At 71.5% G+C, this 55,871-nt stretch carries 51 protein-coding genes, 1 pseudogene and 1 riboswitch (1 of these 53 only partly in view); of the genes and pseudogenes, 21 read left to right on the top strand and 31 right to left on the bottom strand.

Translation table 11 applies throughout. The features are described from left to right. The 5 genes from ACIRD8_RS31460 to ACIRD8_RS31440 all read right to left on the bottom strand — a co-directional run. Positions 1-391, bottom strand: the 5' end (the start) of a protein-coding gene (locus ACIRD8_RS31460; RefSeq protein ID WP_403999068.1) for a pectate lyase. 443 nt of this gene lie to the left of the window's left edge; the window shows 391 of its 834 coding nt (coding positions 1-391); it begins with the start codon at positions 389-391; the stop codon falls past the left edge of the window. A 124-nt stretch (positions 392-515) separates the two neighbouring features. Beyond that, positions 516-1,226 carry a hypothetical protein gene (locus tag ACIRD8_RS31455; RefSeq protein WP_403999065.1) on the bottom strand — a complete coding sequence of 237 codons (711 nt, stop codon included), beginning with the start codon at positions 1,224-1,226 and terminating at the stop codon, positions 516-518. Further along, a complete protein-coding gene (locus ACIRD8_RS31450) occupies positions 1,226-1,798 on the bottom strand; it encodes a SigE family RNA polymerase sigma factor (protein WP_403999062.1) in 573 nt (190 codons plus the stop codon). Before ACIRD8_RS31450 ends, ACIRD8_RS31455 begins: the two co-directional genes overlap by 1 nt. Positions 1,799-2,027: 229 nt before the next feature. Next, complete coding sequence (locus ACIRD8_RS31445) at positions 2,028-2,939, bottom strand: hypothetical protein (RefSeq protein ID WP_403999059.1); 912 nt, start codon at positions 2,937-2,939, stop codon at positions 2,028-2,030. Between the two features lie 4 nt (positions 2,940-2,943). Next, the gene (locus ACIRD8_RS31440; protein ID WP_403999056.1) at positions 2,944-3,339 is read right to left on the bottom strand and encodes a peptidase inhibitor family I36 protein; all 396 of its coding nucleotides are present in this window, start codon (positions 3,337-3,339) and stop codon (positions 2,944-2,946) included. A gap of 288 nt (positions 3,340-3,627) precedes the next feature. Between ACIRD8_RS31440 and ACIRD8_RS31435 the strand changes: the two genes are divergently transcribed. Continuing rightward, the gene (locus tag ACIRD8_RS31435; protein ID WP_403999053.1) at positions 3,628-5,136 is read left to right on the top strand and encodes an NCS2 family permease; all 1,509 of its coding nucleotides are present in this window, start codon (positions 3,628-3,630) and stop codon (positions 5,134-5,136) included. Between the two features lie 75 nt (positions 5,137-5,211). Here the strand turns inward: ACIRD8_RS31435 and ACIRD8_RS31430 are convergent, their stop codons facing one another. The 3 genes from ACIRD8_RS31430 to ACIRD8_RS31420 form a co-directional block, all read right to left on the bottom strand. Then, on the bottom strand, positions 5,212-7,224 hold the full coding sequence (locus tag ACIRD8_RS31430; protein ID WP_403999050.1) for a YncE family protein: 2,013 nt from the start codon (positions 7,222-7,224) through the stop codon (positions 5,212-5,214). A gap of 152 nt (positions 7,225-7,376) precedes the next feature. Beyond that, positions 7,377-8,828 (bottom strand): peptidoglycan D,D-transpeptidase FtsI family protein, encoded by a 1,452-nt coding sequence (locus ACIRD8_RS31425; protein ID WP_403999047.1) that lies wholly within the window; start codon positions 8,826-8,828, stop codon positions 7,377-7,379. 109 nt (positions 8,829-8,937) lie between these two features. Continuing rightward, complete coding sequence (locus ACIRD8_RS31420; protein WP_033305764.1) at positions 8,938-9,708, bottom strand: IclR family transcriptional regulator; 771 nt, start codon at positions 9,706-9,708, stop codon at positions 8,938-8,940. Between the two features lie 154 nt (positions 9,709-9,862). Between ACIRD8_RS31420 and ACIRD8_RS31415 the strand changes: the two genes are divergently transcribed. From ACIRD8_RS31415 to ACIRD8_RS31380, 8 genes are all read left to right on the top strand, one after another. After that, on the top strand, positions 9,863-11,383 hold the full coding sequence (locus ACIRD8_RS31415) for an aldehyde dehydrogenase (NADP(+)) (protein ID WP_403999044.1): 1,521 nt from the start codon (positions 9,863-9,865) through the stop codon (positions 11,381-11,383). Then, on the top strand, positions 11,380-11,994 hold the full coding sequence (locus ACIRD8_RS31410; protein WP_403999041.1) for a DUF1349 domain-containing protein: 615 nt from the start codon (positions 11,380-11,382) through the stop codon (positions 11,992-11,994). Before ACIRD8_RS31415 ends, ACIRD8_RS31410 begins: the two co-directional genes overlap by 4 nt. 228 nt (positions 11,995-12,222) lie before the next feature. Beyond that, entirely contained in the window at positions 12,223-13,128 is a 906-nt protein-coding gene (locus ACIRD8_RS31405) for a polyphosphate polymerase domain-containing protein (RefSeq protein WP_403999144.1), read from the top strand. After that, entirely contained in the window at positions 13,125-13,802 is a 678-nt protein-coding gene (locus tag ACIRD8_RS31400; protein WP_099176060.1) for a DUF4956 domain-containing protein, read from the top strand. The genes ACIRD8_RS31405 and ACIRD8_RS31400 overlap by 4 nt, the downstream gene beginning before the upstream one ends. Next, entirely contained in the window at positions 13,802-15,631 is a 1,830-nt protein-coding gene (locus tag ACIRD8_RS31395) for a CotH kinase family protein (protein ID WP_403999038.1), read from the top strand. Before ACIRD8_RS31400 ends, ACIRD8_RS31395 begins: the two co-directional genes overlap by 1 nt. 167 nt (positions 15,632-15,798) lie before the next feature. Continuing rightward, on the top strand, positions 15,799-16,521 hold the full coding sequence (locus ACIRD8_RS31390; RefSeq protein WP_403999035.1) for a response regulator transcription factor: 723 nt from the start codon (positions 15,799-15,801) through the stop codon (positions 16,519-16,521). Beyond that, positions 16,518-18,044 (top strand): sensor histidine kinase, encoded by a 1,527-nt coding sequence (locus ACIRD8_RS31385; RefSeq protein WP_403999032.1) that lies wholly within the window; start codon positions 16,518-16,520, stop codon positions 18,042-18,044. Before ACIRD8_RS31390 ends, ACIRD8_RS31385 begins: the two co-directional genes overlap by 4 nt. Positions 18,045-18,171: 127 nt before the next feature. Beyond that, a complete protein-coding gene (locus ACIRD8_RS31380; RefSeq protein WP_403999029.1) occupies positions 18,172-19,146 on the top strand; it encodes a polysaccharide lyase family 1 protein in 975 nt (324 codons plus the stop codon). Here the strand turns inward: ACIRD8_RS31380 and ACIRD8_RS31375 are convergent. Continuing rightward, the gene (locus tag ACIRD8_RS31375) at positions 19,143-20,054 is read right to left on the bottom strand and encodes a LysR family transcriptional regulator (RefSeq protein ID WP_403999026.1); all 912 of its coding nucleotides are present in this window, start codon (positions 20,052-20,054) and stop codon (positions 19,143-19,145) included. The two genes, ACIRD8_RS31380 and ACIRD8_RS31375, sit on opposite strands and share 4 nt — an antisense overlap. 123 nt (positions 20,055-20,177) lie before the next feature. On the opposite strand from ACIRD8_RS31375, the gene ACIRD8_RS31370 reads away from it, so the two are divergent. Then, positions 20,178-21,185, top strand: coding sequence for a DMT family transporter (locus tag ACIRD8_RS31370; protein ID WP_403999023.1), 1,008 nt, complete (start codon positions 20,178-20,180; stop codon positions 21,183-21,185). Here ACIRD8_RS31370 and ACIRD8_RS31365 read toward each other — a convergent pair. Both ACIRD8_RS31365 and ACIRD8_RS31360 read right to left on the bottom strand, forming a co-directional pair. After that, a pseudogene (locus ACIRD8_RS31365) lies at positions 21,083-21,461 on the bottom strand (Scr1 family TA system antitoxin-like transcriptional regulator); the annotation flags it as partial. The gene ACIRD8_RS31370 and the pseudogene ACIRD8_RS31365 overlap by 103 nt on opposite strands. Before the next feature lie 80 nt (positions 21,462-21,541). Further along, positions 21,542-21,910 carry a MerR family transcriptional regulator gene (locus ACIRD8_RS31360; RefSeq protein WP_403999020.1) on the bottom strand — a complete coding sequence of 123 codons (369 nt, stop codon included), beginning with the start codon at positions 21,908-21,910 and terminating at the stop codon, positions 21,542-21,544. A 146-nt stretch (positions 21,911-22,056) separates the two neighbouring features. Here ACIRD8_RS31360 and ACIRD8_RS31355 point away from each other — a divergent pair, with 146 nt between their 5' ends. The 3 genes from ACIRD8_RS31355 (at position 22,057) to ACIRD8_RS31345 (ending at position 24,402) form a co-directional block, all read left to right on the top strand. Further along, on the top strand, positions 22,057-22,392 hold the full coding sequence (locus ACIRD8_RS31355; RefSeq protein ID WP_403999017.1) for an EthD domain-containing protein: 336 nt from the start codon (positions 22,057-22,059) through the stop codon (positions 22,390-22,392). A 140-nt stretch (positions 22,393-22,532) separates the two neighbouring features. Continuing rightward, positions 22,533-23,270: a DsbA family oxidoreductase gene (locus tag ACIRD8_RS31350; protein ID WP_403999015.1), complete on the top strand. Its 738-nt coding sequence runs from the start codon at positions 22,533-22,535 to the stop codon at positions 23,268-23,270. Between the two features lie 70 nt (positions 23,271-23,340). Continuing rightward, positions 23,341-24,402, top strand: coding sequence for an aminotransferase class V-fold PLP-dependent enzyme (locus ACIRD8_RS31345; protein WP_403999012.1), 1,062 nt, complete (start codon positions 23,341-23,343; stop codon positions 24,400-24,402). Between the two features lies 1 nt (position 24,403). Here the strand turns inward: ACIRD8_RS31345 and ACIRD8_RS31340 are convergent, their stop codons facing one another. Further along, positions 24,404-24,907 (bottom strand): MarR family winged helix-turn-helix transcriptional regulator, encoded by a 504-nt coding sequence (locus ACIRD8_RS31340; protein ID WP_403999009.1) that lies wholly within the window; start codon positions 24,905-24,907, stop codon positions 24,404-24,406. Positions 24,908-25,054: 147 nt separating this feature from the next. Here ACIRD8_RS31340 and ACIRD8_RS31335 point away from each other — a divergent pair, with 147 nt between their 5' ends. Further along, on the top strand, positions 25,055-26,125 hold the full coding sequence (locus tag ACIRD8_RS31335) for an alkene reductase (RefSeq protein WP_403999006.1): 1,071 nt from the start codon (positions 25,055-25,057) through the stop codon (positions 26,123-26,125). Positions 26,126-26,255: 130 nt separating this feature from the next. Continuing rightward, entirely contained in the window at positions 26,256-26,717 is a 462-nt protein-coding gene (locus tag ACIRD8_RS31330; protein ID WP_403999141.1) for a GNAT family N-acetyltransferase, read from the top strand. A 21-nt stretch (positions 26,718-26,738) separates the two neighbouring features. Here the strand turns inward: ACIRD8_RS31330 and ACIRD8_RS31325 are convergent, their stop codons facing one another. The 4 genes from ACIRD8_RS31325 to ACIRD8_RS31310 are packed head-to-tail and all read right to left on the bottom strand — an operon-like array spanning position 26,739 to position 30,908. After that, positions 26,739-27,773: a LacI family DNA-binding transcriptional regulator gene (locus ACIRD8_RS31325; RefSeq protein WP_403999003.1), complete on the bottom strand. Its 1,035-nt coding sequence runs from the start codon at positions 27,771-27,773 to the stop codon at positions 26,739-26,741. 41 nt (positions 27,774-27,814) lie between these two features. Next, complete coding sequence (locus ACIRD8_RS31320) at positions 27,815-28,675, bottom strand: carbohydrate ABC transporter permease (RefSeq protein WP_403999000.1); 861 nt, start codon at positions 28,673-28,675, stop codon at positions 27,815-27,817. After that, positions 28,672-29,598: a carbohydrate ABC transporter permease gene (locus tag ACIRD8_RS31315; protein WP_403998997.1), complete on the bottom strand. Its 927-nt coding sequence runs from the start codon at positions 29,596-29,598 to the stop codon at positions 28,672-28,674. The genes ACIRD8_RS31320 and ACIRD8_RS31315 overlap by 4 nt, the downstream gene beginning before the upstream one ends. Further along, positions 29,595-30,908 carry an extracellular solute-binding protein gene (locus ACIRD8_RS31310; RefSeq protein WP_403998994.1) on the bottom strand — a complete coding sequence of 438 codons (1,314 nt, stop codon included), beginning with the start codon at positions 30,906-30,908 and terminating at the stop codon, positions 29,595-29,597. The genes ACIRD8_RS31315 and ACIRD8_RS31310 overlap by 4 nt, the downstream gene beginning before the upstream one ends. Positions 30,909-31,096: 188 nt before the next feature. On the opposite strand from ACIRD8_RS31310, the gene ACIRD8_RS31305 reads away from it, so the two are divergent. Beyond that, positions 31,097-33,142, top strand: coding sequence for a beta-galactosidase (locus ACIRD8_RS31305; protein WP_403998991.1), 2,046 nt, complete (start codon positions 31,097-31,099; stop codon positions 33,140-33,142). A 45-nt stretch (positions 33,143-33,187) separates the two neighbouring features. Continuing rightward, positions 33,188-34,747, top strand: coding sequence for an arabinogalactan endo-beta-1,4-galactanase (locus ACIRD8_RS31300; RefSeq protein WP_403998988.1), 1,560 nt, complete (start codon positions 33,188-33,190; stop codon positions 34,745-34,747). A 3-nt stretch (positions 34,748-34,750) separates the two neighbouring features. Here ACIRD8_RS31300 and ACIRD8_RS31295 read toward each other — a convergent pair whose 3' ends face one another. Continuing rightward, entirely contained in the window at positions 34,751-35,758 is a 1,008-nt protein-coding gene (locus ACIRD8_RS31295) for a VOC family protein (RefSeq protein WP_403998985.1), read from the bottom strand. Positions 35,759-35,818: 60 nt separating this feature from the next. Continuing rightward, the gene (locus ACIRD8_RS31290; RefSeq protein WP_403998982.1) at positions 35,819-36,391 is read right to left on the bottom strand and encodes a TetR/AcrR family transcriptional regulator; all 573 of its coding nucleotides are present in this window, start codon (positions 36,389-36,391) and stop codon (positions 35,819-35,821) included. A 72-nt stretch (positions 36,392-36,463) separates the two neighbouring features. Between ACIRD8_RS31290 and ACIRD8_RS31285 the strand changes: the two genes are divergently transcribed. Then, positions 36,464-37,513, top strand: coding sequence for a zinc-binding dehydrogenase (locus ACIRD8_RS31285; protein WP_403998979.1), 1,050 nt, complete (start codon positions 36,464-36,466; stop codon positions 37,511-37,513). A gap of 56 nt (positions 37,514-37,569) precedes the next feature. Here ACIRD8_RS31285 and thpD read toward each other — a convergent pair whose 3' ends face one another. From thpD to ACIRD8_RS31260, 5 genes are all read right to left on the bottom strand, one after another. Further along, entirely contained in the window at positions 37,570-38,463 is an 894-nt protein-coding gene (gene thpD / locus ACIRD8_RS31280; RefSeq protein WP_403998976.1) for an ectoine hydroxylase, read from the bottom strand. Positions 38,464-38,466: 3 nt separating this feature from the next. Further along, positions 38,467-38,865, bottom strand: coding sequence for an ectoine synthase (locus ACIRD8_RS31275; RefSeq protein WP_099176037.1), 399 nt, complete (start codon positions 38,863-38,865; stop codon positions 38,467-38,469). Between the two features lie 65 nt (positions 38,866-38,930). After that, positions 38,931-40,193 carry a diaminobutyrate--2-oxoglutarate transaminase gene (ectB, locus tag ACIRD8_RS31270; RefSeq protein ID WP_403998974.1) on the bottom strand — a complete coding sequence of 421 codons (1,263 nt, stop codon included), beginning with the start codon at positions 40,191-40,193 and terminating at the stop codon, positions 38,931-38,933. 97 nt (positions 40,194-40,290) lie between these two features. After that, positions 40,291-40,815, bottom strand: coding sequence for a diaminobutyrate acetyltransferase (gene ectA, locus ACIRD8_RS31265; protein ID WP_403998971.1), 525 nt, complete (start codon positions 40,813-40,815; stop codon positions 40,291-40,293). Positions 40,816-41,151: 336 nt separating this feature from the next. Continuing rightward, entirely contained in the window at positions 41,152-42,258 is a 1,107-nt protein-coding gene (locus ACIRD8_RS31260; RefSeq protein ID WP_403998968.1) for a pyridoxal-phosphate-dependent aminotransferase family protein, read from the bottom strand. A gap of 103 nt (positions 42,259-42,361) precedes the next feature. Between ACIRD8_RS31260 and ACIRD8_RS31255 the strand changes: the two genes are divergently transcribed. Both ACIRD8_RS31255 and ACIRD8_RS31250 read left to right on the top strand, forming a co-directional pair. Beyond that, positions 42,362-43,462, top strand: coding sequence for an amidohydrolase family protein (locus ACIRD8_RS31255; protein ID WP_403998965.1), 1,101 nt, complete (start codon positions 42,362-42,364; stop codon positions 43,460-43,462). A gap of 322 nt (positions 43,463-43,784) precedes the next feature. Then, positions 43,785-44,882 (top strand): SCO1860 family LAETG-anchored protein, encoded by a 1,098-nt coding sequence (locus tag ACIRD8_RS31250; protein ID WP_403998962.1) that lies wholly within the window; start codon positions 43,785-43,787, stop codon positions 44,880-44,882. Between the two features lie 64 nt (positions 44,883-44,946). Here ACIRD8_RS31250 and cobC read toward each other — a convergent pair whose 3' ends face one another. Further along, on the bottom strand, positions 44,947-46,458 hold the full coding sequence (cobC, locus tag ACIRD8_RS31245; protein WP_403998959.1) for an Rv2231c family pyridoxal phosphate-dependent protein CobC: 1,512 nt from the start codon (positions 46,456-46,458) through the stop codon (positions 44,947-44,949). An 86-nt stretch (positions 46,459-46,544) separates the two neighbouring features. Between cobC and ACIRD8_RS31240 the strand changes: the two genes are divergently transcribed. After that, positions 46,545-47,267 (top strand): ZIP family metal transporter, encoded by a 723-nt coding sequence (locus ACIRD8_RS31240; protein ID WP_403998956.1) that lies wholly within the window; start codon positions 46,545-46,547, stop codon positions 47,265-47,267. Positions 47,268-47,305: 38 nt separating this feature from the next. Here the strand turns inward: ACIRD8_RS31240 and ACIRD8_RS31235 are convergent, their stop codons facing one another. The 7 genes from ACIRD8_RS31235 to ACIRD8_RS31205 all read right to left on the bottom strand — a co-directional run bounded on the left by ACIRD8_RS31235 (position 47,306) and on the right by ACIRD8_RS31205 (position 55,744). Further along, on the bottom strand, positions 47,306-48,652 hold the full coding sequence (locus ACIRD8_RS31235) for a cobyrinate a,c-diamide synthase (protein ID WP_403998953.1): 1,347 nt from the start codon (positions 48,650-48,652) through the stop codon (positions 47,306-47,308). Next, entirely contained in the window at positions 48,646-49,245 is a 600-nt protein-coding gene (gene cobO, locus ACIRD8_RS31230; RefSeq protein ID WP_147962028.1) for a cob(I)yrinic acid a,c-diamide adenosyltransferase, read from the bottom strand. The genes ACIRD8_RS31235 and cobO overlap by 7 nt, the downstream gene beginning before the upstream one ends. Beyond that, on the bottom strand, positions 49,245-51,290 hold the full coding sequence (locus ACIRD8_RS31225; RefSeq protein ID WP_403998949.1) for a putative cobaltochelatase: 2,046 nt from the start codon (positions 51,288-51,290) through the stop codon (positions 49,245-49,247). Before ACIRD8_RS31225 ends, cobO begins: the two co-directional genes overlap by 1 nt. Then, positions 51,287-52,885 (bottom strand): cobyric acid synthase, encoded by a 1,599-nt coding sequence (locus ACIRD8_RS31220; protein ID WP_403998946.1) that lies wholly within the window; start codon positions 52,883-52,885, stop codon positions 51,287-51,289. The genes ACIRD8_RS31225 and ACIRD8_RS31220 overlap by 4 nt, the downstream gene beginning before the upstream one ends. Then, positions 52,882-53,826 carry a cobalamin biosynthesis protein gene (locus ACIRD8_RS31215; protein ID WP_403998943.1) on the bottom strand — a complete coding sequence of 315 codons (945 nt, stop codon included), beginning with the start codon at positions 53,824-53,826 and terminating at the stop codon, positions 52,882-52,884. The genes ACIRD8_RS31220 and ACIRD8_RS31215 overlap by 4 nt, the downstream gene beginning before the upstream one ends. Positions 53,827-53,954: 128 nt before the next feature. Beyond that, positions 53,955-54,084: riboswitch (cobalamin riboswitch) on the bottom strand. A gap of 175 nt (positions 54,085-54,259) precedes the next feature. Then, complete coding sequence (locus tag ACIRD8_RS31210) at positions 54,260-54,481, bottom strand: hypothetical protein (RefSeq protein ID WP_403998940.1); 222 nt, start codon at positions 54,479-54,481, stop codon at positions 54,260-54,262. Between the two features lie 12 nt (positions 54,482-54,493). After that, positions 54,494-55,744 (bottom strand): anion permease, encoded by a 1,251-nt coding sequence (locus ACIRD8_RS31205; protein ID WP_403998936.1) that lies wholly within the window; start codon positions 55,742-55,744, stop codon positions 54,494-54,496. Between the last annotated feature and the right edge of the window lie 127 nt (positions 55,745-55,871).

Here is a 55,871-nt window from a genome sequence, read left to right as displayed (position 1 = left end):
CCCACCAGACGTTCTGGATCGTGCAGCTGCCGGAGCAGTGGACGCCGTCGGCGGCCGGCGAGCCCAGGATGACGTTCTTCAGCGTCGCCCCGTCGGCCAGCTTGAAGATCGGATCCTGGCCCTCGTCCTGGCCGTCCCCGCCGAGGTCGCCGCTCCCGTAGAAGCGCTTCAGCGAACCGTCGTACGTCCCCGAGACCTCGATGGTCTTCGAGACGGCCTGGGTGCCGGTGGCGCTCGGCCAGGCCGGTACCGCGGCCGTCGCCGCGCCTGCGGGCTGCAGCATCATGTTGGTGGCCAGTGCGGCGCCGGTGAGGCCCAGGGCCGCGGTCAGCGCGGCGGCCATGCGGCGCTTGCCGGGCCTGCGCCGGTGGGTGTGCGCTCGTTCGCTCATGTTCGTCGGTCCCGTTTCCTAGGGGGTGGGGGCAGTGTGTTGCGCTCATGGGTCGCCGCCGCCCGGGAAAGGGTTGCCGGGTCTCCCGCCTGATTTCCCAGTCGTCCGGATCCGGACGCTCGGATCAGTGCGTGTCCGTGAAGCCGCCGCCCACCGACGTCGTTCCGCCCGCCGCACGCGCCTGCGCCGTGTAGTCGTCCCGCCCGGTGTCGCGGGCGCCCTCCGCGTGGTTGTACTGCCCCGCGAAGCTGTGCGTACCGGTCGGCACGCTCCGTCCCGGCTTCAGGGTCCAGCGGTAGACGAGGAAGCCGTCCTCCTCGCGCGCCGACGCCACGAAGTCCTCCTGCGGCAGGGAGCGCCAGGAACCGGTGGTGTTCACCCCGCCGTTCAGTGCGATCCGCAGCTCGACGGTGAGCTCGGACAGCGGCTGCGTCGTCTTGACCGTCACCTCACTCTGCGCCCAGTAGCTGTTGCTGTTCGGGTTCAGCGAACCGTCCGACCACAGCGGGCCGTCCCCGGCGGGCAGGGCGGCGCCCCGGGCCGTGGACGGCGTCGTGGGCGCGGGTGACGCGGGCCCGGCGGCCACCCGCTGTCCGCCCGCCGGCTCCTCCCGGCCCGCCGAGGTGACCGCGAACGCTCCCGCCGTCAGCACCCCGCACACCGCCGCCGTCGCGCCGACGACCCGCAGCCACGGCATCGGCGTGCGCGGGGCGCGCGCGGGACGGGCCGGCGGTTCCTCCGCCATGCCGCGCTCGATCCGGGCCAGCATCCTTGCCCGGTCGGGGCGGTGCGAAGCGGCGGCGGTGCGCAGCCGCTCCCGCAGGTCCTCGTCCATCACTGCCTTCCTCCGGTGCGCTGCCCGGCGGCCGCCACCTGTACCTGTACCGCCGGGGTCTCGGGCCCGAGCAGCCGCTGGAGTTCCGCCACACCGCGCGAGGTCTGGCTCTTCACCGTACCCACCGAGACCCCGAGGACCAGAGCGGTGTCGCGTTCGGACAGGTCGAAGGCGTGCCGCAGCACCACGCACGCGCGCTTGCGGAACGGCAGCCGGCGCAGGGCGTCCTGGACGTCCACCACCGCCGACACGTCGGGGCCGTCCGCCGCGTAGCCGTCCCCGGCCCCGCGGGGAGCCCAGAACAGCGCGATCCGCCGGCGCTCACGCACCGCGCTGCGGATGCGCGTACGGGCCAGGTTGGCGACGACGCCCCTCGCGTACGCCGCCGGGTGGTCGGCGCCCCGGACCCGGTCCCAGCGGTGCCAGAGCGCCATGAGCGCGTCCGCGGCCAGGTCGTCCGCCGCGTCGGCCTCGCCCGTCAGCAGATGGGCGAGGCGGGCGAGTTCGGCGTAGTGCGCCTCGAAGAACGCATGGAACTCGGCGGCAGCAGCATCGTCCACGACTGTGCCCACAAGTACCTCTTCTCTGCACTGGATCACTGCGCGCTCGCACGAGCTGTGTACGTTCCCAATTCCGTTGCGCGGGGCGAGAGCGTACCAATGCGCACCCCGGAAGCGCTTCGACGCGTGTGCGCCTCCCAGTAAGGCGTAACACGGCGAAAACCTGAAGCCCCCTGCGTCAGGTGAACCGGGGGGATCTCCGTGCCGCCCCCTCACGGCACGGTGATCCCCCCCCGGTGGATCACCCGGCGGTACGGCCGAGTCCGGCCAGCGCCGAGGCCTTCATGGCCCTGTGGTCCTCGATCTCCTGCCGCCACCTCTCGCGGCTCTTCCTCTCCGCCCCGGCCTGGGCCTTCGCCACCGCCGCGGCCAGGCCGGCCTCCCGCTGGCACGCCAGGTCCTCGCCCGCGAGCCGCAACTCGGCGCGCCCCACGTCCCGCTGTGCGGCCGCGTCCCCGCCGGCCTTCTCCAGCCGGCGCCCCGTCTCGGCCCGAGGATCCGACAGCCTCCGGAAGGCGTGCCCCTTCTCCGCCATGCAGCCGGCCCACGCCTGCTCCGCCTTCCGGAATCCGGGCGTCCGGCGGACGGCGTCGGCGATGTCTCCGGTGAGGCTCTCCATGAGGTGGTGCAGTTCCGTCCAGCGTTTCCCGTACACCGCGCCGCTCGCGACCTCGACGCAGGACCGGGGGTCGTACCGGATCTCCACGCCGTCCGGCAGGGTGAGGGTGCGCCGGTGCTTCTCGTCGCCCAGGAGCGCCGTCCGCCAGGCCGCGCTCTCCGCCTCGGACAGCGTGGAGAGGTGCGAGGCGTTCGGATCCTGCGGCCGGCTCAGCACCTGCCCGGCCGTGAGGCCGTAGCCGTCGTCCCGGGACCGGCGGGCCTCCAGCAGGCCGTAGGGGTTCTCCGCGGTGAGCGTGTGCGGATCGGACACCGGGACCGTTCGGTAGACATGGCCCCGCTCGCGCATGCAGGAGCGGACCCGGCTCTCCTCCGACCGGCGCAGGGCGACGGCCTGGGCAGGGGAGAGGTGGACGGCTCCCGACAGGGGCCGAGGGAGTTCGGGTTCCCCGCCGCCGGGCCCCTCGTGGCCGGACGCACCGCATCCGGCCACGAGGAAGCATGCTGCGGCGGCAGGCCACAGCAGTCGCCGCATCGGGTCAGCACACCCACTTGTTGGAGGCGACGCCGTACGCGAAACGGCCGTCCGCGAAGTACGTCTTCAGCGTGGCGATGCTGGCACCACGCTTGAGGAGGTAGGTCCGGCCCTCGTAGTCCTTCAGCGTGTAGATCCGGACGTCGCAGCTGTTGCCGTGGTTGTAGACCGAAGCGGCGTTGTTGAACTTGTTGTACTGCCGCAGGTCCGTGTTGTTGCCGAAGACCTCGCCCGGGTCGCCCGCGTAGCTGGTCGCGAGCCACGCGCACAGCGCTCCGGCACTGCAGTCCGCCTTGGCGGCCTGCGCCGGTGCGGCCGTCGCCGCCACACCCAGGCCGGCCAGCAGCACGGCCCCCGACGCGACGGCTGCCTTCGCCCGTAACCCGATGAACTTCCTCATGCCTCTCCCCCTTCAGGACTTTCACGATCGTCCACGGCCGCGTCCCGGAACCCCGCGGGCCCCGCGCGCCGTGTTCGGCGTGAACCACTCTCGCCCGCACCCGCCCCGCCCGGCCAGGCTGTTGCGTCCGGCCGCAAAAGCCGAGCTGGGCGGGGAGGTCCGAGTGCTCCGGGCCCTGTTCCGGCGCGTGCGCGCCGAGTAAGACGTAACACGGGGAAAACCTGAAGTCCCCGAGGCCGGTGCACAATCCGGCTGACCGTCGAGTGATCCGAACCCAAGGAGAAGTGCATGCCGGACACACCTGATCCCGCCGCGCCCGTACGCAAGACCGAGGACGCCGTGGTCCCGGCGCCCTCGCCGTCCCCCGAGGCCGTCGCCCCCGCGCCCGGCCGGCCGGGCGCGGTCGACCGCTACTTCTCCATCAGTGCCCGCGGCTCCGACTTCGGCCGTGAGATACGCGGCGGGTTCGCCACCTTCTTCACGATGGCCTACATCCTGGTGCTCAACCCGATCATCCTCGGCTCGGCCGAGGACAAGTTCGGCAACCACCTCTCCGGGCCCCAACTCGTCACCGCCACCGCCCTGGTGGCCGCCGTGATGACCGTCGTGATGGGGCTCGGCGGCAATCTGCCGCTCGCCCTGGCAGCGGGCCTCGGCCTCAACGCCGTCGCCGCCTTCCAGCTCGCGCCGCTGATGAGCTGGCCCGACGCGATGGGCCTCATCGTCATCGAGGGGCTGTTGATCTGCGTCCTGGTGGTCACCGGGCTCCGCGAAGCGATCATGCACGCGATCCCGGCGCCCCTCAAGCAGGCCATCAGCGTGGGCATCGGGCTCTTCATCGCGTTCATCGGCTTCGTCGACGCCGGGTTCGTCACGCGGATCCCCGGCGAGACCGGCTCCGTCCCCGTCCAGCTCGGGGCCACCGGGCAGCTCTCCGGCTGGCCGGTGCTGGTCTTCTGCCTCGGTGTGCTGCTCACCGTCGCGCTGCTCGCCAGGAAGGCGAAGGGCGCCATTCTCATCAGCATCGTCGTGACGACCGTGGTGGCGGTCGTCATCAACGAGATCGCCGACATCGCCCCCACCGCATGGGGCCTGACCGTCCCCGCCGTCCCCGCCGACCTGGTGGCCGCACCGGACTTCGGGCTGCTCGGCTCCTTCAGCCTCTTCGGGGCGTTCCAGCAGGTCGGTGTGGTCACCATCGTGCTGCTGGTCTTCACCCTGCTGCTGAGCGACTTCTTCGACACCATGGGCACCGTCGTCGGCGTCACCCACGAGGCCGGTCTCCTCGACCAGGACGGCAAGGTGCCGAACCTGGGCCGGGTCCTGCTCATCGACGGTGCGGCGGCCGTCGCGGGCGGCGCCGCCTCCGCGTCCTCCGCCACGTCCTACGTCGAGTCCACGGCGGGCGTCGGCGAAGGCGCCCGTACCGGCTTCGCCTCGCTGGTCACCGGCGGCCTGTTCGCCGTGGCGCTGTTCCTCACCCCGCTCGCCACGATCGTCCCGTCCCAGGCGGCGGCGCCCGCCCTGGTCGCGGTCGGCTTCATGCTGATGGCTCAGGTGCGGCACATCGACTGGGAGAAGTACGAGATCGCCATCCCGGCCTTCCTCACGATCGCCGTCATGCCGTTCACCTACTCGATCACCAACGGCATCGGCGCGGGCTTCGTCGCCTACGTCGTGATCAAGGCCGTCCTCGGCAGGGCCAGGGAGGTCCACTGGCTGCTGTGGGGCACCGCGGCGCTGTTCGCGGTGTACTTCGCCATCGACCCGGTCGAGCAGCTGCTCGGGGTGAGGTAGCGCGACAGCGAGCGCGCGTCGGCCTCCGGGTCCCGGTCGGGGGCTCGAAGGCCGACGCTTCCGTACGGTGCTACGTCACTTGGTGACGTACATGTACTTCCACGAGCCGTAGACCGTCGAGTTCACGCCGTCACCGGAGTAGCCGGCGCCCTTGACGTACGCCGACCGGAACCGGAACTTGTAACCCACGGAACTCGACCCCGGCTTCCCGAGGTTGACGACCGACTTGCCGGCCGCGTCCAGCTTGAAGTACTCCGAGCCGGCGCTGCGCCAGGCGCCCTGGTAGTACATCTGGATGTCCAGGCGCTGCTTGCGGCCCGGGTAGGGGTTCATCGTGGTGTTGAAGTACGGCTGCGACGTCTTGTGGACGTAGGAGTACGTCGTCGAGCCGATCTTCCCCGTCTTGTAGTGCCGGGAGATGGACGTGCCGACCTTGGCCCGGCCTCCCGCCCACACGGTCGTGGTCTTCGCCGCGGTCCGCGCGTCACCGTCGTACACGGCGTAGACCGAGGAGTCCCGGTACATGTTCAGGGTGCCGGAGAGCTTGCCCGCGCTGTTCACCGTGCCCGACTTGATCAGGTACTTGCCCTTGCCGTCCCCGGCCCGGTCCGCGTAGATCTTCACGGTGCGGTTCTTGTACGTCTTGCCGAGGACGGCGGTGAAGGCGACGGGCTTCCCGTAGGAGAACACCTTCTTGTTGTTGTTCAGGGTGAGGGTGACCGCGGTCCGTGACACCGCGACGGTGTCGGAGCCGCTCGCCGCGGTGTGCGTGGCGTCGCCCGCGTAGGAGACCTTGTACGTCACGTTCCCGCCGGCCGGCGGGGTGTCGGCGAAGGAGAACGTGCCGCCCGCCTTGGTGACGACGCCGGGCAGCGCCTTGCCCTTGGGGGACTCGACGTCGGTGCGCGTCACCGTCAGAGGGGTCCCGGTGGGGACCGCCACGCTCGCGGTGATCCGGCCGGTGACCGTCAGGGCCTTGGCGCGCGCCGCGCTGGAGGGCGCGCTCACCGTGATCGCCGGGAGCGACTTCGCGGGGTCGCCCAGCACGCGGAGGGAGAACACGCCCTGGCTGTTCTCCGACACGGCGAAGATCCGGCTGCCGTCAGGCGCCCAGGCCAGGGCGCCCGGCACGAGGGTGTCCCCGCCGGAGGAGCTGCCCGTGTTGGGGAACTCGAAGGTCCGGACCGCGTTCGGGTCGCCGTGCGAGAAGACGTGGACGTCCGGCCCGTACCAGGAGAAGGTGCCGCCCGCGACCTCGCCGCCCGGGGCGACGTCCACGGCGTTCGGGTAGTCGGACGACTGGTAGGTCACGACCGGCGAGAGGTCGGCGGTGGAGAACGCCGGGTGCACGTACGGCGCGCCGCTCGCGGTGATGACTTCCTTGCCGTCCGGGGTGATGTCCAGCTCCCGGAGGTTCCCCGCCACCGACTTGCTGACGCGCAGGGTCAGCCCGGAGTCCGACACGTCGTAGATGCCGACGACGTCACTTTCCTTCACGCCGACCGCCAGCACGCCGGGGGCGGCCGGGTCGGAGCCGAACTCCGGGGCGATGGTGCCGTTGTGGGTCTGCGCGCTCTGCTGGGAGAGCTGGACGACGGGTTCGGGGCCCGAGAGGTCCAGCGAGCCGATGCCGCCGGTGTGCTCCTCCTGGTACCCGAACCACAGCTTGCCGCCGGCCTGTGCGAGCGTGCTGACCCCGTCGAGGCCGCCGAGGGCGTAGCTCGCGCTCTGCGCGTACGTCTGTGTGTCGACCGCGATGATCCGGCTGCCGCCGGTGACCGCGGCGTACACCAGGCCCGAGTCGGCCGAGAGTTCCAGGCCGTTCACACCGGACAGGCCGGTGAGCGTGGCGACGACCGTTGCCGCGTAGTCGGTGACGACGATCCTGCCGGCCGTCGGGTCCGATATGTAGACCCGCTGGTGGACGCCGTCCACCAGGACGTCCCCCGCGGACTTCAGGGAGAGGACCTTCGAGGTGTCGGCCGCGGCCGGCCCGGCCGCCCCGACGCTCAGCGCCGCCGAGCTGAAGAGGACCGCGAGCGCCGTCGCGGTGGTGAGCGTGCGTCTGTGCTTCTGCCTTCGCACCATGATCCGTACCCCCCAGGGTGAAGAAATTGTGTGAGCGCCCCCGCTGGGTCGCAGCGTATGCGACGCCTGTGACAGTCGGTCAGCGGGGCAGCCGGGCAGGCCGTCGGGGGGCGGTACACACCACTTCTTCACGCCGGCGGGGGCGGTACGGATCACCCCTTCAGGGCAGCTTTCATCATCTTCTGCGCGATCGGCGCCGCCAGGCCGTTGCCGCTGACCTCGGAGCGGGCCGCCCCGGAGTCCTCGACGACCACCGCGACCGCCACCTGCTTGCCGGTCGAGTCGTCCTTCGCGTACGAGGTGAACCAGGCGTACGGGGTGTTGCTGTTGTCCACGCCGTTCTGCGCGGTTCCCGTCTTGCCGCCGACCTCGGCACCGTCGATCTTCGCGTTGCTGCCGGTCCCCTTCTCCACGACGGTGACCATGGCGCTGCGCAGCTGCTCGGCCGTCGAGGCCTTCACGACCCGCTCGGTGTCGCCGTCCGGGTACTCCTGCAGTGTGGAGCCGTCGGCGTCCGTCACCTTCGCGACCATGTGCGGTGAGGCCAGCTCACCGCCGTTGGAGAGGGCGGCCGAGACCATGGCCATCTGCATCGGGGTCGCGGTCACCTCGAACTGGCCGATGCCGGTCAGTGCGGTCTGGGCCTTGTCCATCCCGGTGGGGTAGACGCTCTGCGACGCCCGCACCGGCACGTCCAGCTTCTCGGTGTCGAAGCCGAAGGCGTCCGCCATGGCCTTCAGCTTGTCCTGGCCGAGGTCGGCCGCCACCTTCGCGAAGACGTTGTTGCAGGAGTACTGGAGGGCGGTGCGCAGCGTGGCGTTCTCGCAGGGCGCCGAGGGGTTCTCGTTCGACAGGACGGTGCTCGTGTTCGGCAGGGTGTACGGATCGGGGCTGTCCGTGGGCTCGTCGACCGAGCCGTACAGGCCGTTCTCCAGCGCCGCGGAGGCCACCACCAGCTTGAACGTCGAACCGGGCGGCAGCGGCTGCCGCAGTGCCCGGTTGACCAGCGGCTTGGTCCCGTCGTCGAGCAGCTTCTGCCAGGCGTCGCCGTCCGTCGTCCCGCTGATGCCGGAGGGATCGTACGAGGGGGAGGAGACCATCCCCAGGATCCGCCCCGTCTCCGGGTCCATGGCGACCGCCGCGCCCCGGTCGTCGCCCAGCGCCTCGTAGGCCGCCTTCTGCACGTCCGGGTCGATGGTCGTCAGCACGTCGCCGGGGGCCGTCTGCCTGCCGGTGATCAGATCGGCGGGGTTCTTGAGCCGGTCGTCGGTGCCGTCGAGGACATCGCTGTAGATGCCTTCCAGCTGGGTGGCGCCGTAGGCCTGCGAGCTGTAGCCGGTGACCGCCGCGTACAGCTCGCCCTGGGTGTAGGTGCGCTTGTAGCGGAGGTCGTCGCCGTCCGTCTCCTTCGAACCGGTGACCGGGGAGCCGGCCACGATGATGTCGCCGAGCGGCTGCGCGTACTGCGCGATCGTGTTCCGCCGGTTGTGTTCGTCGTCTGCGAGCGCCCGTGCCTCGTACGCCTGCACCCAGGTCGCCCGCACCAGCAGGGCGAGGACCATGAGCAGACAGAAGACCGAAGCGCGCCTGATCGTCTTGTTCATCCCGCTGGAGGGACGAACGGGGACACCGGGGGCGTTCCCGTTCGTGTTCCTTCTCACCGGTTTCTCAGGCGCGCCGGGTCCGGGCGCCGGGGAGCGGCCCGCCGGGTGCTCAGAGCCTGCGGGTCGCGAGGGTGAGCCGGTCGCGGGCGTCGAACAGGGCGTCCTTGACCATCTGCTCGTGCGCCGGCGTGAGCCGGGCGACCGGCACCGAGCAGCTGATCGCGTCGCGCGCCGGGGTGCGGTACGGGATCGCGACGCCGAAGCAGCGCAGTCCCAGGGTGTTCTCCTCGCGGTCCACCGCGTAACCCTGCTCGCGGATGAGGTGCAGCTCCTCGATCAGCTTCTCGCGGTCGGTGAGGGTGTGCTCCGTCAGCGCCGGCAACGTCTCGGGCAGCATCTTGCGGACCTGCTCGTCGCTGTGGGTGGCCAGCAGCGCCTTGCCGAGCGAGGTGGAGTGCGCGGGCAGCCGGCGGCCGACGCGGGTGAAGGGGCGCAGGTAGTGCTGGGACTGCCGGGTGGCGAGGTACACCACGTTCGTCCCGTCCAGCCGGGCCAGGTGGATGGTCTCCGTGGTGTCGTCGGAGAGCCGGTCCAGGGTGGGGCGGGCGGCGGCGACGACCTCGTCGCCGTCGATGTACGAGGTGCCGACAAGCAGGGCGCGCACGCCGATCCCGTACCGCGTGCCCGTGGCGTCGGTCTCCACCCAGCCGAGCTCCACCAGCGTGCGCAGCAGCATGTAGAGGCTGGACTTGGGGTATCCGACGGCCTCCTGCACCGCGGCCAGCGAGTGCATGCCGGGGCGCCCCGCGAAGTATTCGAGGAGTTCCACCGTCCGTACCGCGGACTTGACCTGTGCCCCACCGGACTCGCCTACCGACATGCCTGATGCCCCTTCCAGCCTGCTTGTACGACCCTGCGACTTCTTGCCAACACTGAGCGCCCGGAAATAGAGTTCCTGTGTATTCACGTTCAGGAACGCTGTTCAGAATACCGAACAACTTCTCCTGTGTGGCAGTGGACCGGAAGGAAACACGGTGGCAGCAGCACCAGTCTGGAGCGTCGACCCCCGAACGGGGAACCCGCGTGAGCAGGTTGCGGTGGAGGCTACAGCGGAGGAGGTCGACGCCGCGGTCCGGGCGGCGCACGCCGCCCGTGGAGCGCTGGCCGACCGCACCGTGCGCGCCGCGTTCCTCCGCACCGCGGCCGACCTCCTCGCCGAGGCCCAGGAACACGTCATCGAGGCGGCCGACGCGGAGACCGCGCTCGGCCCGGCCCGGCTGACCGGCGAGCTCGCCCGCACGGCCGCCCAGCTGCGGGCCTTTGCGGAGGTCGTCGACGAGGGCGCCTTCCTCGACATCCACATCGACCACGAGGACGGCAGCCGCACCCCGCCCTGGCCGGACCTGCGCCGGTACAAGATCCCGCTCGGGGTCGTCGCCGTCTACGCGGCCAGCAACTTCCCGCTCGCCTTCTCCGTCCCCGGCGGCGACACCGCGAGCGCGCTCGCCGCGGGCTGCCCGGTCGTCGTCAAGGCGCACCCCGACCACCCCGCGACCTCGGAGCTCTGCGCCTCGCTCCTGCGCAGGGCCGCCGCACAGCACGGCCTGCCCGAGGACGTCCTGATCGTGGTCCACGGCTTCGAGGCGGGCGTCGAGCTGGTCAAGCACCCGCTCGTCTCCGCCGCCGGCTTCACCGGCTCGATCCGCGGCGGCCGGGCCCTGTTCGACGCGGCTGCCGCCCGGCCCGCGCCGATCCCCTTCCACGGTGAGCTCGGTTCGCTCAACCCCGTCGTCGTCACCGAGGCGGCCGCCGCCGAGCGCGCCGAGCAGATCGGTGCCGGTCTCGGTGGCTCGATGACCATGGGCGCCGGACAGTTCTGCACCAAGCCCGGCTTCGTGTTCGCCCCGTCCGGCGAGGCGGGCGACCAGCTGCTGAAGTCGCTGACCGGGACGGTGAGCGGAACGGGCTCCGGGGTCATGCTCGACCACCGGATGCGCGACGCCTTCATCCAGGGGGTGGCCGAGCGGGCCGCGCTCCCGGACGTCGAGGCCCCGGTCACCCCGGGCGCCGGCGGCGAGCACACGGTCTCCGCGGGCTTCCTCACCGTGCCGGCGCGGCTGCTGGCCCAGGAGGGACCGCACGACGCGCTCCTGGAGGAGTGCTTCGGCCCGGTCACCGTCGTCGCGCGCTACGACTCCGCGGACGAGATCACCGCTGTGCTCTCCCGGCTGCCGGGGAACCTCACCGCCACCCTCCAGATCGCCACGGAGGAGGCCGACGGCAGCGCCGCGGGACTGCTGGCCGAGCTCACCCCGGTGGCCGGACGCGTCCTGGTCAACGGCTGGCCGACCGGCGTTGCCGTCGCCCCCGCCCAGCACCACGGCGGCCCCTACCCGGCCACCACCTCCACCTCCACCTCGGTCGGCGCCACCGCGATCGAGCGCTGGCTGCGCCCGGTCAGCTACCAGACGACGCCCGAGGCGCTGCTGCCGCCGGAGCTCCGCGAGGACAACCCGCAGAACCTGCCGCGCCGGGTCGACGGGCGCCGCGCATGAGCACCGTCCAGCTCCCCGAGCTGCCCTTCGCCCTGGAGCCGGCCGGCCCCGAGGGCGGATGGGCGTACGAGGAAGGCGTCCTGACCGGATCGGCGGGGGCGAAGCAGGACCGCTTCGTCCCGCCCGGCGGCGACAGCCTGGAGCCCGCCTCCGACGCGCCGCGGCTGCTGGGCCCCGCCCCGGAGGGCGACTTCCAGCTGATCGCCCGGGTGAGCGTCGGCTTCGCCGCCGCCTTCGACGCGGGGGTGCTCTACCTCCACGTGGGGGAGCGGGAGTGGGCGAAGCTCTGCCTGGAGCTCTCCCCGGAACGCCCGACGATCTGCACCGTGGTCACCCGGGGCCACTCCGACGACGTGAACTCCGCCGTCGTGGAGGGGAACAGCAGCTGGCTGCGGCTCAGCCGTATCGGCAGCTCCTTCGCCTTCCACGCCTCGCCGGACGGGGAGCGCTGGACCTTCGTCCGGCTGTTCACCCTCGGCACGGAGGAGGAGCGGGCGGCCGCCCGTATCGGCTTCCTCGCCCAGTCGCCCACCGGTGACGGCTGCACGGTGACGTTCGACCGGATCGCCTTCCGGCCCACCGGCCCGGGCGACCTGCGCGACGGCAGCTGACGACCCGCGCACACCGACGAAGGGCCCGGATCCGAGAGGATTCCGGGCCCTTCGTCCGTGGGGGCCCGGTCTGGCACGCACCGCCAGGTGTTCACCTTTACGTCACCTTGGATCCTCCTGCAATCAACCCGCGTTTCTCACGGCTTCCTCATGCGGCCTTGATTGCGTGTCGGTGCCGGCCCGGTCCGGCACGTAGACGCAAGGAGGCGCATGGTGTCGCGACCCGACATGGCCGCACCCCGTGGGTCCCGGGACGGCGACGCCCCGGCCCCCGAGGGTGACCAGCCGCTGCACGTGGCGAGCAGACTGCACGCGTTCAACCGGTTCGAGCTGAAGTACCTCGTCCCCGTCGAGCAGGCCGTCGAGATCCGGGAGGAGCTCGGCGAGCGGATGGACCGGGACCTGAACAGCCCGGTGGGCGGTTACGGGGTCTGGAGCCTGTACTACGACAGCCCCGAGCTGCGGTTCTACTGGGAGAAGATCGAAGGCCTCAAGTTCCGGCGCAAGCTGCGGATCCGGCACTACGGCGACCTCGACGGTGTCACCGACGGGTCCCCGGTGTGCGTGGAGATCAAGCAGCGGGTGAACCGGGTGACGCAGAAGCGGCGCATCACCCTCCCGTACGCCACCGCCAGAAGGCTGTGCGACGCACGGGAGATGGTGGAGCACTCGCCCAAGGAGAGCCCCTTCATCCAGGAGGTGCTCGACCTCGTCATCCGGCTGAACCTCCGGCCGACGGCGATCACCGGGTACCAGCGCGAGGCCCTGGTCGGCCGCGCGGCCGACACGGGGCTGCGGGTCACCTTCGACCGGCGGGTCCGGGGCCGGGACCGCGACTTCCACTTCGGGACCGCCACTCCGGAGAACCGGTTCACCATCCCGCCGCACATGACGGTGATGGAGATCAAGGTCAACGAGCGCACCCCGCACTGGATCACTGACCTGGCCGCGCGCCGGAACCTGAACCTGGTGCGGGTCAGCAAGTACGTGCAGTCCATCGAAGCGTTCGGCCTGGCACCCAGGTCGGTCTTCCACCTCGACGAGGCGGACTGTCCGCCTCCCACCCCCAACACCCGACTGCCGCTGGGGCAGCCGGCGGCGCCGCACGCGCCGGTGAAAGCAGGAACACAGTGAACTTCGATCTGCAGGAACTCAGCGGGACGTTCAGCGTCGCCGACGTGGTCGCCGCCATGGCGCTGTCGTTCATCCTGAGTACGGTGATCGGTTACACCTACCGGTACACGCACCGCAACGTCTCGTACAGCCAGTCCTACGTCCAGACGCTGGTCATCGTCGGCATGATCGTCGCCCTGATCATGCTGGTGGTCGGCTCGAACCTGGCGCGGGCGTTCTCCCTGGTGGGCGCGTTGTCCGTCGTCCGGTTCAGGAACGCGGTGAAGGAGACGAGGGACGTCGGCTTCATCTTCCTGGCGATGGCCATCGGCATGGCCTGCGGCGCGCGCTTCTACACGCTGGCCGCCGTCGGCGCCGTCGTGATCTGCGTCGTGATCCTCGTGATGTTCAAGTTCAACTGGTTCGCCCTGAATGTCCAGCGCCAGGTCGTCAAGGTCCAGGTCCCCGCGGGCGAGGACTACACGCCCGCCATCCGTGACGTCCTGATCAAGTACACCAGCGAGTTCGAGCTGGTCAGCACGGAGACCATCCGCGGCGGAGCCCTCAACGAGGTGTTCTACACCGTGCGGATGAAGAAGGGCACCGAACCCGGGGACCTCGTCACGGCCCTGCAGGAGCGCACCTCCGGGCAGCGGGTGACGGTGCTGACCGGTTACGACACGACCGACCTGTGATGAGCGGCGGTACGACGCCGGTCCGCCGGCGGCGGCTGAAGGACCGCATCCCGGTGCGGCTGCGGCACCACTGGAAGCCGGCCGGGGCGCTGTGCGTGGGCCTGGCCGTCATGGTGTACGCCTTCGGGGACGCCCGTATCTCGCCGTACGTCACCTCCTCGTCCCGCGTCGAGGCCGACACGATCACCGAGGACGTCCAGGGCGCGGTCGGCCTCTACGACACCACGGTCGAGCACTCGATCCAGCTGCAGTACAAGCAGACCGACTTCGAGAAGATGATCAAGGAGTTCGAGGACGACGGGACCAAGGACTCCATCAAGGCGGACCTCACCATCGACGGGGTCTTCCTCCAGGACGTGGGGATCCGCCTGAAGGGGAACTCCACCCTGATGTCCCTGCGCGGCAACAAGGGCGGTGCCGGTGGCGGCCGGATGCCCGCCGGAGCCGGGCAGGGCGCCCCGCAGCAGCAACAGGGCGGCGGGGGCCAGGACCGCGGCCAGGCCACGAACGGCGGCGGTCCTGGCGCCGGGGCCACCGGCGGGAACGCGGCCGGGGGCACGGGCGCCACCGGCGGGAACACCACCGGCGGTGCCGCGGCGGGCGGTGCCGATGCGGGTGGTGCCGATGCGGGTGCCGGCAGGGGCGGTATGGGTGGCGGGATGACCCAGTACGACCTCTCCGCCGACAAGCCGGAGGAACTTCCCCTGCTCATCGAGATCGACGAGTACGTCGAGGGGCGCGCCTACCAGGGCGAGCGGGAGATCTCGCTGCGCCCGGGAGCCGACGAGCAGGTGCCGCTGAACGAGGCCCTGGCGCTGTCACTGACGGACGAGAGCGGGGAGACGGCCGAGCGGTACGGCTTCACCACGGTGTCCGTCAACAACGGTCCTGAGGTCACCAGGCTCATGGTGGAGAACCCCGACACCGAGTACGCCGAGGCCGTCGACGGCAACGGGGTGCTGTACAAGGCGCGGGCGGGCGGCAGTTTCGCCTACAAGGGTGATGACCCCTCCGACTACGAGACGTCGTTCCGGCAGCTCAACAAGGTCGGGAGCCAGGACCTCGAACCCGTCATGAAGTTCATCAAGTGGGTGGACGAGGCGTCGGACGAGGAGTTCGCCGCGGACCTCGACAAGCACGTCGACGTGGAGTCGTTCGCCAAGTACGTCGCCACGCAGAACCTGCTGATGAACTTCGACGACATGGCGGGGCCCGGTAAGAATTACCTGCTCTGGTACGACCTGGACACCAAGAAGTTCTCCGTCCTCGGATGGGACTACAACCTCACCTTCAGCGGGGACGCCGAGGCGGGGCCCGACGACGAGATGAGCATGGGCGGCGGCCGCCCCGGAGGCGCGGGCGGCGACACGACCGGCCAGGGCGCCGACGGGCAAGGCGCCGGCGGCCAGGGAGCGGGCGGCCAGGAGGGCGGACCGGCGCAGGGCATGCCCGAACTGCCGGAAGGCATGGAGCCGCCCGACGGCATGGAGCTGCCGGAAGGCATGGAGCTGCCGGAAGGCGGCGGTATGCCCGGCGGCGCAGAAGGCGGCGGCGCCGGTGGCGCGGGCGGTTCCATGGGGGGTCACGCCCTCAAGGAGCGATTCCTGGAGCTCGACGCGTTCGACAGCGTCTACAAGAAGGCGTACAGCGAGCTGTACGAGACGTACTTCGGCTCGGGTACGGCGGCCAAGGCGCTGGACAGCATCTCCGACCAGGCCGGGAAGGCCGGTGTCGACGCGGCCGATCTGAAGAAGGCCGTGGCCACACTGCGCACGACCGTCACCTCGCGCACCGAGGCACTGGCGAAGAACAAGGAGGTCACCGGCTGACCGTCGGCGCCCCGGACACGGATTTCCCCCGATCCGGTCCGGGGCGCCGGCACACCCACGTATCCGCCGGTCGCCCCGTGTGGCCCGTACCGTGGACCTCGCCCCCGCGCACCCGGCCCGGCCGGCGCACGAACCGCCCGCAGCACCCGAGGTGAACTCCAGCCGTGATGGCCTCATCAGCCCGGCACACCGTTCTGGTCGTCGAGGACGACCCGAGCATCCGCACCCTGCTCACCTCCGCCCTGCACGCCGCCGGTTACGCCGTCGTGTCGGCGGGGACCGGGCAGGAGGCCCTGTCCGGCACGGAGCGCAGCGGCCCGGACCTGATCGTGCTGGACGTGATGCTCCCCGACACCGACGGCTTTACGGTGACGCGCGAGCTGCGCGCCCGGGGCATCTACACCCCGGTCCTCTTCCTCACCGCCCGCACCGAGGTCGAGGACCGCATCATCGGCCTCAGCTCGGGCGGCGACGACTACGTCACCAAGCCCTTCCACGTCCAGGAGATCCTGCTCCGGATCCGCGCCATCCTCCGCCGCAGCGCCGGAGCCCACGCACCACCCCCGCCCGCCGAACGCCCGCCCCTGCGCTACGCCGACCTCACCCTCGACGAGGAGGCCCACGAGGTGCACCGCGGCGGTCAGCGGGTGCCGCTGTCCCCGACGGAGTTCCGGCTGCTGGCCTGCCTCATGGCACAGCCCGAGAAGGTGCTGGAGAAGCAGCAGATCCTGCAGAAGGTCTGGCACTACGACTTCGCCGGTGACACCCGCATCGTCGACACCTACATCAAGAACCTGCGCCGCAAGATCGACCGCACCGAACCGCTGCTCATCCACACCGTGCGCGGCGTCGGCTACTGTCTGCGCCTGCCACGGGACCCCGCGCGGTGAGAGGCGTCCCGAGGCGCCTGCGCCCCCGCTCCCTGCGCACCCGGCTGGTGCTGATCGCCACGGTCCTCGCCACCGCGGCGGTCCTGGTGAGCCAGGCCACCGGGCTGACCCTCATGCGCTCCTGGCTCATCGGGCAGGTCGACGACCGGCTCACCGACTTCCGTCCGCCCTCGCCCGTCTACCGGGACATCGCCGACGGCACCGTACCCAGCCGTCGGCCGCCCCCGCACGAGACCCTGCCCTCCGACTTCCGCGTCTACTTCTACGACGCCGAGGGCCGTCTGCTGCCCGACTCGCTCGGCAGCGGACGCGGCGAACCCCGCCTGGCCGGGACCATCACCGTCGGCGACCCCGTGGACGGGCGCCCCGCCACGGTGCCCGCCCGGGACGGCGACGGCAGCTGGCGGGTGGTCGCCGACTCCGGGCCCGAGGGCATGCGCGCCGTCGTAGCCCTGCCCCTGGACACCGTGCAGGACGCGACGTCCCGGCTGCTCTGGTTCAGCCTGGCCATCGGTGCGGCCGCCGCGACCGGGGTGATGCTGCTGGGCAGTGCCGCCGTGCGCCTCGGCCTGCGGCCGCTGACCCGTGTCGAGCACACCGCCAGGAGCATCACCAGCGGCGAACTCGAACAGAACGTCAGCGACACCAGCCCCGACACCGAGGTCGGCCGTCTCGGCATCGCCTTCAACACCATGCTCGACCAGCTCCGCGCGGCCCTGCATCGCAAGGACAGGACCGAGCGCCGGCTGCGCCGCTTCATGGCGGACGCCGGACACGAACTGCGCACCCCGCTGACCTCCCTCCAGGGCTTCGCCGAACTCCTGCTGGACGACCCGGACATGTCCCCGGCCCGCCGGCGTGAGGCCCATGAGCTCATCGCGCAGAACGCCGACCGGATGAGCCGCCTGGTCGACAGCCTCTTCCTGCTGGCCAAGCTCGGCGACGCCCCCACCACCGAGCACGGGCCCGTCGACCTGCTCTCGCTGGCCGCCGACGGCATCGCCGCCTCGGCCGTACGCCACCCGGCGCGGCGCGTCACCCTCGCGCCCCTGGGGGCCGGGGACGGCGGCGGCCCTGGAGAGCTCGATGTGGTGGAGGGCTCCGGGGACCCGCATCAGCTCGCCCAGGTGCTGGCCAACCTCCTGGACAACGCCTGCACCCACACCCCGCCCGGCACCCGGCTCCAGGTGCGCGTCGGGAGCCTGCGCGCCGGCCCCCGTACCGGAGGCGCCGACCGCCCCGGCCGTACGAGCACCAACCCGCCCCTGCCCTCCGGCGCCCCGGCCCACGCCATCGAGGTCGTCGACGACGGCCCCGGACTGACGCCCGAGGAAGCACGGCAGGTCTTCGACCGCTTCTACCGGGCGCCGTCGGCCTCCGGCGCCCCCCGGGACAGCGGCTCCGGCCTCGGCCTCGCCATCGCCTCGACGATCGCCGAGGCCCATGGCGGCCGGCTGGAGGTCGACACCGGCCCCGGCGAAGGATGCACCTTCCGGCTGCTGCTCCCGGCCGGGCACCCCTGAGCGGTCACATACCGAAGCGCTGCCCCACATACGTGAATTTCTTTTCCCGGCCCGGCAACCTTGCGTTCCCCGGGGGCGACCCATGAGTGCACCCCGCACTCCGTCGTACCGAGAAAGGGATCCCCCCATGCGCACCCATCTCCGCAGCCGTCGCAGCCGTATCGCGGCGCTGGCCGCCGTCGCGGCCGTCGCATCCCTCACCGTCGCCGCGCTCCCCAACGCCGCGGGCGCCGCCGAGTCGAGCCCCATCGGCTTCGGCGCGGGCACCACCGGCGGCGGCAACGCCTCCGCCGTGACCGTCAGCAGCCTCGACGCGTTCAAGTCGGCCGTGGCGGGCGACACCGCCAAGACCGTCAAGGTGAGCGGACTGATCTCGCTCAGCGGTCAGGTCGACGTCGGCTCCAACACCACCGTGCTCGGCGTCGGTTCCTCCTCCGGCTTCACCGGCGGTGGTTTGCGGCTCAAGAGCGAGACGAACATCGTCATCCGCAACCTCAACATCAGCAAGCCGCTCGCCCCCTCCGACGGCATCACCGTGCAGGGCTCCACCAAGGTCTGGATCGACCACAACTCCTTCTCCGCGGACCGCGACCACGACAAGGACTACTACGACGGCCTGCTGGACATCACGCACGCCTCGGACAACGTCACGGTCTCCTGGAACACCTTCAAGAACCACTACAAGGGGAGCCTGGTCGGGCACAGCGACAGCAACGAGAGCGAGGACTCCGGGCACCTGAAGGTGACGTACCACCACAACCACTTCCAGAACGTCTTCTCGCGCATCCCCAGCCTCCGCTTCGGCACCGGGCACGTCTACAACAACCTCATCGAGGGCGCGGACACCGGTGCGCACTCCCGGATGGGGGCGCAGATGCTGGTCGAGAACAACGTCTTCCGTGACACCAAGGTCGCCGTCACGACCAACCGCAGCAGCGACGAGGACGGCTACGCCGTGCAGCGGGGCAACGACCTGGGCGGCGCGGCCGTCGAGATCTCGCAGGGCGGCTCTTTCACCACCCCGCCCTACAGCTACACCGCCGAACCGGCGTCCGCCGTCTCCGCCTCGGTGACCGCGGGAGCGGGCGCCGGCAAGATCTAGTACGGGAAGGGCACCGAGGCCGCCGTGGTCCGCAGTGCGTCGAGCAGCCCGCGCAGCGCGGGCTGCTCGGCCGGGGACGACTCCCGCACCGCCGCGTGGATCGACCTCACCGGCTCCGGGCCGCGGACCCTGCGGACGGCCAGGCCGGGGTGGGGGCCGCCGATCCCCAGCTCCGGGATCAGGGTGATGCCGAGCCCCGCGGCCACGAACGCCCGCGCCGTGGCGTGGTCCTCGCTCTCCACCACGAACCCCGGGCTGAACCCGGCGGAGGCGCAGGCGTCGAGGACGGGATCCAGACAGGGGCCCGGCCGGTCGCTCCTGATCCACGGCTCATCGGCGAGGGCGCTCAGCTCGATGTCGTCCTGCGCGGCGAGCCGGTGGCCATCCGGCAGTACGGCGAGGAACCGGTCGTCGAGCAGCGGCACGAAGCGGATGCCGTCTACGGGCGGCCGGTCGTGCGGCCGGACCACGAGGGCCAGATCGGCACGGCCGTCCCTCACCTCCGGCAGCGGGTCCTCGGGGTCGCTCAGCTTCAGCTCGGTCTGCACGCCCGGGTGTTCCCGGCGGAGCCGTGCCAGCGCCGGGGCGACCAGCGCGGCACCCGCGCTCGCGAAGTAGCGGACGGCGACCCGCCCCGTCCGTCCGGCCCTCAGGTCGGCCAGCGCGGTCTCCGCCTCGGCGACATGGTCGCCGATGAGGGTCGCGTACTCGTTGAGCAGCAGCCCCGCGTCCGTCGGCCGTACGCCCCGCCCGGACCGCTCCAGGAGCGTGATCCCGGCCTCCTTCTCCAGCGCCGCCATCTGCTGGCTGACCGCGGACGGCGTGTACCCGAGATTGCGTGCCGCCGCGGTGACCGACCCACTGGTGACCACCGCGCGCAGCAGCTGCATCCTTCGCACATCAAGCATGTAGTACAGCTTAACGCTCCATGCAAACTTTTTCGCTTGTCTTACGTGAGCAACCCGGGCAGTGTTCAAAGCCGGACATCTGTCAGGAGGCGAACTGTGCTCAGCGGTCAGCGAGGAACTCTCATGCGCATGGCTCTTCTCGCCCTGTTGTGGGGCTCGAGCTTCCTCTGGATCAAGATCGCCCTGAACGGCGGTCTCTCCCCCCTGCACATCACGGTCATCCGGTGCGCGCTCGGCGCGGCCGTCCTGCTGGTGCTCGCCCGCTCGGCCCGCCAGCGCCTTCCGCGCTCCCGCCGCACCTGGGCCCACCTCGTCGTGGCCGCCTTCTTCTGCAACGTCCTGCCGTTCTTCCTCTTCAGCGTCGGCGAGCAGACCGTCGACTCCGGGGTGGCGGGCGTCCTCAACGCCACAACTCCCCTCTGGTCCATGGGGATCGGCCTCGCCCTCGGCAGTGAGCGCGGCCGGCACCCCCTGCGCCTGACCGGCCTCCTCCTCGGCTTCGCCGGTGTGCTGCTCGTCTTCGCCCCCTGGCAGGAGAGCGGCCTGACCAGCTGGGGCGCGCTGCTCCTCCTCGCCGCGGCCGTGAGCTACGCCGTGGCCTTCGCCTACATGGCCCGCCATCTCCTCGGCCGGGACGGCGCCCCCCTCGCCCTGTCCGCGTCCCAGCTGATGGCCGCGACCGGCCTGACCACACTCGCCCTTCCCGCAGGCCCCGGCGTGGGGAGCCCCACCCTCGGCGCGCTGCTCGCCGTCGTCGCCCTGGGCATCTTCGGCACGGGTCTCACGTTCCACCTCAACTCGCGGCTCATCGCGGACGAGGGCCCCACGGCTGCGGCCACCGTCGGGTATCTGCTGCCGGTCGTCTCGGTGGCCCTGGGCGCCCTGGTCCTCGGCGAGGAGCTGAGCGCCCGCGTCGTCATGGGCATGGCCGTCGTACTCATCGGCGTAGGCCTGACCCGCACCCGCCGGCCCGGAACCCCTGCCGACGAAGCCCCCCGTGCCGCGGTGCAGGCAGGGCCGATCTCCTCTCAGACGTCGGCGGCGTACCGCACGAACAGTGCCCAGCGGGCGGGGGAGACGGTCGGGTACCTTTCGATCAGGATCAAGGACTCACGTGGCGAGAGCGCCTGAGCCCGGACGCATCCGTATCGCGCGGCCAGAATGCGGACTTCCGCCAAGTCGGTGATCAACCGGCTGATGTTCTGCCGGTCGGCTCGTCAGCAGCGTCTGCCTGGCCAGTCTGGCTGCCACCCGATGCTCGATCGTCTCGTCGTCGAGCAACGGCTTGCGCATGGCGTAGAGGGCGCGCGCATGTGCCTCCGTCTGGAACAGGCCGGGGACGGTGTGGTTGCTGTAGGAGCAGAGCTCCACCGCATCCGCCTCCAGTCGCGCGTAGTCCTGGAACCATGCTTCACCCGGGGTGTGGGCCGAGAACGTCCCGGGAGGGTGACCCCGGTGCTGGACCAGGAGCTATGCCGGAATCGGCCTCAGGCATCCGCTCCGGCCGCCATGAAGTCCCGGTTCACGTGGATCAGTTGATCGAGCGCGTCTCTGGCGGTGGTCAAGCTGTCGATCGCGGAGGAAAGGCGTGTCCGCTCCTGATTCATCGCGGTCATGGCGGTCCGTGCGGTATCCGGACTGGGCTCGGTCATGCAGGGAACCATCCGGGCGATGGCCCTGCTGGACATCCCGGCGGCCAGGAACACCTGGACCAGGGCCACCCGCTGGACGTGGCCCTCGTCGTAGTACCGCTGGCCGCTGGGGGACCTTGCGCTGACCAGCAAGCCCTGCTGCTCGTAATAGCGCAGCGACCGACGGCTTGCTCCTGTCCTGGCGGACAGTTCGCCGATCCGCATCTGAACCCCTCTCGTCCGCATCAGGTCACAGCGACTTGCCCTTGACATCGATGTGAGCGTTTAGGTTACCCGCACGGCCGCCGACCTGCCGTCGGACGTCCGGCCGTCGGCGTCGCGTATGCGTCGAGTACGAGAGAGGGAATCCCGTGATCAAGCTCGCCTTCATGATCAACCGTACGGACGGAATGAGCTCCGAGGAATTCGTCGAGCACCACCGGAACCGTCATGTCCCGTTGTTCACCTCCATTCCGGAGGCGCGGCAGTACGTGAAGAAGTACACCGTCTCCCACCCGGTGCCCGCCGACGGGTATCCCGGCCCCGCCTACGACGGCCTCACCGAAATCTGGTTCGAAAGCTGGGGGGATCACGACGCATTCTTCGCGTCCAGCAATTACAAGGAGTTGGTGAATCCGGACGAGAGCAGGTTCATCGACATGGATTCGGTGGCGGTCATGGTCACCGAGGAGATGGTGGTGGTCTGACTCTCCGGGGCGCGCGTCTCGGGCCGGGCCGGACGGGCCCGCCCTTGTCACCGGGAATCAGCCGGCCCGTCCGCGCGTTGAACGGGCGGCGGAGGGTCCCTCCGCAACCGGTCACAGCAGAGGTGGAGAACAGAAGAGTCATGCGCGTCGAGATATGGAGCGACATCGCCTGCCCGTGGTGCTACGTCGGGAAGGCCCGCTTCGAGAAGGGGCTGGCCGGCTTCGCCCACCGTGACGAGGTCGAGGTGGTCCACCGTTCCTTCGAGCTCGACCCGGGACGGGCCAAGGGCGACACCGAGCTGGTGATCGACATGCTGGCCCAGAAGTACGGGCGCAGCCCCGAGGAGGCCCGGGCCATGGAGGGCAACGTCGCTGCGAACGCGCAGGCCGAGGGGCTCGGCTACCGCACGGAGGGCCGTGACCACGGCAACACCTTCGACATCCACCGGCTGCTCCACCTCGCCAAGGCCCGCGGGCGCCAGGACGAGCTGCTGACCCTGGTCTACCGGGCCAATTTCGCGGAGGAGCGCTCGGTCTTCGACGCCACCGTGCTGGCCGACCTGGCCGTCGAGGCGGGGCTCGACGCCGACGAGGCGCGTGCGGTGCTGGCCGACCCCGAGGCGTACGCCGACGACGTACGGGCGGATGAGCGCGAGGCGGCCGAGCTGGGCGCCAACGCCGTGCCGTTCTTCGTGCTCGACCGGCGCTACGGCATCTCCGGCGGGCAGCCCGCCGAGGTCTTCGCCCAGGCGCTGGAGCAGGCCTGGAAGGACCGCGAGGTCCCCGGCCTCACTCAGGTCGGCGGGGACGCCGCGGCCTGCGACGCGGACGGGGCCTGCGAAGTGCCCCAGGGTGGCCCGTCCGACCAGCGCGTATAAGGATTTCTTTGCCGTGCCGCTCAAATTTACGTCGTTGACGTGGGGTTGAGCGGCCGTCAGGCTGTCCCGCATGGAGACTTCTGCGATCGACCGGGCCAGGGCCACCGAATTCGCATCCGAGACGACCTATCTCAACACCTCCACCTGCGGGCTGCTGCCCCGTCGCGCCGTCGAAGCCGTCAGGACGCTGGCCGCCGACAGCGCGGTGGGAGTCCGGGGCGGTGTGGGCAGCTTCGAGGCGGTGGACGCCGCGCGCGCCGGCTTCGCGCGGATCGCCGGAGTCGCGCCCTCCAGGGTGGCCGTGGGCGGTTCCGTCGCCGCCCATGTCGGGCTCGTCGCCGCCTCCCTCCCCCCGGGCGCCGAAGTCGTCGCGCCGACGGGGGAGTTCAGCTCCGTCGTCAGCCCCTTCGCCGTACGCGGTGATCTGAAGCTGCGCTTCGTCCCGCTGGACGGTCTGGCCGACGCCGTGCGCCCCGGCACCGCGCTCGTCGCCTTCTCGGCCGTCCAGTCCTCCGACGGCCGGGTCGCCGACCTGGGCGCGGTCCGGGCGGCGGCGGCCGCGCACGGGGCGCGCACGATGCTCGACGCCAGCCAGTCGGCCGGATGGCTGCCGCTGGACGCCGGAGCGTACGACTACACCGTCACCGGCGGGTACAAGTTCCTGATGTGTCCCCGGGGCTCGTCGTTCCTGACCGTGACCGAAGAGGCCCAGGAGACCCTGCCGTCCCTCTACGCGAGCTGGGTCGCCGCCGAGGACCGCTGGAACAGCACCTACGGGCCGGTGGAGAAGCTCGCCGTCGACGCCCGGCGCTTCGACGAACCGGTCGCGTTCCTGGCCTACCACGGGGCCGAGCAGTCCCTGGACGTGCTGAACGGGGTCGGGGTGGACGCCGTGCACACCCACGCCACCGGGCTCGCCGCCCGCTTCCGGGAGGGGCTGGCCTCGATCGGGCAGGACCCGGTGCCCGGCACCTCCGCGATCGTCGCCGTACCCGGTCTGGGCGGCCGGGAGCCCGACCTGGCGGCCGCCGGAGTGATGGTCTCGGCCCGGGCGGGGAACCTGCGGGCGGCCTTCCACCTCTACAACACCGACGCCGACGTGGACCGCGCCCTGGAGGTGCTGGCCGGCTGAGCTACTGCGCGGGGCACTCCCCGGTCTCCTGGCAGAGGTTCTCCTCCACCTTGGCGAGCAGCCGGACCAGCTCCGCGCGCTCGGCCGGGTCCAGCCCTGCCAGGGTGTGCTCCTCCAGGCCCGACCAGGCGCCGCGCACCTCGGCGTGCAGGGCGCAGCTCTCCTCCGTCGCCTCGACCAGGACGGCCCGACGGTCGTCCGGGTCGGGGCGGCGGAGCACGTGCCCGGCCTGTTCGAGGCGCTGGAGCATCTTGGTGACGGTGGACGGGTCGAGGTCCACGGCCTTGATCAGCTCGGCCTGCCGGACCGCCCCGGTGTCCCACAGGTGCATCATCAGGAACTCCTGCCCCGGGTAGAGCCCGAGCCCCTTGAGGAGCCGGCCCGCCGTGATCCGGTGCAGCCTGGCCACCCGGGAGACGGCATGGCTGACCGGGCCGTCGAGGGCCGCGCTGGGCAGCCCGCCGGGGCAGGCGGGTTCGGCGGAGGTGGCGCTGTCGGCCTTCATCGGGACTCCTCGGTGCGGTGCCGCGTCCCGGTCCGGTACCGGGGTTCATGACGTCCTCATGAACTTTAGCTTGGTCGGCCAATTAATAGGTTACAGTGACCGGGCACTCATTACTTGGCCGACCATGTAAATGCCTCGGAGGCTTTCATGACCACCGTGTTCGATCCCGTCGATCTCTCCGGTACGCAGCTCTCCAACCGCATCGCCCTCGCGCCGATGACCCGCAGCCGGGCAGGCGAAGGGGGCACGGCCACCGGCCTCACCGTCGACTACTACACCCAGCGCGCCTCGGCCGGACTCCTCATCACCGAGGGCATCCAGCCCTCCGTGGTGGGCCAGGGATACCCCTCCACCCCCGGCCTGCACAGCGCCGAGCAGGTCGCCTCCTGGCGCGAGGTCACCGACTCCGTCCACGCGGCGGGCGGCCGGATCTTCGCCCAGATCATGCACGCGGGCCGCATCGGTCACCCCGTCCTGCTGCCGGACGGACTGGTCCCGGTGGCGCCCTCGCCGGTCACGGCGCCCGGCCAGGTCTACACCCACGTGGGGCCGAAGGACTTCGTGGAGCCGCACGAGCTCACCGACGAGGAGATCCGCGCGACCATCGGCGACTTCGTCACGGCCTCCCGCAACGCGATCGACGCCGGCTTCGACGGCGTCGAGCTGCACGGCGCCAACGGCTACCTGATCCAGCAGTTCCTGGCCCCCAACACCAACCTGCGCACCGACGCGTGGGGCGGCTCCGACGCGGCCCGCATACGCTTCGCCGTCGAGGTGGCCAAGGCGGTCGTCGCCGAGATCGGTGCCGACCGGACCGCGATCCGCATCTCGCCCGGCAACCCCTACAACGGCATCGAGGAGCCCGAGCCGGACGCGGTCTACACCGCGCTCGTCGCGGAGCTGGAGCCGCTGGGCCTGGCCTACCTGCACGTGCTGGAGCAGGCCGACGGCCGTGAGTTGACGCTCGCGCTGCGCAAGCAGTTCACCGGGACCCTCGTCATCAACGTGTTCTCCGAAGGGCCGACCGGCCCCGAGCACCACACGGTCATCGACGACGGGATCGCCGACATCATCTCCTACGGCGCCCTGTTCCTCGCCAACCCGGACCTGCCGGCCCGGCTGAAGGCCGGCGGGCCCTTCAACACCCCGGACCCGAAGACCTTCTTCGGCGGCGGCGCCGAGGGCTACACCGACTACCCGGCCCTGGACGCCGTCTGACACGGACCGCGGAGCCGGACGCCTGAATCCGTGCGGGCCCCCGTGGCAGACTTCCGGCGTGAGCCACGACACGAAGAACGGCATACGGATCAGGCCGGGCAGCCCGGCCGACGCACCGGCCATCCTGGACATGCTCGACTCCGCGGTGGTCTGGATGAACGCCCGCGGCAACACCGAACAGTGGGGGACCCGCCCGTATTCGCAGACCAACGGCGGTTCGGACCGGGTCGAGCAGTACACCACGGTGAACTCGCCGTACGTCGCGGAACTGGACGGCGTGCCCGCCGGGGCGCTGGTGCTCGACTCCGGCCCCAACCCGAAGATGCCGATCGCGGCCGCCGGGGAACCGGAGCGGTACGTGCGTCTGCTGGTCTCCGACCGACGGCACGCGGGACTGGGCATCGGGTCGGCCCTGCTGGCCCACGCCGTGGAGGAGACCCGGCGGGCCGGGGTCGACCTGCTGCGGGTCGACTGCTGGGCCGGCGGCGGAGGCGAGCTCGTCGCGTACTACGAGCGCAACGGTTTCGTCCCCACGGACAGCTTCCTGTCCGGGACCTGGCCGGGGCAGGTGCTGGCCCGGCGGGTCGGCTGAGGCGCCCCCTCCGCGGAGTTCCTACGCCGAATCCCTGCGCACCAGTTCGGTGGGGAGGATGACCGCGGCCGGGTCCTCCCCGCCGATCTGCGCCAGCAGCACCCGCACCATCTCGGCGCTGATCCGGTCCCACGGCTGGCGGACCGTCGTCAGCTCCGGGCGCGCCGCGAGCGCCGCGGGCGAGTCGTCGAAGCCGCCGACCGCGATGTCCTGCGGCACCCGCCGGCCCGCCCGCTCCAGCGTGCTCAGCACGCCCTGCGCCATCAGGTCCGACGCGACGAACACCGCGTCCACATCGGGCGCCCGCTCCAGCAGCAGCGCGGCCGCCGCCTCACCGCCCGCCCGGCTGTAGTCGCCCGGCACGATCAGGGACTCCTCCACCGGCAGCCCGCACTCGGCGAGCGTCTCCCGGTAGCCGGCCAGCCGGTCCACCCCGCCCGGGGTGTCCAGCGGACCGGTGACCGTGGCGATCCGGCGGCGCCCCGCCCCGTACAGGTAACGCACCATGTCCCGGGCGCCGTGCCGGTCGTCCGCCGCCACATAGCTGACCCGCGATCCCTGCCCGAGCGGTTTCCCGCAGGCCACCAGCGGCACCCCGGCCTCGTGCAGCTGGGCGGCGACCGGGTCACCGGAGTGGCTGGAGACCAGCAGCACCCCGTCCACGTGCCCGGCGATGTACCGCATGTTGCGACGGCGCTCGGCCTCCGTGCCCGCGATCATCAGCAGCAGCGGGATGTCGTGCGCGGCGAGCGCGGTGGTGCAGCCCCGCAGCAGCACATTGAAGTTCGGGTCCTCGAAGAAGCGCTCCTGGGGCTCGGTCAGCAGGAACGCCACCGAGTCGGAACGCCCGGTGATCAGGGACCTGGCATGCCGGTTCACGGTGTAGCCGGTCCGCCGGATGGCGGACTGAACCGCGTCCAGCGCGGCCGGGCTGACGTTGTGACCGCCGTTGAGCACCCGGGAGACGGTGCCCCGGGAGACCCCGGCCTCCCGGGCGACGTCGTGGATCGTCGGCGGCCGGCGGCGTCCCGTACCGTTCTGTTCTGTGCGGCTCATGGTGCTGATCTTTCATGAAGAGGTGCCCTGTTGAGGAGCTGTCAGGACTTTACGGCGCCGGAGAGCAGGTCGAGGCTCCAGAACCGCTGGATCACCAGGAACAGGGCGATCAGCGGGATGATCGCCAGCAGCGCTCCGGTGATGACCAGCGTGTAGAGCGCCGGAGTGTTCGAGCCCTGCTGGAGCAGCGTGTAGAGCCCCAGGGTCACCGGGAACTTCTCGTCGTCGCCGAGCATGATGTAGGGCAGCAGGAAGTTGTTCCAGACCGCCACGAACTGGAACAGGAACACCGTCACCAGCCCCGGCAGCATCATCGGCAGCGCAATGGTCCGGAAGATCCGCCACTCGCCGCCGCCGTCCATCCGCCCCGCCTCGATCACATCCACCGGCACGGCTGCCGCCGCGTAGATCCGGGCGAGGTAGACGCCGTACGGGGAGAGGATCAGCGGCAGCAGCACCGAGAGGTAGGAGTCGGTCATGTCGGCCTCGGCCAGCAGCAGGTACTGCGGCACGGCCAGGATCACCGGAGGCATCAGCACCCCGGCGAGCAGGATGTTGAAGACCGTCTCCTTGCCGCGGAAGCGGTACACGGCCAGCGCGTACCCCGAGACCGCGGACACCGCCGTGGAGAGCAGCGCGCCCACCCCGGCGTAGAAGGCCGAGTTGGCCATCCACTTCCAGTACACCCCGTCGCGGTACTCCGTGAGTTCGCTGACGTTGTCGGCGAACCCGGAGCCGGGCAGGAAGGTGAAGGTGGAGAACAGCTCGCTGCCGGACTTCGTCGAGGCGACCAGCACCCAGACGACGGGCAGCAGGCAGTACACCGCGCCGAGGAGCAGCGCGGCCGTGGGCACGAGCGCGGGGCGCCGGCGGCCGGGGGCGGCGAGTGACTGGGTGCTCATCGGGAGTCTCCCTGCTTCGTACGGGAGTTGGCCGCCCTGAGGAAGCCGAAGGACAGGGCGAGGGTGGCGATGGCGATGATGACCGCCTGGGCCGCCGCCGCGTGGATGTCGTTGTTGACGAAGGCGTCCTGGTAGACCTTCATCAGCGGACTCCAGGTGGTGGACAGCGAGTTGGTGAGCGGCTTCAGCGTGGTGGGCTCGCTGAACACCTGGAGCGTCGCGATGATCGAGAAGAAGAACGTCAGGATCAGCGAGGGCGCCACCATCGGGATCTTGATCCGCAGCGCGATCTGGAGCTGCGAGCAGCCGTCGAGCCGCGCCGCCTCGAAGATCTCGGCCGGGATCGCCCGCAGCGAGGTGTAGATCACGATCATGTTGAAGCCGGTGCCGCCCCACACCGCGATGTTCGCCAGCGAGAGGTACAGCGGCCCGCCGTCCAGCAGATCGGGCTGCGGAAGCCCCAAGGTGTCGAGCACGTACAGGAAGGGGCTGACGTCGGGCAGATACAGGAAGCCCCACATCAGTGCGGCGATGACGCCCGGGATCGCGTACGGCAGGAAGATCGCCAGCCGGGTGAAGCCGCGCGCACGGAGCCCGTCGGTGTCCAGCAGCAGGGCGAAGAGCAGGGCGAGGCCGAGCATCACCGGGACGACGATCGCGCCGTAGCCGAGGATGCGCAGCGCCCCGTGCAGCAGCTCCGAGTCGGAGAGCGCGTCGGTGTAGTTGGCCAGGCCCGCCCAGATCTCGTCGCGGGCGCCCTTGCCGAGGCCGAGCCCCTTGACCTCGGTCCTGCGGAAGCTGAGGTACACGGCGTAGCCGATGGGCAGGGCGAAGAAGAGCAGGAAGAGGACGGTGGCGGGGACCAGGAAGGCGTACGGGGCGCTCTTGACCCCGTACGCCTTCCTGCGGGGCGTGCGTGTCACTCCGAGACTCCGAAGCCCTGCTTCTTCAGGTCCGCGACGGTGGCGTCCTGCATGGCGGTCAGCGCGGGGCCGAAGTCCGACTTGTTCTTGGCGGCCGCGGCGAAGTTGTCCTTGAAGGCGCTGTACGCGACGTTGACGTTCGGGCCCCAGGCGGCCGGGGCGGTGCCCTGGGCGATCTTGGCGGCCTCGGTGTAGAAGGCGGGCTGGTTGGAGAAGTAGTCCGGCGCCTTCGCCAGCGCGCCACCGGTCTGGGCGGCCGTCGCGGCGGGGTAGATGCCGCTCTCCTTCACCAGCGCGGCGAGGGCCGCCGGGTCGGTGTTCAGCCACTTCGCGAAGGTCGCGGCGGCCTTCTTGTTCTTGGAGTCGGTGGTGACCGCCGTGGACGAGCCGCCCCAGCTGCCCGTGACGTTCTCACCGGCCGTCCACTGGGGGAGCGGGGCCATCGCCCACTTGCCCTTCGTCTCGGGAGCGGCGGTGGTCAGGGTGCCCGGTGCCCAGACCGCGCTGACCCAGGCGATCTGCTTGCCGGTGTTGAGCGCCTTGTTCCAGGCCGGGGTGTACATCGGCTGGTTGTCGATGGCGCCCTCCTTCACCAGACCGCCCCAGAAGTCCGCGACCTTCTGCGTGGCCGGGTCGTCGATGGCGACCTTCCACTTGTCGCCGCCCGTCGTCCACCACTGCGCGCCCGCCTGCTGGGCGAGCCCTGCGAAGAGGCCCGAGTCGTTGGAGGAGAAGGTGGTGAGGTCCTTGTCCGGGGCCTTCTTCTTCAGCGCGCGTGCGGTCTCGGCGAACTCGTCCCAGGTGGTGGGCACGGTCAGGCCGTACTGCTCGAACAGGTCCTGGCGGTAGTAGAACATCAGCGGGCCGGAGTCCTGCGGCAGGGCGTACAGGACGTCCGAGCCGAGCGTCGCCTGCTGCCAGATCCCGTCGGCGAACTGGCTCTTCGCGTCGCCGGCCTCGTCGGATATGTCGGCGAGGACGTCGTTGGAGACCAGGGTGGGGAGCGCCTGGTACTCGGCCTGGACCAGGTCGGGGGCCTTGTGGGCCTTCGCCGCCGTGATGATCTTGGTGACCAGGTCGTCGCCTGAGGCCTGCTTCTTCACCGTGACGGTGATCCCGGCCTCCTTGCCCGGGCCCTTGTTCCAGATGTCCGCGACCTTGTCCAGGCCGGGCGCCCACGCCCAGTAGGTCAGCGAGGCGGGCCCGGACGCGGCCGGCTCGTCGCCGCCGGTGTCCGAGCCGCACCCCGTGAGCAGGGCGGTGGCGGCGAGGGCTGCGGCGGTGGACACCGCGACGGTGCGGTATTTCATGGTTTCTCCCCTGACGAGACGAACAGACACCTCGGCGGACCGGCCGGTGCGGCGCTGTGAGCGTTCACAGTAGAGAAACGAAACCGACACTTGTCAATGGTTGTTGCTGTGCGGTTATGTTGGCCCTGCGCCGCCGAGAGTGTGTGTGCACGTTCCCAGAAGTTGTCCGAAAGAGCCAGGAGCTGTCCATGCCGCACTCAGAATTCGCGCCCTACCCGGCCGGCCTGCGCAAGCTGGCCTTCGGCGGTGACTACAACCCCGAGCAGTGGCCCGAAGAGGTCTGGCACGAGGACGTACGCCTGATGCGGGAGGCCGGTGTGACCATGGTCAGCGTCGGGATCTTCTCCTGGGCGCTGCTGGAACCCGAGCCGGGCGTCCACGACTTCGGCTGGCTCGACCGCCTCCTGGACCTGCTGCACGTCAACGGCATCCGCGCCGACCTCGGCACCCCCACCGTCGCCCCGCCGGCCTGGTTCTACCGCGCCCACCCCGAAGCCCTGCCGGTCACCCGGGACGGCGCACGCCTCGCCTTCGGATCGCGCGGCGCCATCTGTCACAGCTCGCCCGCCTACCGAGCGGCGGCGGCGGACATCACCGAACAGCTCGCCCGCCGCTACGCCAACCACCCCGCCCTCGCGATGTGGCACGTCCACAACGAGTACGGCGTCCCCGTCAGCGCCTGCTACTGCGACACCTGCGGCGCGCACTTCCGCCGCTGGCTCACCGCCCGCCACGGCTCCGTCGACGGGGTCAACGAGGCCTGGGGCACCGCCTTCTGGGGCCAGCGCTACCGCACCCTCGACGACATCGACCCGCCCCGCACCACCCCGACCGTCGGCAACCCCGCCCAGCAGCTGGACTACGCCCGCTTCGCCGACGCCACCATGCGGGAGAACTTCACCGCCGAGCGCGACGTCCTGCACCGGCTCGCCCCCGGCATCCCGGTCACCACCAACTTCATGACCGCCCTCAGCCAGTGCGAGTCGATCGACTACTGGGCCTGGGGCCGCGAGGTCGACCTCGTCACCAACGACCACTACCTGATCACCGACGGCCGCCGCACCCACGTCAACCTCGCCATGGCCGCCGACCTGACCCGCTCGGTCGCGGGCGGCGCGCCCTGGCTGCTGCTCGAACACTCCACCAGCGGCGTCAACTGGCAGCCCCGCAACCCCGCCAAGCGTCCCGGCGAGATGGCCCGCAACAGCCTGGCCCACGTCGCCCGCGGATCCGAGGGAGCCATGTTCTTCCAGTGGAGGCAGTCCCGGCGCGGGGCCGAGAAGTTCCACTCCGCGATGGTCCCGCACGCCGGCACCGACTCACGGATCTGGCGCGAGGTGAGCGCGCTCGGCGCCGGACTCGGCCTGCTGGAGGGCATCCGCTCCACCCGGACCGTCGCCGACGTGGCGATGCTCTGGGACTGGGAGTCCTGGTGGGCCCAGCGCCTGGAGTGGCGCCCGAGCGAGGACCACGACGCCCGCGAGCGCGCCGACACCTTCTACGCCTCGCTCTACGACCGCCACCTCACGGTTGACTTCGCCCACCCGGACGCCGACCTCTCCGGCTACCCGCTGGTCGTCGTCCCCGCCCTCTACCTCACCACCGAGGAGAGCGGCCGTAACCTCCGCCGGTACGTCGAGAACGGCGGCACCCTCGTCGTCTCGTACTTCTCCGGCATCGTCGACGCCGACGACGCGGTGCACCCCGGCCCCTACCCGGGCGCGCTCCGGGACGTACTCGGCCTGACCGTCGAGGAGTTCTCCCCGCTCGGCGAGGGCGGCACCGTACACCTGATCACCCCCGAGGGCGCCCCCGAAGGCCCGGAGCTGACCGGCGACCTCTGGTCGGACGTGGTGATCCCGCGCGGCGCCGAGACGGTCTGGTCGTACGCCGACGGCATCCCGGCGGGCCGCCCCGCCGTCACCCGCAACCGGCTCGGCGAGGGCACCGCCTGGTACCTCTCCACCCGGCTCTCCGGCCCGGACCTGGACGCCGTCCTGGAACGTGCCGCCGCCGACGCCGGGATCGAGCCCCGCACCCATCTCCCGTACGACGTCGAGGTCGTACGCCGCACGGGCGACACCGGCAGTTACCTCTTCGTGATCAACCACTCCGGTACCGACGCCGATGTGGCGCTGGACGCCCCCGGCACCGAACTCCTCACCGGAGAGCCCGCCGTGGACAAGCTCGCCGTACCGGCGGGCGAGGTCCGTGTCGTACGGCTCGACGGCTGAGGCGCCCATCCGTTAGCCCGCACAACTGTCGAAGGGACATCGACGATGTACGGAACGACGCACACCCGCGCGAGAGCGGCCGGGGCGGTGGCCGCACTGTCCGGCCTCGTGTTCGCCGCGCTCCCCGCCCAGGCCGCCCACGCGGCCACCGCCCCCGTCAACACAGGCTTCGAATCGGGTGCCACCGGCTGGTCGACCCACTCGGCCGGGGGCCAGAACGCGGCCTCCTTCACCGAGGCGGGCGGCCACGGCGGCAGCACCCGGCTCAGCCACTGGTCGGCCTCGGCGTACAAGGTCGAGACCTACCAGTACCTCAGCGGCCTCACCGACGGCACGTACACCCTCAGCGCCTGGGTGCGCTCCGGCGGCGGCCAGAACTCCGCCTCCATCGCGTTGCGCAACTGCGGCTCCGCCGAGCAGCGCACCGACCTGCCGCCGACCGCGAACGGCGACTGGGTCCGGCTCGTCACGTCCGTCAAGGTGACCGGCGGAGCCTGCACGATCAGCCTCAACTCCGATGCCCACGCGGGGGAGTGGGCCAACTTCGACGACATCACCTTCACCCCCGGGTCCACCGGGCTGAGCGTCAGGGGCGGTGACCTCTCCACCCTCCCGAAGAACGAGGCGCACGGCGCGACGTACAGCGACGCGAGCGGCCGGGCCGGGGACGCCATGAGCATCCTCAAGAGCTCCGGGATGAACTACGTACGCCTCAAGGTCTGGGTGAACCCGGCCGACGGCTACAACGACAAGGCCCATGTCCTCGCCATGGCCAAGCGCGCCAAGGCCCTCGGGATGAAGACGCTCGTCGACTTCCACTACTCCGACGCCTGGGCCGACCCGGGCAAGCAGAACAAGCCCGCCGCCTGGGCCGGACACGGCTACAGCCAGCTCCGTACGGACGTCTACAACCACACGTACGACGTGCTGAACGCGCTCAAGGCCCAGGGCACCACCGCCGACATGGTGCAGATCGGCAACGAGATCAACGGTGGAATGCTCTGGCCGGAGGGGGCGACGAGCAACTGGTCGCAGCTCGCCGGTCTTCTCACCTCCGGGGCGAACGCGGCGAAGGCGGTCTCCTCCACGACCCAGGTGGCTCTGCACCTGGCCGAGGGCGGCGACAACGCGGGCACCCGCTGGTGGTTCGACAACGCGGTGGCGCAGAAGGTGCCCTTCGACGTCATCGCCCTCTCGTACTACGCCTACTGGCACGGCTCACTGGCCGAACTCCAGACCAACCTGGACGACGCCGCGTCGCGCTACGGCAAGCCGGTCATGGTCGCGGAGACGGCGTACGCCCATACGCTCGCGAACGACGACGGCCTGGAGAACAACGTGGCCACCGCAAGCCAGCTGGTCACCGGCTACCCGGCGACCCCGGCCGGCCAGGCGGCGAACCTCCGCGACGTCATGAACGTCGTCGAGGCCGTACCGAACGGCCGGGGCCTGGGCGCCGTCTACTGGGAACCGGCCTGGACCGCCGTCACCGGCAGCGGCTGGGACCCGGCCGACCCGGCGTCGGGCAACGCGTGGGAGAACCAGGCGGTGTTCGACTACGACGGCAAGCTGCTGCCGGCGGCCGGATGGTTCTCCCACCGGTAGCCACTACAGCGGCGCACCGTGCCACTTCCACGAGGTGACACGGTCGCGGCCCGGCAGATCCGCGCGGCCGGTGGACCACAGCAGGACGGTCCACCGGTCCTCGTCGTCCGGGGCCTCGGGGAACAGCCGGGCCAGCACCCGGTCGCAGAGGTCCCGGGGCGGGGTCCAGGAGAGCGACAGCCCGGCGGCGACGTCATGGGCGTGGACCAGGGTCTCGACGATGCCCATCGCGGCGAAGCCCTCGGGGTCGGACACACCGTACGAGTGGTAGGACCGGAGGTCGGGAGAGGCCGTCCGGACCATCGCGGTCAGCAGCGCGCCGCTCGCCTCCAGCGTCTGGAGCAGGCCCGCGGTCCCCGCCTCCGGGTTCGCGAAGATCGAGTTCCAGGGGCCGCCCTCGCGCTCCGGGGCCCAGCGGTAGGGGACCTCGGTCTCCAGCGACGGCTTGCGGGGGCCGAGCTGGACGGCGTACGCGAAGAGGTCGTCGCTCAGGTGCTCCACGGTCTCCCAGCAGTCCCACGTCAACGACCCTGCGGGGACACGCCAGTTGTCCACCGGGGACGCCGCGAGGGCGTCGACGGCGAGCCGTACCGCCAGCGTCACGTCGTCGGCGGTGACCGGAAGCCGTGTGCCGGTGAGCGCCGCGCGTTCGGCGGCCCCGCACTCCACGCAGAACTCGTTGCCCTCCGGATCGGCCAGCGTCGCCCAGCCCCGGCCGTTCGGCTTGCGGTGGTCGGCGACCAGCGTCGCGCCCAGGGCGAGCAGCCGCTCGACCTCCTCATCGCGGGTACGGCGCTCGGGGCGGACGTCCAGATGGATCCGGTTCTTGCCGCTCTTGGGTTCCGGCACGGTGACGAAGAGCAGCGCGGCGCCCGGCGCCTCCACGAGGGCCTCGGGATCGCAGGGCGCGTCGTCGTCGGAGACCGGCGAGCCGAGCACCTCGGCCCAGAAGAGGGCCAGTTCGTAGGCGTCGGCGCAGTCGATGGTGATGTGCTGTACGAGCGAAGTCATGGGCGCCACTGTCTCCGCTGATCCGTGCCGGGTCCAGCGAGTTGTACGGTCCGGCAGCCCCTACGGGCGCGTCAGGGCCGCCCGCACCAGGGAACGCGCCAGCTCGATGCTGCCCGGAAGGGTGTCGAGCGGGAGGGGCTGCGTGGCGAGGGCGCCCTCGTGCAGCACGAGGAGCTGGGTGGCCAGCGCGCCGGGGGCCGGGCAGCCCGCAGCGCCGGCGAGGTCCTCGAACAGGTTCACGAGCCAACGCTTCTGGTCCGCGGCGATGACGTACGCGGGATGGGAGGCGTCCGGGAGCTCGGCCAGGGCGTTGATGAAGGCGCATCCGCGGGCGTTGGTCCCGCTCCAGACCCGCAGCGCCTCGAAGGGGGCGGTGACGGCCTCGACGGGATCGTCGCAGGCGTCCACGGCGGCGCGGACGAGCGACCGCCAGCGCTGGTCACGTTCCGCGAGGTAGGCGGCCACGAGCCGGTCCTTGGAGCCGAACTGGTTGTACAGGGTCCGCTTGGTCACCCCCGAGTGCTCGGCGATCAGATCCACGCCGACCGCCGTGATGCCGCGGTCGTAGAACAGCTCCTCGGCGGCCGCGACGATGCGCCGGCCGGCCGGAGTCAGGGGGCGTGTGTCCTGCATCAGCGTTCCTTCACCGATCGGTGTACCGTGGAGTGTGTTCACAGATCAGTATACCTAGCAGGAGGTCGAGCGATGGACGTGCCCGGAACCATGCGAGCAGTACGGATCGCGGAGCACGGAGGGCCCGAGGTCCTCCAGCCGGCAGAGGTCGCCGTGCCCGAGCTGCGGGCGGGAGAGGTGCTGGTCAGGGTCGCCGCCGTAGCCCTGAACAACACCGACCTGTGGACCCGGGAGGGTGCGTACGGCCGTCCGGGAGACCCGAAGGCGCTGTCGGGCTGGCGCGGTCCGATCGGCTTCCCGCGCATCCAGGGCGCCGACGTGGCCGGCCGGGTCGTGGCCGTCGGTTCCGGCGCGGACGAGAGCCTCGTCGGCCGCCGGGTGGTCGTCGACCCGGCGATCTACGACTCGGAAGGACCGGACGCGAACCCGGTGGGCCTGATGGGGAGCGAACGCGACGGCGGTTACGCCGAGTACGTGACCGCACCGGCGGAGCGGGTGCACGACGTGACGGAATCCCCGCTCACGGACGACCAGCTCGCGACGTTGCCGACCGCCTACGGCACGGCCCTGGGCATGATCGAGCGGGGCCGGCTGCGGGAGGGCGAGACCGTCCTGGTCTCAGGAGCGTCCGGCGGTGTCGGCATCGCGCTGATCCAGATCGCCCGTGCGCGCGGCGCGAGGGTGCTCGCCATCAGCAGCGGATCCAAGATCGACGTGGTGCGCGAGGCGGGCGCACACGACGTCGTCGACCGGGCACGGGACGTCGTCGAGCAGATCCGCGCCGCCGCCCCGGAAGGCATCGACGTCGCACTCGACGTCGTCGCCGGGGACCTGGTGGGGGAAGGGCTGCCGCTGCTGCGCGAGGGCGGCCGGTGGGTCGTCGCCGGCGCGCTCGGCGGGTACGACGTGACGTTCGACGTACGCCGTCTCTACCTGCACAACGCGCAGGTGATCGGCTCCGCGATGCACACGCCCGCGCACTTCGCCCTCCTCATGGACCTGGCCCGGCAGGGCCGGATCCGGCCCGTCATCGCCGCGACGTTCCCGCTGGACCAGGCCGCCGAGGCGCAGGAGGAGCTCGCCCTCAGGGGGCACGTGGGGAAGATCGTCATGCGCCCCTGACAGAGGGAGGGGCGGGACGCTCGACGCGTCCCGCCCCTCCTGACCGCAGCCCGGCCCTACTGCACCGGCGTGAAGTCGCGCGCCCCGATGAACTCGGGCCGGCGGATCGGAGCCGAGAAGGGCTCCTGCGCCGGGTTCTCCACGCTGTTGAACACGATGAACACGTTGCTGCGCGCGTACGGGGTGATGTTGTCACCCGATCCGTGCATCGCGTTGCAGTCGAACCAGGTCGCCGAACCGGCCGCGCCCGTGAAGAGCTTGATGCCGTGGCGGTCGGCCATCTTCGTCAGCGCCTCGTCGGACGGGATGCCCGCGTCCTGCATCTGGAGCGACTTCTTGTAGTTGTCCTTCGGCGTCTCGCCCGCACAGCCCAGGAACGACTTGTGCGAGCCGGGCATGATCATCAGCCCGCCGTTGGTGTCGAAGTTCTCCGTCAGCGCGATCGAGACGGACACGGTCCGCATGTTCGCCAGACCGTCCTCGGCGTGCCAGGTCTCGAAGTCCGAGTGCCAGTAGAAGCCCGACGCCCCGAACCCCGGCTTGACGTTGATCCGTGACTGGTGGACGTACACGTCGGAGCCGAGGATCTGGCGGGCCCGGCCCACCACACGCTCGTCGCGGACCAGCTTCGCGAAGACGTCACTGATCTTGTGGACCTCGAAGACGGACCGCACGCTCTGCGACTTCGGCTCGACGATCGAGCGTTCGTCGGCACGGACGGCCGGGTCGGAGATCAGCCGGTCCAGCTCGGCACGGTAGCCCAGGACTTCGTCCGGTGTGATGAGCTGGTCGATGGCGAGGAAGCCATCGTGCTCGAAGGACTGCAGGTCCTTCGCGGCGATCGGCCCCGGCGCGCCCGGCGCGGACCAGATGACCGGGTCCTGGCGGGGAGTGGTCATCTCGGCGGCGCCGCGCGAGGGGTACAGGTCGGCGCGTACATCGGTGGTCATGGTTCAGCCCTCCTCTGTCAGCAGCGGGTAGACACCGTTCTCGTCATGGTCCTCCCGTCCGGTGACGGGGGGATTGAAGACGCACACACACCGGAAGTCGGTCTTCGGCCTCAGCGTGTGGTGCTCGTGCCCGTTCAGCAGGTACATCGTGCCGGGGGAGATCCAGTGCTTCTCGCCGGTCTCGTCGTTGGTGAGCTCGGCCTCGCCCTCGGTGCACAGAACGGCCTCGATGTGGTTCGCGTACCACATCGACGTCTCCGTGCCCGCGTACAGCACGGTCTCGTGGAGAGAGAAGCCCACCTTCTCCTTGGCGAGCACGATGCGCTTGCTCTCCCAGGTACCTGAAGCGGACTTGATGTGCCGGTCGGTGTTCTCGATGTCACTGAAAGATCGGACGATCACGGTGGGATGGTGCCTTTCTGTTCTGTCCTGCTCTGTGGTGCGCCTGCGCGGGGGCGTACCCCCGCTCAGGCGGTCTCGCGGACGGACCGGGCCAGCGTGCGCAGGCCCTCGTCCAGCTCTTCGGGGGTGACGGTCAGCGGCGGGAGCAGCTTCACGACCTCGGACTGCGGGCCGGAGGTCTCCAGCAGCAGGCCCAGCTCGAAGGCGCGCGCGCAGACGGCGGAGGCACGCGCGGGGTCGTCGAACTCCAGGCCCCAGACCAGTCCGCGGCCGCGGAACTGCGCGGTCTCCTCCTCGCCGCAGATCGCCAGCAGCGTCTGCTCCACCTGCTCGCCACGGGCCAGCGTCTGCTTCTCCATCTGCCCGTCGGCCCAGTAGGCGTCGAGCGTGGCGGCGGCGGTGACGAACGCGGGGTTGTTGCCGCGGAAGGTGCCGTTGTGCTCGCCGGGCTCCCAGATGTCCAGCTCGCCCTTGAAGAGGCAGAGCGACATCGGCAGGCCGTAGCCGCTGATGGACTTCGACAGCGTGACGATGTCCGGGACGATGCCGGCCTCCTCGAAGGAGAAGAAGCCGCCGGTCCGGCCGCAGCCCATCTGGATGTCGTCGACGATCAGGAGCATGTCCTGGCGGTGGCACAGGTCTTGGAGGGCGCGCAGCCACTCGGCGCGGGCGACGTTGATGCCGCCCTCACCCTGCACGGTCTCCACGATCACCGCGGCGGGCTTGTTCAGCCCGGAACCCTGGTCCTCCAGGAGCCGCTCGAACCAGAGGAAGTCGGGGACCTTGCCGTCGAAGTAGTTGTCGAACGGCATCGGGGTGCCGTGCACCAGCGGGATGCCGGCGCCGGCGCGCTTGAAGGCGTTGCCGGTCACGGCGAGCGAGCCGAGCGACATGCCGTGGAAGGCGTTGGTGAACGAGACGACGGACTCGCGGCCCTTGACCTTGCGGGCGAGCTTCAGCGCCGACTCGACGGCGTTGGTGCCCGTCGGGCCGGGGAACATCACCTTGTACGGCAGGTCACGGGGGCGCAGGATCACGTTCTCGAAGGTTTCGAGAAACGCCCGCTTGGCCGTCGTGGCCATGTCCAGGCCGTGGGTGATGCCGTCGCGCTCGATGTAGTCGATGAGCGCGCGTTTCAGCACCGGGTTGTTGTGGCCGTAGTTGAGGGATCCGGCACCGGCGAAGAAGTCGAGGTACGAGTGTCCGTCCTCGTCGGTCAGGCGGGCGCCCTGCGCGCGGTCGAACACGGCGGGCCAACTGCGGCAGTAGCTGCGTACTTCCGACTCCAGGGCCTCGAAGACGCTCAGGGCGGGCGGGGTGATGGTCACAGCTGATCTCCTGCTCGAGGGGGGTGTGACGGGCGGCGGGTCAGGCGTGCCCGGGGAAGCCGCGCCCGGGCGGGGCGCGGAGGGGCGCTGGGAGGCCCTAGAACGGACCGATGCGGTAGAGCACCTCCGGCAGGTGCGTTCCCTCGGGGAACAGCGCCCCCTCGAAGAGCACCTCGTGCTCCAGCGGCGCGTCGTGCCGCTGTGCGAAGGACGTGAACAGCCGGTCGGAGGCGGCGTTGTCCGGGGTGATGGTCGTCTCGACCGATGCCAGGCCCTGGTCGGAGGCGACCCGGGCGGTCAGTGCGTCCAGCAGTGTGGCCGCCAGTCCCTTGCCACGGTGGGCCTGGTCGACGGCCACCTGCCAGACGACGAGCGTCTCGGGGCGGTCGGGGCGGATGTATCCGGTCACGAAGGCGATCGGGTCGCCGTTCTCGTCGCGGGCGACCACGGAGGTCGCCGCGAAGTCACGGCACCACAGCAGGTAGCTGTACGAGGAGTTGAGATCCAGGACCTCGGAGTCGCGGGCAATGCGCCAGATCGCGGCTCCGTCCTCCACTCGCGGGGTGTCGATTCTGAGGAATTCGCTTCGGGCACTTGCAAAATCTGCTGGTGCGGCGGTCATGCGAATTGAATTTACCCAGCAAAAATCAAAATTGCATCGCCGCAGGGGGTTGGGTCGGCGAGCCCGTTGTGTTATCACGCAGGCGCGGGCCCGGCCCGATCGGGGGGCGATTTCGCCTGTCGTGTCCGGAATTTATCGCCCATAGCGGACTCGGTGTGGGGTCGGTCACATCGTTGTAACTCTCCTGACATCCCTCCGGATCGACTGGGCCGATCGGGTGAAAACTGTGGCGTTTAGCCTCTAAGAACGGGGGAAGAAGAATGCGGGGAGCTGCTCCCGATAAAGCAGCTCCCCTTTTCGCGTCGAATAAAGCGGCCGTTGCGGTCCGCAATTAATTCAGCTGTTCGGCCAGGTTTCCGTCACGGCTGCGCGGGCAGCATCGATGTCGGTCGTCCGGCCCGCGCCCTCCAGCGCGTCGCCCAGGGCGGCCAGCGACGACAGCACCGCGTCCCGCGTCGCGTGCACACCGTAGTGATTGACCCGGACCATCTCCTTGGACAGCGCCCCGCCACCCGCGATCAACGGCAGCGAGGGGTCGGCGGCCATCGCCCGGCCGACCAGCTCCGCCGCGTCGAGATCCGCCGGTACGCGCAGGGTCGTGGCGACCGGCGCCGCGTCACGGGCGTCGTGGACGTACGGCTCCAGCCCGCCGCCGAGCGCCGAGGCGCCCGCCCGGGTCGCCGCGGCGGCCGACGCGTGCCGTGCCATGACCGTAGCCGGGCCGTCCGCCTCGATCCGGTCCAGGCACGCGTCGAGCGCCAGCATCTCCAGCTGGGCGGGCGCGTGCGGGAGCGCCCTGCGGCCCCCGTCGATCCAGCGGGCCTTCCAGTCCAGCAGCGAGAGGTACGACCGGCGCGGGGCCCGCGGGTTGGCGGCCATCCGCTCCCACGCACGCGCGCTCACGGACACGGCGGACACCCCGGCCGGGCCGCCCATGGCCTTCTGCGCGCCGATGACGCACAGGTCCACGCCCCATTCGTCCACCAGCAGCGGCTCCGCCCCCACCGACGCGACGGCGTCCACCATGAACAGCGCGCCGTGCTCCCGGACCACCTCGCCGATCTCACCGACCGGGTTGGTGTTGCCGGTCGCCGCCTCGGCGTGCACGAGCGACACGAAGTCGATCTCCGGGTGCTCGGCGAGCGCCCGACCGACCTGCTCGGCGGTGACCGCGGTGTGGAACGGCACCGCCAGGTCCACGACCTCGGCGCCGCAGTCGCGCAGCCAGTCGCCGAAGGTCTGGCCGTACGGCCCGGTGACGACGTTCAGCGCGGTCGAACCGGGCCGGGCGCCGCCCCGGATGCAGCCTTCGAGGGGCAGCAGCGCCTCCCCCTGCATGATGACGACGTCCTGCTCGGTGGCGAGGAGGCCGGCCACCCGCCGCTCGATCGCAGCGAAACGCGCGGCGGTGAGCGGGGCGAGGTCGAGGAACGGGTGTGTCACGGTGCTGCTCTCTTCGGGTCGGCCGGTGCGCTGTCAGCGCCTGCGCGTCGAGGGTACCCAGCACCCTCCCTGACCTCCGCGGCCTCCTCGTACAGTGCTGTCCATGAGCGATCACGAGGTGGCGCCGGTGCTGCGGATCAAGGGGCGGGTGCTCGTCGGGCCCGACGAGGTGAGGGACGGACTCTGGGCGGTCGGCGGGCGGATCACCTATGAGCGGCCGCCGGGCGCGGACGACGCCGTGACGCTCACCGGCTGGGTGCTGCCCGGCCTGGTCGACGCGCACTGCCATGTGGGGCTCGACCACCAGGGGCCCGTCGACGCGGCCACCAGCGAGAAGCAGGCCCTCACCGACCGTGAGGCCGGCACGCTGCTCATCCGGGACGCGGGATCACCCTCCGACACCCGGTGGACCGACGAGCGCGAGGACCTGCCGAAGATCATCAGGGCGGGGCGTCACATCGCCAGGACACGCCGTTACATCCGCAACTTCGCCCACGAGATCGAGCCCGGTGACCTCGTCGCCTACGTCGCCCAGGAGGCCCGGCGCGGCGACGGCTGGGTCAAGCTGGTCGGCGACTGGATCGACCGGGACGCCGGTGACCTGACCGCCTGCTGGCCGCGCGGCGAGGTCGAGGCCGCGATCGCCGAGGCGCACCGGCTCGGCGCCCGGGTCACCGCCCACTGCTTCGCCGAGGACGCGCTGCGGGACCTCGTGGAGGCCGGGATCGACTGCATCGAGCACGCGACGGGACTGACCGAGGACACCATCCCGCTCTTCGCGGAGCGCGGCGTGGCGATCGTCCCGACCCTGGTCAACATCGCCACCTTCCCCGGCCTGGCGGCAGCGGGCGAGGCCCGGTATCCACGCTGGTCCGCCCATATGCGGCGGCTGCACGAAGCCCGGTACGAGACCGTGCGCGCGGCCTACGACGCGGGGATCCCGGTCTTCACCGGCACGGACGCGGGCGGGTCGCTGGCCCACGGCCTGATCGCGGATGAGGTGGCCGAACTGGTGAAGGCCGGCATCCCGCCCCTCGACGCGCTCTCCGCGACGGCCTGGGGTGCCCGGCGGTGGCTCGGCCGTCCGGTGCTCGACGAAGGGGCCCCGGCGGACCTGGTGCTGTACGACGAGGACCCCAGGGGAGACGTACGGGTGCTGGCGTCCCCGCGCACGGTGGTGCTCAACGGGCGGGTGATGGGCTGATCGCCGGTCGACCCCCTCAGGGGCGCCGTGTTGACCGGCGGTGACCCCGGGCGCCGCGTCTCGTTGAATCACCTCGGTGCGCCGCCGGGAGCCTCCGGTGAGCATGCCTCCGGAGCAGTGAAACGGGTGGTTCCGAGGAACTCCTGTGCCGGTGGATTCGAATGTGCACACGGAAACCCCTCTTTGGAGTGAACTGGCGCAAGGCGTCTGTCAGTTCACCCTCTGTGCGTAAAGATTCACGGAGTCGAGGCCACCGGTGCCCGCGATGTCCCCCATTGGACGGCTCCGGTGGCTCCATGTCTCTTGTGGGGGTTCCACCATCTTGAACAGCAACACCTTCCGTTCGGCTGCCCTGGCGATCGCCGCCGCTCCCGTCGCACTGCTCGTCGCCGTCCCCGCGCACGCAGCCACCGCGACGACCCCGGCCACTCCGTCCGGCGGCCACGGAAAGGCGAGCGCGGTCGTGCTCCGCGCCGGGCTCGACGTCTCGCTCCTGAACAAGTCCGTCCAGGTGCCGCTCAAGGCCACGCTCAACGAGGTCCACGCCCCGGCGAGCGCCGAGAAGACCGCGCTCACCGTGGAGCTCGACGGCGTCGAGAAGGGCCGTCCCGTCCATGTGCTCAAGGCGGATGTGGCGACCGCGAACGCCACGGTGGACGCCCACAAGGCGGAGGGCTACAGCAACCTCGCCGAGGCGCGGGTGCACGTGCCGGGTCTGCCGCGCCTCTCGCTGATCGAGGTCGAGAAGGTCACCTCGAAGGCCGTGTGCGAGGTGGGCCACAAGCCGGTCGCCGAGTCGAACGTGCTGGGGCACGTGACGGTGCTCGGCAAGAAGATCCGGCTCACGTCGGGCGGCACGACGAAGGTCGAGGTGCCGGGCGTCGGTGACGTGACGCTCGACCTGTCGAAGACGGACACGACCACGCGGACGGCGGCCGCGACGGCGCTGCAGCTGCGGGTGTCCGTGAACCCGCTGAAGCTCAACGTCGCCGAGGTGGAGGGCGAGGTCACGCTGGCCGAGGCGACGTGCGAGACGCCCAAGGGCGGCGGCTCCGGCCACGGCGGTTCCGGGAACGGCGGTTCGGACGACGGGGGTTCGGACGACGACGGCGCCTCCGGCAACGGCGGGTCGACGGGCGGCGACAGCGGCTCAGGTGACACGGGCTCCGGTGACACCGGCTCCGGCGACACCGGCAAGGACACCGACACCGACACCGGCTCCGGTGACACCGGAGACAAGGCGGAGCCCGTCGACGTGAAGCCGCAGACCGGCACCGACCCGGTCCAGGCCTCCGGCTCCGGCGACCTCGCCGAGACCGGATCCAGCTCCTCGACCCCGTACCTCGCGGGTGGAGCCGCCGTCCTGCTGGCGGTCGGGGCCGGCGCCACGGTCATCGCCCGCAGGCGCGCCCGGGGCTGACCACCTCTCAGGGGGAGCGGTGCCCGCACGGTGGAGCACCGCTCTCCCCACGCCCGGAGGGCCGTCAGCCGACGGCTCTCCGGGGCAGCCCCTGCAGGGCGAGGTCGAACGCCTGCAGGAACCTGTTGGTCGTCACACGGTCGCGCACGGCCAGCCGCAGCCACTCGCTGCCCAGCCCGGGGAACGTGTCCCCGCGCCGCGCCGCGAACCCGCGCGAGCGCAGCAGATGCCGCACCTCGTCCGCCCGCTCCAGCCGCAGCAGCACGAACGGCCCGGCGGCCGGCTCCACCACCTCCACCTCGCTGAACTCCGCCAGCCCGGCCAGCAGATGGGCCCGGTCCACCGCGATCCGGTCCGCCGCGTCCGCCGCCTCGACCAGCGCACGCGGCTCCATGCACGCCTCGGCCGCCGCCAGCGCGGGGGAGGACACCGGCCACAGCGGCTGCGCCTCCTGCAGCAGGGCGACCGTAGCCGGTTCGGCCAGTACGTAGCCGATCCGCAGCCCCGCCAGCCCCCATGTCTTCGTCAGGCTCCGCAGCACCACGAGACCGGGCACGTCCGTACGCCCGCACAGCGCCTCACGCTCGCCCGGCACGGCGTCCATGAAGGCCTCGTCGACCACCAACGTCCGCCCGGGCCGCGCCAGCCGCTCCAGCACCCCCGCGGGATGCAGCACGGACGTCGGGTTGGTCGGGTTGCCGATCACCACCAGATCCGCGTCCTCGGGCACCGCCGCCGGATCCAGCCGGAAGCCGTCCTCCGGGCGCAGCAGCACCCGCCCGACCTCGTGCCCCGCCGCGCGCAGGGCCGCCTCCGGTTCCGTGAACTGCGGATGGACGACCACCGGCCGGCGGGCGGGCAGGGCCCGGGCGATCAGCACGAACGCCTCGGCGGCGCCCGCCGTGAGCAGAACCCTTTCCTCGGGCAGCCCGTGCCGTCCGGCGACCGCCGTCCGCGCCGGCCGCCCGTCCGGATAGGAGGCCAGCGACCCCAGCGACGCGGCTATCCGCTGCCGCAGCCAGTCCGGGGGTGTGCCGGTCCGTACGTTGACGGCGAGGTCGGTCAGATCCAGGCCGCGTACTTCCGCGTCGCCGTGGTGCCGCAGATCGGGCCCGGCGCTCTCTATGTGCTTCGTGGGGGGCAGCATGGCAGCAATGTTGAACGGCTCGGGGCCATTCGTCGATGCCGAGGGAGGGTCCGGTACGTTCCGGCGGGCCACCGCACAGGTCGCCGACGCCGACTTCCGCTTGGGGACGAGCAGTTCACCGCCGTCCATGAGCGCCGCCGCCTCCGCGACCGACCCGGTGGCCACCGCCCTACGCGGCGCCGCCGACGGGCTGGGTACGGGGACCGCCGCCAGCGCCTCGGCCGTGTACGACCGCACCGGCACCCCCAGACTCTCTGCGGCCCCGGCGATCCCCGGCTCGTCCGCCCTGGCCTCCAGGGTGGCCAGCACGGCCACGTCACCGGCCGTCAGCCCAGCCTCGTCGAGCGTCCGCCGGATCAGCCCGAGCACCTCCTCTGCCCGGACCCCGCGACGGGCCCCGACACCGACGACGAGCGCGGTTCGGTTCATGGGGGAGGGTCCTTCCGGGGGACACGGGCTGAGGCGGGAGAGCTCTGAGGGTGCGCGAGGCGGGTTCGATCCGCTAGCAAGGGCCCATGGCGGTATTCGTCGCGCTCGGCGCGTTCCTGATGACCCTGGCGGGCGGCTGGGTCGCGCAGCGCGTCAGCGACCGCCGGCACCTCGTGCTCGGCTTCGCGGGCGGACTGATGCTGGGCGTCGTCGGTCTCGACCTGCTGCCCGAGGCGGTGGAGGCCGCGGGCGGCCTCGTCTTCGGCGTACCGGCCGCCCTGCTGCTCTTCGTGGGCGGCTTCCTGATCGCCCATCTCGTCGAGCGCTCGCTGGCCGTTCGCCAGGCGGCACACGGGGCGGGCGAGGAACGGGTGCCGCAGGTCGGGCTGACGGCGGCGGCCGCGATGGTGGGCCACAGCCTGATGGACGGCATCGCCCTCGGCGCGGCCTTCCAGATCGGCGGCGGGATGGGAGCCGCCGTCGCGCTCGCCGTCATCACCCACGACTTCGCCGACGGGTTCAACACGTACACGATCACCAGCCTCTACGGGAACGCCCGCCGCAAGGCGCTGCTGATGCTGTACGCGGATGCCCTGGCCCCGATCGTCGGCGCGGCCACCACGCTGCTGTTCACCCTTCCGGAGGAACTGCTCGGCTGCTATCTCGGATTCTTCGGCGGGGCGCTCCTCTATCTCGCCGCGGCCGAGATCCTGCCCGAGGCGCACCACGACCACCCGGCCCGCTCCACCCTGCTGTGCACGGTCGCGGGGGTGGGCTTCATCTGGCTGGTGGTCGGCATCGCGGAGTGACCTGGTCCCCAGCAGCGCTCCCCTTCTCAGCAGCGCTCTCATCCCCGGCAGTGCTCCACGAAACGCCGGGCCACCCCGGGCGCCGCCGCCCAGTGCGTGTGCAGATAGCTGGCGTGCACGCCCCGCTGTACGAAGCCCTCCACCCGCCGCTCCGGCTGGAGCAGCCCCCAGGCGGGCGTCGTACCGGCCCCGGGCTCCAGCACCGTCCGGTGGAACTCGTGCCCGCGCAGCCGGGTCCCGGCCGCGGCCAGCACGCTGTCGGAGACCGCGACCGCCTGCCGGTAGCCGAGCGTCAGCCGCTCGGACATCCGCGCCGAGGCGTCCAGCACCCCGCACATCGGCCGCCCGTCCAGCTCACGGGCCAGATACAGCAGCCCCGCGCACTCCGCCGCCACCGGGGCGCCCGACAGGGCCAGCTCGGTCACCGCCCGGCGCAGCGGCTCGTTCGCCGAGAGTTCGGGCCCGTACACCTCGGGGAAGCCGCCGCCGATGACCAGCCCCGCCGTGCCCGGGGGCAGCTTCTCGTCGTGCAGCGGGTCGAAGACGGCCACCTCCGCGCCCGCCGCCGTCAGCAGCTCGGCGTGCTCGGCGTAGGCGAAGGTGAACGCCGCGCCGCCCGCCACGGCCACCACCGGCCGGGTCCCCTCCTGGGGGTACGCCTCCGGCTCCCACGCCTCGTCGGACAGCCCGGGCGCCGAACGGGCCAGCGCCAGCAGGGCGTCCAGATCGCAGCCCTCACGTACGCGCTCACCCATCGCCCGTACGGCGTCGAGGGCGTCGGTCTGGCGCTCGGCGACCGGGACGAGCCCCAGGTGGCGCGAGGGGGTCGCCACCTGCGGCGCCCGCCGCAGCACCCCGAGCACCGGCAGCCCCGACTCGTCGAGCGCCTCCCGCAGCAGCGCCTCATGGCGGTCGGAGGCCACCTTGTTCAGGATCACCCCGCCGATCCGCACCTCCGGGTCCCAGGAGGCGAAGCCGTGCACGAGGGCCGCGACCGAACGCGACTGCGAGGAGGCGTCGACGACCAGCACCACGGGCGCCCGCAGCAGCTTGGACACCTGGGCCGTCGAGGCCAGTTCACCCTGCCCCGAGGCCCCGTCGTACAGCCCCATCACGCCTTCGACGACGGCCAGGTCGCAGCCGCCCGCCCCGTGCGTGAAGAGCGGGGCGATCAGCTCGGGCCCGCACATGTACGCGTCCAGGTTGCGCCCCGGGCGGCCGGTCGCCAGCGCGTGGTAACCCGGGTCGATGTAGTCGGGCCCCACCTTGTGCGGGGACACCGCCAGGCCACGCCCCGCGAAGGCCGCCATCAGGCCCGTGGCGACCGTGGTCTTGCCACTGCCCGAGGCGGGCGCCGCGATCACCAGACGAGGAACACTCACCACTCGATGCCTCTCTGGCCCTTCTGGCCGGCGTCCATCGGGTGCTTGACCTTCGACATGTCGGTCACCAGGTCGGCGGCCTCGATCAGCTTCTGCGGGGCGTTCCGCCCCGTGATCACCACGTGCTGGGTGCCCGGACGGTCCCGCATCACCTCGACGACCTCGTCGGTGTCGATCCAGCCCCAGTGCATCGGATAGGCGAACTCGTCGAGCACGTACAGCTTGTACGTCTCGGCCGCCAGGTCGCGCTTGACCTGCTCCCAGCCCTCGCGGGCCTTCTCCTCGTTGTCGAGCTGATTGTCCCTCTGGACCCACGACCAGCCCTCGCCCATCTTGTGCCAGTCGACACTGCCGCCCTCGCCGCTCGCGCCCAGCACCTTCAGCGCGTTCTCCTCGCCGACCTTCCACTTCGCCGACTTCACGAACTGGAACACCCCGATCGGCCAGCCCTGGTTCCAGGCCCGCAGCGCCAGCCCGAAGGCCGCCGTCGACTTGCCCTTCCCGATGCCCGTGTGGACGAACAGCAGCGGGCGGTTGCGCCGCTGACGTGTCGTCAGTCCGTCGTCCGGTACCGATACCGGCTGTCCCTGAGGCATCAAGCGGCCCTTCCCGTAGCAGTGATGTCCTTGACCAGCCCGGCGATCGAGTCGGCGCGCAGCTCGTCGAGCGTGACCGCGCTGCCCCCCAGATCCCGGGCGAGCTGTGCGGCGAGACCGAGGCGCACGATCCCCGACTCGCAGTCCACGACGACGGACGCCGTGCCCTCGGAGGCGTGCAGCCGCCCGGCCCGCGCCGCCAGCGCCACCGGATCGACACCGCCGGTCGCCCGGCCGTCCGTCACCACGACGAGCAGCGCCCGCCGCGACGGATCACGCAGCCGCTCCACCCGCAGCACGTCGTGCGCCTTCAGCAGTCCGGCGGCCAGCGGGGTGCGCCCGCCGGTCGGCAGCGTCTCCAGCCGTGCGGCGGCCGCGTCCACCGACGAGGTGGGCGGCAGCGCCACCTCGGCGTCCTTGCCCCGGAAGGTGACCAGACCCACCTTGTCCCGGCGCTGATAGGCGTCCAGCAGCAGCGACATCACCGCGCCCTTCACGGCGCTCATCCGCTGCCGGGCCGCCATCGACCCCGAGGCGTCCACGACGAACAGCACGAGATTGCCCTCGCGCCCCTCCCGCGTGGCCTGCCGCAGATCGTCACGCCGTACGACCAGACCCCGGCCCGACCGGCCGCGCGCCCGCTGGTGCGGGGCCGCCGCCTGCACGGTCGCCGCCAGGTGCAGCTTCGTCAGCGCCCCCTCGGGCCGCCGGGACCCGGTGGTCCGGCCGTGCTCGGTACGCGCCCGGGAACGCCGGCCCGCCGCGCCCTCGCCCAGACCCGGCACGCTGAGCATCTTCGTACGGAACGGCTCGCCGGCCCGCACGGGCTGCTGCTCACCGCCGCCCGGCGCGGGCGCGCCGCCGGTGCCGGTCTCCTCCGGGCCCGGCGCGTCGACGCCGCCGTCGTCGGGGCCGCCCGTGTCCGTACCGCCGTCGTCCGGGCCGTCCGTGGCGGGGCCGTCGTCGGGGCCGCCACCCTGCGGGGGCACCCCGCCGCCCGGGCCGTCCGGGTCCGGATCGTCGTCGCCCTCGCCGTCCGCCGCGTCCTGAAGGGCCTCGTCCAGCTTGTCCTCGTCCAGCCCGGGCGCGTCGAAGGGGTTGCGCCGGCGCCGGTGGGGGAGCGCCAGGAGCGCGGCCTGCCGCACGTCGTCCGCGACGACCTCCTCGCGTCCCGCCCACGCCGCCAGCGCCGTCGCGGTGCGGGCCATGACGATGTCGGCCCGCATCCCGTCGACCTCGAACGCGGCGCACGTCGCCGCGATCTGCCGCAACACGCCGTCGCCGAGCACCACACGGGGCAGCAGGGCGCGCGCGGCGACGATCCGCTCACGCAGCGCGGCCTCCTCGTCGGCCCACCGCGCGGCGAAGCCGGCCGGGTCGTCGTCGTAGGCGAGCCTGCGCCGTACGACCTCGACGCGCAGGTCCGTCTCACGCGAGGCCGCCACCTCGACGGTCAGCCCGAAGCGGTCCAGCAGCTGCGGCCGGAGCTCGCCCTCCTCCGGGTTCATTGTCCCGACCAGCAGGAAGCGCGCCGCGTGCCGGACGGAGACGCCCTCCCGCTCGACGTACGAGGCGCCCATGGCCGCCGCGTCGAGCAGCAGGTCCACCAGGTGGTCATGGAGGAGGTTGACCTCGTCGACGTACAGGATCCCGCGGTGGGCGTCGGCCAGCAGACCCGGCTCGAAGGCCTTCACGCCCTCCGAGAGCGCCCGTTCGATGTCGAGGGCGCCGACCAGCCGGTCCTCCGACGCGCCGACCGGAAGCTCCACGGTCCGCGCCGGACGCGACACGCCCGTACCCGCCTCGTGGGGGCCGTCAGGACACGCCGGATCGGGCGCTGCCGGGGCGCACGAGAAGCGGCACCCCGCCACGACCTCGACCTCCGGCATGAGGGCGGCGAGCGCCCGTACGGCGGTGGACTTGGCGGTGCCCTTCTCGCCGCGGACCAGGACCCCGCCGACGGCGGGACTCACCGCGTTGAGCAGGAGTCCGAGCCGCAGGTCGTCCTGCCCCACGATGGCGGTGAAGGGATACGGCGTACTCACAGGGCCTCCTCGTTCGCAGAAACATCAGCAGTACGGGGCAACACATCAGCCTTCGGGGGAGTTCGAGGACCGGGGGCCGGGGCGGGCGCGGGCGGCGCCCCCGGCGGAATGAACGGCAGCCCCGCCGGCGCACCGGTCTCGATGAGCCGCCACAGCGCATCCGTGTCCGCGTGCTCCTCGATCAGATCCCCCAGCCGGTCCAGCTGTTCCTCCCGCAGCGCCCCGAAGCTCGTGTCCGGCGCCGCGGTGAACCGCCGCCCCGAGGCCCGCGCGACCTCGCCCAGGAACGCCCGCCGGAACCCGTCGCTCTCCAGCGACCCGTGCCAGTGCGTCCCCCAGACCGAGCCCACCCGGCACCCGTCGAGGAACGGTTCGCCGCCGCCCACCTCGGCGACCCCGTGATGGATCTCGTACCCCTCCACCGGCTCCCCGAGCGCCGACCCGACGGGCCGCCCCAGGACCTTCTCCCGGCCGAACCGGACCCGCACCGGAAGGAGTCCGAGCCCCTCGACCAGACCGGCCCGCGACTCCACGTCGTCCTCGATGCGCTCGCCCAGCACCTGGAACCCGCCGCAGATCCCCAGCACCGGACGCCCCTCGGCGGCCCGCCGCCGCAGCGCCTCGGCGAGTCCCCGCTCGCGCAGCCACGCCAGCGCCTTCACGGTTCCCCGCGTCCCCGGCACGATCACGAGGTCCGCGTCGACGAGCTCCTCCGCCCGGTCCACGAACCGCACGACCACGCCCGGCTCGGCCGCCAGCGCGTCGACATCGGTGAAGTTCGACATCAGCGGCACCGCGCACACCGCGATCCGCAGCACGTCCTCGCCGTGCGGCGGCGCCACCACCGACTCCCGTACGGTGCCGCGCATCGACACCCGCAGCCCGTCCTCCTCGTCGATGCCAAGACCGTGGGCGTACGGCAGCACCCCGTACGTCCGCCGCCCCGTGAGCCCCAGCAGCATGTCGAGCCCCGGCTCCAGCAGCGAGACGTCCCCGCGGAACTTGTTGACGAGGTATCCGGCGACCAGCGACTGGTCCTCGGGGCTCAGCAGCGCCGTCGTGCCGAAGAACGAGGCGAACACACCGCCCCGGTCGATGTCGCCGACCACCAGCACGGGGAAGCGCGCGGCCCGCGCGATACCCATGTTCACGATGTCCGTGCGCCGCAGATTGATCTCGGCGGGGCTGCCCGCCCCCTCGCAGATCACCGCGTCGTACGTGTCCCTCAGCTGTTCCAGACAGTCCGTGACCGTTCCCAGCAGCGCCTCCTGGCGCCCGCCGTGGTAGCCGCGCGCACTCATCTCGCCGACCGGCTTGCCCATCAGGACGACCTGGCTCGACCGGTCACTTCCGGGCTTGAGCAGCACCGGGTTCATCAGCGCCGACGGCTCCACCCGGGCGGCCTGCGCCTGCATCGCCTGGGCGCGGCCGATCTCCGCCCCCTCCCGGGTGACGAACGAGTTCAGCGACATGTTCTGCGCCTTGAACGGCGCGACCTTCACGCCCCGGCGCACCAGCCACCGGCAGATCCCGGCCGTGACGACGCTCTTGCCCGCGTCCGACGTGGTCCCCGCGACCAGCAGCCCGCCGCTCATGTGGTTCTCCGTCCCATGGCCAGCCGCCCCGCCGCGCACACGGCGAGGGCCAGCACACTCACCCGGCGCGACAGCCGCACCGCGCGTTCGATGTCCGTGGTCCGCACGTCCCTGCCCGCCCCGCCGTTGAGCACCGGGCGGTGCTCGACCCGCCCGCCGTACGCGAGGGTGCCGCCGAGCCGTACGCCCAGCGCCCCCGCGAACGAGGCCTCCACCGGGCCCGCGTTGGGGCTGGGATGCCGGCCCGCGTCGGCCCGCCAGGCCCGTACGGCCTCGCGGGGGCGTCCCCCGGCGGCCACGGCCAGCACGGCGGTGAGCCGGGCCCCGGGCCAGCCGGCGACGTCGTCGAGCCGGGCCGACGCCCAGCCGTAGCGCCGGTGGCGGGGCGACTTGTGCCCGACCATGGCGTCCAGGGTGTTGACGGCCCGGAAGCCGACCAGCCCGGGCACTCCGCCGAGCGCTCCCCACACGAGGGCGCCCACGACGGCGTCGGAAGTGTTCTCGGCGACGGACTCCACCACGGCGCGGGCGATCTGCTGCCCGTCCAGCGACTGCGGATCGCGGCCGCACAGGTGCGGCAGCCGCTCCCGGGCCAGTTCGACGTCCCCGGCGGCCAGCGCCCCGCCGATGGCACGGGCCTCCCGGCCCAGCGAGGTGCCCCCCACGACGGACCAGGTGGCGGCGGCGGTCAGCGCCACCGCGGCGGCGGGACGGTTCCGTACGGCACGGGCCGCCAGCGCGGCGGCACCCGTGGCGCCCCCGGCGCAGACGAGCGTGTGCAGGGCGCCCCGGCCGCGGTGGTCGCGCCACAGCCGGCTCTCGACGGCCGCCGCCGCACGCCCGAAGGCGGCGACGGGGTGGCCCCGGCGGGGATCACCGAGCAGCAGGTCACCGATCAGGCCGGCGGCGGCGCCGTACGCGAAGATGCGGTCGGCTCGCACGACTCAGCCGGCCGTCGCGCCTCGAAGGGCCTCGGTGACAGGTGGTTCGGCGACCGACGCAGGGCAGCCCGACATGGCGTATGTCCTCACTCAGGGTCCGCGCCCTGGTTCGACGTGACCGGCGACGAGAGTCTCCTGGCTTCCGGATCCGCAGTTCCTCCGGCCTTCCAGTCCGCGGTGGCGGACCGTGACTTCCGTGTGGAGGCTGCTCCCCGGTGACAGTGGCGGGACCGCGCCGGATTCGCACCGGCTTCCTCTCCTGTCGCCGTAAGGCCGGCCGGCATCCGGTCGGCCTCAATGGCTCCGGCAGTCCACCATGCCCCGCGAACGCCAGTCAACCTGCCGTTGACCTGCGAGCCTTCAGTGTGCTGAGACGCACATCGGCCGGACACACACGGGGTGTGTCCGGCCGGTGAGGGTGCCCGAGGGGGTGTCAGGCGACGATCAGATAGATCCCGTACGCGACCGCCGCCGCGCACAGCCCGAAGCAGGCGTACGCGCCGGTGCGCGCCAGGCCGGTGGAACCGCCGCCCTGCGCCGTCGAGGCCTGCTTGGCCAGGCCCGTGACGCCGAGGGTGAAGAGGCCGACCAGTGCGACGGTGACCACGAGGCTGACGCCGAAGACGGAGGCGAGAGCTGCCCAGTCGATGTTCATGCGGATGCGTCCTTACACCGTGGCTGGATCGGCCGGGGTTCCGGCCGTCGGAGCCGGGGCCGGGATGGTGGTCTTGAGTTCCGGTACGACGGCACCGGCGGGCGGCGGGCTGACCGCCGAGATGGCGGTGGTGACGACACCCGCGGGCTCGGTGTCCGCGTTCACGTTGGTGTGGTCGACCGGCTTGCGGCGCGACAGCAGCCAGATGGCGCCGGAGCCCGCCACGAGCAGCACGGCGACCACCGCGACGCCCCAGGGCCCCTGCTTGGTCAGGAACTCGGCCCCCGCGCCGACCAGTCCGGCCGCCGGCAGGGTCAGACCCCAGGCGACGAACATCCGGGTGGCGGTGGACCAGCGGACCACGCCCCCCTTGCGTCCGAGGCCCGCGCCCATGACGGCGCCGGAGCAGGACTGCGTGGTGGAGAGGGAGAAGCCGAGGTGCGAGGAGGCCAGGATGACCGTGGCCGCACTGGTCTGGGCCGCGAAGCCCTGCGGCGGACGCAGTTCGGTGAGGCCGCTGCCCATGGTGCGGATGATGCGCCAGCCGCCGAGGTAGGTGCCCATCGCGATGGCGATACCGGCGGAGGCGATGACCCAGACCGGCGGGTTGGAACCGGGGGAGAGCACGCCGCCGGTGACCAGGGCCAGGGTGATGATGCCCATGGTCTTCTGCGCGTCGTTGGTGCCGTGGGCGAGCGAGACGAGCCCGGCCGAGGCGATCTGGCCGGCGCGGTAGCCCTTGGCGGTCGACTTCAGCTGGGCCTCGTCGGTGATCTTCCGGTTGAGGCGGTACGTCAGCTTCGTGGCCAGGAGCGCGGCGATGCCGGCCACGACCGGCGCGGCGACGGCCGGCAGCAGGACCTTCGTGACGACGGTGCCGCCGTTGATCGAGGACCAGCCGGCCGACATGACCGCGGCGCCGATGAGGCCGCCGAAGAGTGCGTGGGAGGAACTGGAGGGGAGGCCGACCAGCCAGGTCAGCAGATTCCACAGGATCGCGCCGACGAGCGCCGCGAAGATGACCTCGGTTCTGAGGCCGTTCTCGTTGATGATCCCGCCGGAGATCGTCTTGGCGACCTCCACCGACAGGAACGCGCCGACGAGGTTGAGAACGGCGGACATGGCCACCGCTGTCTTGGGCTTGAGAGCGCCGGTCGAGATGGTGGTGGCCATCGCGTTGGCGGTGTCGTGGAAACCGTTCGTGAAATCGAACACGAGAGCTGTCACGATCACGATCGCAAGCAGCAGCGTGATGTGTTCCATTTACCCAGGCAATCGTTCGACGTCATTGGCACGTGGAACGTAAGCAACCAGGGTGAACGGAAGATGAACTGGGCAGGGCGGCACGGTGACCCCAACCGCGTACGCCGGTTCCGCTTGTGTGCGTGAT

It is taken from the genome of Streptomyces sp. NPDC102451, from assembly GCF_044765485.1.
Classification (GTDB): domain Bacteria; phylum Actinomycetota; class Actinomycetes; order Streptomycetales; family Streptomycetaceae; genus Streptomyces.
The sequence above is the reverse complement of the archived record's forward strand: the minus strand, read 5'-3'. Positions and strand labels throughout refer to the sequence as shown.

What these genes read in the sequence shown, in the direction of transcription:
- ACIRD8_RS31310 (WP_403998994.1), bottom strand. Translation starts at nt 30,908, where the DNA reads ATGAAATACCGCACCGTCGCGGTGTCCACCGCCGCAGCCCTCGCCGCC.
- ACIRD8_RS31220 (WP_403998946.1), bottom strand. Translation starts at nt 52,885, where the DNA reads ATGAGCGGCGGGCTGCTGGTCGCGGGGACCACGTCGGACGCGGGCAAG.
- ACIRD8_RS31345 (WP_403999012.1), top strand. Translation starts at nt 23,341, where the DNA reads ATGGAGACTTCTGCGATCGACCGGGCCAGGGCCACCGAATTCGCATCC.
- ACIRD8_RS31335 (WP_403999006.1), top strand. Translation starts at nt 25,055, where the DNA reads ATGACCACCGTGTTCGATCCCGTCGATCTCTCCGGTACGCAGCTCTCC.
- ACIRD8_RS31435 (WP_403999053.1), top strand. Translation starts at nt 3,628, where the DNA reads ATGCCGGACACACCTGATCCCGCCGCGCCCGTACGCAAGACCGAGGAC.
- ACIRD8_RS31405 (WP_403999144.1), top strand. Translation starts at nt 12,223, where the DNA reads ATGGCCGCACCCCGTGGGTCCCGGGACGGCGACGCCCCGGCCCCCGAG.
- ACIRD8_RS31305 (WP_403998991.1), top strand. Translation starts at nt 31,097, where the DNA reads ATGCCGCACTCAGAATTCGCGCCCTACCCGGCCGGCCTGCGCAAGCTG.
- ACIRD8_RS31410 (WP_403999041.1), top strand. Translation starts at nt 11,380, where the DNA reads ATGAGCACCGTCCAGCTCCCCGAGCTGCCCTTCGCCCTGGAGCCGGCC.
- ACIRD8_RS31340 (WP_403999009.1), bottom strand. Translation starts at nt 24,907, where the DNA reads ATGAAGGCCGACAGCGCCACCTCCGCCGAACCCGCCTGCCCCGGCGGG.
- ACIRD8_RS31240 (WP_403998956.1), top strand. Translation starts at nt 46,545, where the DNA reads ATGGCGGTATTCGTCGCGCTCGGCGCGTTCCTGATGACCCTGGCGGGC.
- thpD (WP_403998976.1), bottom strand. Translation starts at nt 38,463, where the DNA reads ATGACCACCGATGTACGCGCCGACCTGTACCCCTCGCGCGGCGCCGCC.
- cobO (WP_147962028.1), bottom strand. Translation starts at nt 49,245, where the DNA reads ATGCCTCAGGGACAGCCGGTATCGGTACCGGACGACGGACTGACGACA.
- ACIRD8_RS31320 (WP_403999000.1), bottom strand. Translation starts at nt 28,675, where the DNA reads ATGAGCACCCAGTCACTCGCCGCCCCCGGCCGCCGGCGCCCCGCGCTC.
- ACIRD8_RS31370 (WP_403999023.1), top strand. Translation starts at nt 20,178, where the DNA reads ATGCGCATGGCTCTTCTCGCCCTGTTGTGGGGCTCGAGCTTCCTCTGG.
- ACIRD8_RS31330 (WP_403999141.1), top strand. Translation starts at nt 26,256, where the DNA reads ATGCTCGACTCCGCGGTGGTCTGGATGAACGCCCGCGGCAACACCGAA.
- ACIRD8_RS31210 (WP_403998940.1), bottom strand. Translation starts at nt 54,481, where the DNA reads ATGAACATCGACTGGGCAGCTCTCGCCTCCGTCTTCGGCGTCAGCCTC.
- ACIRD8_RS31360 (WP_403999020.1), bottom strand. Translation starts at nt 21,910, where the DNA reads ATGCGGATCGGCGAACTGTCCGCCAGGACAGGAGCAAGCCGTCGGTCG.
- cobC (WP_403998959.1), bottom strand. Translation starts at nt 46,458, where the DNA reads ATGAACCGAACCGCGCTCGTCGTCGGTGTCGGGGCCCGTCGCGGGGTC.
- ACIRD8_RS31455 (WP_403999065.1), bottom strand. Translation starts at nt 1,226, where the DNA reads ATGGACGAGGACCTGCGGGAGCGGCTGCGCACCGCCGCCGCTTCGCAC.
- ACIRD8_RS31430 (WP_403999050.1), bottom strand. Translation starts at nt 7,224, where the DNA reads ATGGTGCGAAGGCAGAAGCACAGACGCACGCTCACCACCGCGACGGCG.
- ACIRD8_RS31255 (WP_403998965.1), top strand. Translation starts at nt 42,362, where the DNA reads ATGAGCGATCACGAGGTGGCGCCGGTGCTGCGGATCAAGGGGCGGGTG.
- ACIRD8_RS31290 (WP_403998982.1), bottom strand. Translation starts at nt 36,391, where the DNA reads ATGCAGGACACACGCCCCCTGACTCCGGCCGGCCGGCGCATCGTCGCG.
- ACIRD8_RS31395 (WP_403999038.1), top strand. Translation starts at nt 13,802, where the DNA reads ATGAGCGGCGGTACGACGCCGGTCCGCCGGCGGCGGCTGAAGGACCGC.
- ectA (WP_403998971.1), bottom strand. Translation starts at nt 40,815, where the DNA reads ATGACCGCCGCACCAGCAGATTTTGCAAGTGCCCGAAGCGAATTCCTC.
- ACIRD8_RS31390 (WP_403999035.1), top strand. Translation starts at nt 15,799, where the DNA reads ATGGCCTCATCAGCCCGGCACACCGTTCTGGTCGTCGAGGACGACCCG.
- ACIRD8_RS31325 (WP_403999003.1), bottom strand. Translation starts at nt 27,773, where the DNA reads ATGAGCCGCACAGAACAGAACGGTACGGGACGCCGCCGGCCGCCGACG.
- ACIRD8_RS31295 (WP_403998985.1), bottom strand. Translation starts at nt 35,758, where the DNA reads ATGACTTCGCTCGTACAGCACATCACCATCGACTGCGCCGACGCCTAC.
- ACIRD8_RS31375 (WP_403999026.1), bottom strand. Translation starts at nt 20,054, where the DNA reads ATGCTTGATGTGCGAAGGATGCAGCTGCTGCGCGCGGTGGTCACCAGT.
- ACIRD8_RS31300 (WP_403998988.1), top strand. Translation starts at nt 33,188, where the DNA reads ATGTACGGAACGACGCACACCCGCGCGAGAGCGGCCGGGGCGGTGGCC.
- ACIRD8_RS31380 (WP_403999029.1), top strand. Translation starts at nt 18,172, where the DNA reads ATGCGCACCCATCTCCGCAGCCGTCGCAGCCGTATCGCGGCGCTGGCC.
- ACIRD8_RS31285 (WP_403998979.1), top strand. Translation starts at nt 36,464, where the DNA reads ATGGACGTGCCCGGAACCATGCGAGCAGTACGGATCGCGGAGCACGGA.
- ACIRD8_RS31445 (WP_403999059.1), bottom strand. Translation starts at nt 2,939, where the DNA reads ATGCGGCGACTGCTGTGGCCTGCCGCCGCAGCATGCTTCCTCGTGGCC.
- ACIRD8_RS31205 (WP_403998936.1), bottom strand. Translation starts at nt 55,744, where the DNA reads ATGGAACACATCACGCTGCTGCTTGCGATCGTGATCGTGACAGCTCTC.
- ACIRD8_RS31440 (WP_403999056.1), bottom strand. Translation starts at nt 3,339, where the DNA reads ATGAGGAAGTTCATCGGGTTACGGGCGAAGGCAGCCGTCGCGTCGGGG.
- ACIRD8_RS31420 (WP_033305764.1), bottom strand. Translation starts at nt 9,708, where the DNA reads ATGTCGGTAGGCGAGTCCGGTGGGGCACAGGTCAAGTCCGCGGTACGG.
- ACIRD8_RS31425 (WP_403999047.1), bottom strand. Translation starts at nt 8,828, where the DNA reads ATGAACAAGACGATCAGGCGCGCTTCGGTCTTCTGTCTGCTCATGGTC.
- ACIRD8_RS31350 (WP_403999015.1), top strand. Translation starts at nt 22,533, where the DNA reads ATGCGCGTCGAGATATGGAGCGACATCGCCTGCCCGTGGTGCTACGTC.